40 protein-coding genes (2 of these 40 running past the window's edge) are annotated in these 57,671 nt (G+C 71.7%); 19 read left to right on the top strand and 21 right to left on the bottom strand.

Translation table 11 applies throughout. The features are described from left to right. Nucleotides 1-199, top strand: the 3' portion of a protein-coding gene (locus ASC98_RS25900) for a hypothetical protein (protein ID WP_056808837.1). 563 nt of this gene lie to the left of the window's left edge; 199 of the gene's 762 nt are visible here — the last part of the coding sequence; the start codon falls outside the window, past its left edge; the stop codon is at nucleotides 197-199. Between the two features lie 218 nt (nucleotides 200-417). Here ASC98_RS25900 and ASC98_RS25895 read toward each other — a convergent pair whose 3' ends face one another. From ASC98_RS25895 to ASC98_RS25885, 3 genes are read right to left on the bottom strand one after another with little or no spacing between them, the layout of a single operon-like run. Then, on the bottom strand, nucleotides 418-1,632 hold the full coding sequence (locus tag ASC98_RS25895) for an acyl-CoA dehydrogenase family protein (RefSeq protein ID WP_056808838.1): 1,215 nt from the start codon (nucleotides 1,630-1,632) through the stop codon (nucleotides 418-420). A 21-nt stretch (nucleotides 1,633-1,653) separates the two neighbouring features. After that, complete coding sequence (locus ASC98_RS25890) at nucleotides 1,654-2,733, bottom strand: phosphotransferase family protein (RefSeq protein ID WP_056808839.1); 1,080 nt, start codon at nucleotides 2,731-2,733, stop codon at nucleotides 1,654-1,656. Nucleotides 2,734-2,756: 23 nt separating this feature from the next. Continuing rightward, a complete protein-coding gene (locus tag ASC98_RS25885) occupies nucleotides 2,757-3,461 on the bottom strand; it encodes a Crp/Fnr family transcriptional regulator (protein ID WP_056808840.1) in 705 nt (234 codons plus the stop codon). A gap of 92 nt (nucleotides 3,462-3,553) precedes the next feature. On the opposite strand from ASC98_RS25885, the gene ASC98_RS25880 reads away from it, so the two are divergent. Beyond that, entirely contained in the window at nucleotides 3,554-4,330 is a 777-nt protein-coding gene (locus tag ASC98_RS25880) for a class II aldolase/adducin family protein (RefSeq protein WP_056808841.1), read from the top strand. A 138-nt stretch (nucleotides 4,331-4,468) separates the two neighbouring features. Here ASC98_RS25880 and ASC98_RS25875 read toward each other — a convergent pair whose 3' ends face one another. Together ASC98_RS25875 and ASC98_RS25870 are read right to left on the bottom strand one after the other, a co-directional pair. After that, nucleotides 4,469-5,131, bottom strand: a complete 663-nt coding sequence (locus tag ASC98_RS25875; protein WP_235581401.1) for a histidine phosphatase family protein — start codon at nucleotides 5,129-5,131, stop codon at nucleotides 4,469-4,471. 51 nt (nucleotides 5,132-5,182) lie between these two features. Beyond that, the gene (locus tag ASC98_RS25870; RefSeq protein ID WP_056809248.1) at nucleotides 5,183-5,962 is read right to left on the bottom strand and encodes an oxepin-CoA hydrolase, alternative type; all 780 of its coding nucleotides are present in this window, start codon (nucleotides 5,960-5,962) and stop codon (nucleotides 5,183-5,185) included. A 212-nt stretch (nucleotides 5,963-6,174) separates the two neighbouring features. Here ASC98_RS25870 and ASC98_RS25865 point away from each other — a divergent pair, with 212 nt between their 5' ends. Then, the gene (locus ASC98_RS25865) at nucleotides 6,175-8,202 is read left to right on the top strand and encodes a FimV family protein (RefSeq protein ID WP_056808843.1); all 2,028 of its coding nucleotides are present in this window, start codon (nucleotides 6,175-6,177) and stop codon (nucleotides 8,200-8,202) included. Nucleotides 8,203-8,213: 11 nt separating this feature from the next. Here ASC98_RS25865 and ASC98_RS25860 read toward each other — a convergent pair whose 3' ends face one another. From ASC98_RS25860 to lptF, 5 genes are read right to left on the bottom strand one after another with little or no spacing between them, the layout of a single operon-like run. Then, entirely contained in the window at nucleotides 8,214-9,365 is a 1,152-nt protein-coding gene (locus ASC98_RS25860) for a pyridoxal phosphate-dependent aminotransferase (RefSeq protein WP_056808844.1), read from the bottom strand. Between the two features lie 28 nt (nucleotides 9,366-9,393). Next, nucleotides 9,394-10,350, bottom strand: coding sequence for a CysB family HTH-type transcriptional regulator (locus ASC98_RS25855; RefSeq protein WP_056808845.1), 957 nt, complete (start codon nucleotides 10,348-10,350; stop codon nucleotides 9,394-9,396). A gap of 34 nt (nucleotides 10,351-10,384) precedes the next feature. Then, nucleotides 10,385-10,771, bottom strand: coding sequence for a sirohydrochlorin chelatase (locus tag ASC98_RS25850; RefSeq protein ID WP_056808846.1), 387 nt, complete (start codon nucleotides 10,769-10,771; stop codon nucleotides 10,385-10,387). Then, nucleotides 10,768-11,871, bottom strand: coding sequence for an LPS export ABC transporter permease LptG (lptG, locus tag ASC98_RS25845; protein ID WP_056808847.1), 1,104 nt, complete (start codon nucleotides 11,869-11,871; stop codon nucleotides 10,768-10,770). Before lptG ends, ASC98_RS25850 begins: the two co-directional genes overlap by 4 nt. A gap of 7 nt (nucleotides 11,872-11,878) precedes the next feature. Beyond that, the gene (gene lptF, locus ASC98_RS25840; RefSeq protein ID WP_082542299.1) at nucleotides 11,879-13,051 is read right to left on the bottom strand and encodes an LPS export ABC transporter permease LptF; all 1,173 of its coding nucleotides are present in this window, start codon (nucleotides 13,049-13,051) and stop codon (nucleotides 11,879-11,881) included. Between the two features lie 26 nt (nucleotides 13,052-13,077). Between lptF and ASC98_RS25835 the strand changes: the two genes are divergently transcribed. The 4 genes from ASC98_RS25835 to ASC98_RS25820 all read left to right on the top strand — a co-directional run bounded on the left by ASC98_RS25835 (nucleotide 13,078) and on the right by ASC98_RS25820 (nucleotide 16,962). After that, nucleotides 13,078-14,550 (top strand): leucyl aminopeptidase, encoded by a 1,473-nt coding sequence (locus ASC98_RS25835; RefSeq protein WP_056808848.1) that lies wholly within the window; start codon nucleotides 13,078-13,080, stop codon nucleotides 14,548-14,550. Between the two features lie 13 nt (nucleotides 14,551-14,563). Next, the gene (locus ASC98_RS25830) at nucleotides 14,564-15,004 is read left to right on the top strand and encodes a DNA polymerase III subunit chi (protein ID WP_056808849.1); all 441 of its coding nucleotides are present in this window, start codon (nucleotides 14,564-14,566) and stop codon (nucleotides 15,002-15,004) included. Nucleotides 15,005-15,089: 85 nt separating this feature from the next. Then, a complete protein-coding gene (locus tag ASC98_RS25825; protein ID WP_056808850.1) occupies nucleotides 15,090-15,575 on the top strand; it encodes a hypothetical protein in 486 nt (161 codons plus the stop codon). Between the two features lie 247 nt (nucleotides 15,576-15,822). Then, on the top strand, nucleotides 15,823-16,962 hold the full coding sequence (locus ASC98_RS25820) for a branched-chain amino acid ABC transporter substrate-binding protein (RefSeq protein WP_056808851.1): 1,140 nt from the start codon (nucleotides 15,823-15,825) through the stop codon (nucleotides 16,960-16,962). 111 nt (nucleotides 16,963-17,073) lie between these two features. Here the strand turns inward: ASC98_RS25820 and ASC98_RS25815 are convergent, their stop codons facing one another. Both ASC98_RS25815 and ASC98_RS25810 read right to left on the bottom strand, forming a co-directional pair. After that, a complete protein-coding gene (locus tag ASC98_RS25815) occupies nucleotides 17,074-17,304 on the bottom strand; it encodes a PIN domain-containing protein (RefSeq protein ID WP_056808852.1) in 231 nt (76 codons plus the stop codon). Between the two features lie 2 nt (nucleotides 17,305-17,306). Further along, complete coding sequence (locus ASC98_RS25810) at nucleotides 17,307-17,570, bottom strand: hypothetical protein (protein ID WP_056808853.1); 264 nt, start codon at nucleotides 17,568-17,570, stop codon at nucleotides 17,307-17,309. Nucleotides 17,571-17,708: 138 nt separating this feature from the next. Here ASC98_RS25810 and ASC98_RS25805 point away from each other — a divergent pair, with 138 nt between their 5' ends. Together ASC98_RS25805 and ASC98_RS25800 are read left to right on the top strand one after the other, a co-directional pair. After that, entirely contained in the window at nucleotides 17,709-18,257 is a 549-nt protein-coding gene (locus tag ASC98_RS25805; protein ID WP_056808854.1) for a Dps family protein, read from the top strand. Between the two features lie 53 nt (nucleotides 18,258-18,310). Next, complete coding sequence (locus tag ASC98_RS25800; protein ID WP_056808855.1) at nucleotides 18,311-18,946, top strand: YitT family protein; 636 nt, start codon at nucleotides 18,311-18,313, stop codon at nucleotides 18,944-18,946. 11 nt (nucleotides 18,947-18,957) lie between these two features. Here the strand turns inward: ASC98_RS25800 and ASC98_RS25795 are convergent, their stop codons facing one another. From ASC98_RS25795 to ASC98_RS25760, 8 genes are all read right to left on the bottom strand, one after another. After that, a complete protein-coding gene (locus ASC98_RS25795; RefSeq protein ID WP_056808856.1) occupies nucleotides 18,958-19,446 on the bottom strand; it encodes a hypothetical protein in 489 nt (162 codons plus the stop codon). Between the two features lie 52 nt (nucleotides 19,447-19,498). After that, complete coding sequence (locus tag ASC98_RS25790; protein ID WP_056808857.1) at nucleotides 19,499-21,724, bottom strand: acyl-CoA dehydrogenase; 2,226 nt, start codon at nucleotides 21,722-21,724, stop codon at nucleotides 19,499-19,501. 107 nt (nucleotides 21,725-21,831) lie between these two features. Continuing rightward, on the bottom strand, nucleotides 21,832-22,446 hold the full coding sequence (locus tag ASC98_RS25785) for a hypothetical protein (RefSeq protein ID WP_056808858.1): 615 nt from the start codon (nucleotides 22,444-22,446) through the stop codon (nucleotides 21,832-21,834). 19 nt (nucleotides 22,447-22,465) lie between these two features. Further along, a complete protein-coding gene (locus ASC98_RS25780) occupies nucleotides 22,466-23,446 on the bottom strand; it encodes a 2-dehydropantoate 2-reductase (RefSeq protein WP_056808859.1) in 981 nt (326 codons plus the stop codon). 43 nt (nucleotides 23,447-23,489) lie between these two features. Beyond that, nucleotides 23,490-23,750: a hypothetical protein gene (locus ASC98_RS25775; RefSeq protein ID WP_157598274.1), complete on the bottom strand. Its 261-nt coding sequence runs from the start codon at nucleotides 23,748-23,750 to the stop codon at nucleotides 23,490-23,492. A 5-nt stretch (nucleotides 23,751-23,755) separates the two neighbouring features. Further along, the gene (locus tag ASC98_RS25770) at nucleotides 23,756-24,034 is read right to left on the bottom strand and encodes a hypothetical protein (RefSeq protein WP_056808861.1); all 279 of its coding nucleotides are present in this window, start codon (nucleotides 24,032-24,034) and stop codon (nucleotides 23,756-23,758) included. Nucleotides 24,035-24,135: 101 nt separating this feature from the next. Then, nucleotides 24,136-25,473, bottom strand: a complete 1,338-nt coding sequence (locus ASC98_RS25765) for an ATP-binding protein (RefSeq protein ID WP_056808862.1) — start codon at nucleotides 25,471-25,473, stop codon at nucleotides 24,136-24,138. Next, nucleotides 25,470-26,132 carry a response regulator transcription factor gene (locus ASC98_RS25760; protein ID WP_056808863.1) on the bottom strand — a complete coding sequence of 221 codons (663 nt, stop codon included), beginning with the start codon at nucleotides 26,130-26,132 and terminating at the stop codon, nucleotides 25,470-25,472. The genes ASC98_RS25765 and ASC98_RS25760 overlap by 4 nt, the downstream gene beginning before the upstream one ends. 169 nt (nucleotides 26,133-26,301) lie before the next feature. Between ASC98_RS25760 and ASC98_RS25755 the strand changes: the two genes are divergently transcribed. The 10 genes from ASC98_RS25755 to ASC98_RS25710 all read left to right on the top strand — a co-directional run bounded on the left by ASC98_RS25755 (nucleotide 26,302) and on the right by ASC98_RS25710 (nucleotide 56,133). Beyond that, complete coding sequence (locus tag ASC98_RS25755) at nucleotides 26,302-26,826, top strand: sigma-70 family RNA polymerase sigma factor (protein ID WP_235581400.1); 525 nt, start codon at nucleotides 26,302-26,304, stop codon at nucleotides 26,824-26,826. A gap of 61 nt (nucleotides 26,827-26,887) precedes the next feature. Then, entirely contained in the window at nucleotides 26,888-27,121 is a 234-nt protein-coding gene (locus ASC98_RS30860) for a DUF4880 domain-containing protein (RefSeq protein WP_056808864.1), read from the top strand. Nucleotides 27,122-28,336: 1,215 nt separating this feature from the next. Beyond that, nucleotides 28,337-28,570 (top strand): MbtH family NRPS accessory protein, encoded by a 234-nt coding sequence (locus ASC98_RS25745; RefSeq protein WP_056808865.1) that lies wholly within the window; start codon nucleotides 28,337-28,339, stop codon nucleotides 28,568-28,570. Further along, nucleotides 28,570-29,304 carry a thioesterase II family protein gene (locus ASC98_RS25740; RefSeq protein WP_056808866.1) on the top strand — a complete coding sequence of 245 codons (735 nt, stop codon included), beginning with the start codon at nucleotides 28,570-28,572 and terminating at the stop codon, nucleotides 29,302-29,304. Before ASC98_RS25745 ends, ASC98_RS25740 begins: the two co-directional genes overlap by 1 nt. 11 nt (nucleotides 29,305-29,315) lie before the next feature. Continuing rightward, entirely contained in the window at nucleotides 29,316-30,284 is a 969-nt protein-coding gene (locus ASC98_RS25735; protein ID WP_056808867.1) for a TauD/TfdA family dioxygenase, read from the top strand. Continuing rightward, nucleotides 30,281-35,542 (top strand): non-ribosomal peptide synthetase, encoded by a 5,262-nt coding sequence (locus ASC98_RS25730; protein ID WP_056820565.1) that lies wholly within the window; start codon nucleotides 30,281-30,283, stop codon nucleotides 35,540-35,542. The genes ASC98_RS25735 and ASC98_RS25730 overlap by 4 nt, the downstream gene beginning before the upstream one ends. Further along, on the top strand, nucleotides 35,542-43,248 hold the full coding sequence (locus ASC98_RS32465) for a hybrid non-ribosomal peptide synthetase/type I polyketide synthase (RefSeq protein ID WP_082542301.1): 7,707 nt from the start codon (nucleotides 35,542-35,544) through the stop codon (nucleotides 43,246-43,248). Before ASC98_RS25730 ends, ASC98_RS32465 begins: the two co-directional genes overlap by 1 nt. Continuing rightward, nucleotides 43,249-51,306 carry a non-ribosomal peptide synthetase gene (locus ASC98_RS25720; protein ID WP_056808869.1) on the top strand — a complete coding sequence of 2,686 codons (8,058 nt, stop codon included), beginning with the start codon at nucleotides 43,249-43,251 and terminating at the stop codon, nucleotides 51,304-51,306. A 5-nt stretch (nucleotides 51,307-51,311) separates the two neighbouring features. Further along, the gene (locus ASC98_RS25715) at nucleotides 51,312-55,358 is read left to right on the top strand and encodes an amino acid adenylation domain-containing protein (protein WP_235581399.1); all 4,047 of its coding nucleotides are present in this window, start codon (nucleotides 51,312-51,314) and stop codon (nucleotides 55,356-55,358) included. A gap of 61 nt (nucleotides 55,359-55,419) precedes the next feature. Next, nucleotides 55,420-56,133, top strand: a complete 714-nt coding sequence (locus ASC98_RS25710; RefSeq protein WP_056808871.1) for a YebC/PmpR family DNA-binding transcriptional regulator — start codon at nucleotides 55,420-55,422, stop codon at nucleotides 56,131-56,133. Nucleotides 56,134-56,221: 88 nt separating this feature from the next. Here the strand turns inward: ASC98_RS25710 and ASC98_RS25705 are convergent, their stop codons facing one another. Next, nucleotides 56,222-57,671 carry the 3' portion of a TonB-dependent siderophore receptor gene (locus ASC98_RS25705; RefSeq protein ID WP_157598275.1) on the bottom strand. 950 nt of this gene lie beyond the right edge of the window, so only the last 1,450 of its 2,400 coding nucleotides appear in the window; its start codon lies beyond the right edge, outside the window — the gene reads right to left on this strand; the stop codon is at nucleotides 56,222-56,224.

The following is a 57,671-nucleotide window of genomic DNA, read 5'->3' as shown; positions in this document are numbered from 1 at the left end:
GCAACTGGCGAGCCCCGACCTCGCGTCGGTGAAGCAGGCGATCGGGCTGTTCGAGGTGGCGGTGCTGCAGGCGGTGCGGGTGGCCGGTGGCATGGGTGCGGGCGACAGCGGCGCGGCCAGCGGCTGGCCGAGCACGTCGTCGACCGCGTGGCAGACGCAATTGGGGCCGGACGATCCGAAGGACCCGTCGAGGCACTGAGCCTCATCCAACCCGTTCGCCCTGAGTCTGTCGAAGGGCCTGCCCGCATGGAGCCGGGGCTTCGACAGGCTCAGCCCGAACGGGTGTGCGTTCGGCCCACACAGCACCGAACTCCCTTCCGTTCGCCCTGAGCTTGTCGAAGGGTCTGCGCATCGAACCAAGGCTTCGACAAGCTCAGCCTGACCCTTCGACAGGCTCAGGGCGAACGGGGAGGGGCGTCAAGCGTACTTGCCCAGCTCCATCTTCGCGATCGCATTGCGGTGCACCTCGTCCGGCCCGTCGGCGAAGCGCAGCGTGCGCGCCGCGGTGTAGAAGTAGGCCAGCGGGAAGTCGTCGCACATGCCGGCGCCGCCGTGCACCTGCATCGCCCAGTCGATCACCTGGCAGGCCATCGACGGCGCCACCACCTTGATCATCGCGATCTCGGCCTTCGCGGTCTTGTTGCCGGCGACGTCCATCATCCACGCGGCCTTCAGCGTCAGCAGCCGCGCCTGTTCGATCTTGCAGCGCGCCTCGGCGATGCGCTCGCGCGTGACCCCCTGTTCGGCCACCTTGCGGCCGAACGCGACGCGCGACGACGCCCGCTTGCACATCAGCTCCAGCGCCCGCTCGGCCAGCCCGATCAGCCGCATGCAGTGGTGGATGCGGCCCGGCCCGAGCCGGCCCTGCGCGATCTCGAAGCCGCGGCCTTCGCCGAGCAGCATGTTGCTCGCCGGCACGCGCACGTTGGTGAACGTCATCTCGCAATGCCCGTGCGGCGCATCGTCATAGCCGAACACCGGCAGCGGGCGCACCACCTTCACCCCCGGCGTGTCGGCCGGCACCAGGATCATCGACTGCTGCGAATGCCGCGGCGCCTCGGGGTCGGTCTTGCCCATGAAGATGTAGACCGCGCAACGCGGGTCGCCGGCGCCCGAGATCCACCACTTGCGGCCGTTGATCACGTAGTCGTCGCCGTCGCGCCGGATGCTCGACTCGATGTTGGTCGCGTCCGACGAGGCCACGTCGGGCTCGGTCATCGCGAACGCGCTGCGGACCCTGCCGTCGAGCAGCGGTTCGAGCCAGCGCTTCTTGTGCTCGGCCGTGCCGTAGCGGACGATGGTCTCCATGTTGCCGGTGTCCGGCGCCGAGCAGTTGAACACCTCGCTCGCCCAGGGCACGCGGCCCATCAGCTCGGCCAGCGGCGCGTACTCCTGGTTCGTCAGGCCCGCGCCGAGCTCGCTCTCGGGCAGGAACAGGTTCCACAGGCCTTGCGCGCGCGCCTTCGTCTTCAGCCCCTCGATCAGCTGCAGCGGCGTCCAGCGCTTGCCGGCGCGGGTGTTGGCCTCGATCTCCTCGTTGAAGGCGGCCTCGGCCGGGAAGATGTGCTGGTCCATGAAACCAGCCACCCGGGCCTGCAGGTCCTGGGTGCGCGGGGAGTAGCTGAAGTCCATGCTGGGGTCTCCGGGGGGTGATCAGGTGCCGTGCCGGGCCATGCGCCAGCCCATCTCGGCCAGCGGCCGCGCGCCGGCGCCGGCCTGGCGCGCCTGCGCGCTCGACGCGGTGCCGTCTTCGACCCGCTTCGCGATGCCTTGCAGGATGCCGGCCATGCGGAACAGGTTGTAGGCCATGTAGAAGTTCCAGTCGGCTATCACCGCCTGCGGGTCGGCGCGGCCGGTGCGCTCGCAGTAGCGGCGCACGTAGGCCGCTTCGTCGGGGATGCCGAGCGCGGCCAGGTCGAGCCCGCCGATGCCGCGGAACGCGCCGGGCGGGATGTGCCACGACATGCAGTGGTAGCTGAAATCGGCCAGCGGGTGGCCGAGCGTCGACAGCTCCCAGTCGAGCACGGCCAGCACGCGCGGCTCGCTCGGGTGGAACACCAGGTTGTCGAGCCGGTAGTCGCCGTGCACCACCGACACCTGCGATTCGTCGCGCGCGCTGGCCGGCATGTGGGCCGGCAGCCAGCGCGCAAGCTCGTCCATCGCGTCGATCGGCTGCGTGATCGAGGCCTGGTACTGCTTGCTCCAGCGCGCGATCTGGCGCTCGAAGTAGTTGCCCGGCTTGCCGTAGTCGCCCAGGCCCGCGGCCGCGACGTCGACCTGGTGCAGCGCCGCCATCACGCGGTTCATCTCGTCGTAGAGGCGGCCGCGCTCGGCCGCATCGAAGCCGGGCAGCGACTGCTCCCACAGCACGCGGCCCTGCACGAACTCCATGATGTAGAACGCGCGGCCGATCACCGATTCGTCCTCGCACAGCAGCAGCATCTCGGGCACCGGCACGGCGCTGCCGTGCAGCGCGCGCATCACGCGGAACTCGCGCTCGATCGCATGCGCCGACGGCAGCAGCTTCGCGGCCGGGCCGGGCTTGGTGCGCATCACGTACGAGCGCGATGGCGTCACCAGCTTGTAGGTCGGGTTCGATTGGCCGCCCTTGAACTGCTCGACCTGCAGCGGCCCGGCGAAGCCCGGCAGCGCGACCTGCAGCCAGGCCTGCAGCGCGCCCGCGTCGAAGGCGTGCGAGTCGGCGACGGGTTTGGTTCCGGTGTAGGCGTCCATGCGGTCCAGTCAGCCTTCGCAAGTCAGCGTTCGGAGATCGCCAGCAGCTTGTCCTTCGACAGCACCACCAGCCGCGTCGGCTCGATGCGCACCGCACCGTCGCGCTCGAAGCCCTTCAGCTCCTGGTTGACCCGCTGGCGCGAAGCACCGAGCAGCTGCGCCAGGTCTTCCTGCGCGAGCTGCAGGCCGATGCGGATCTCCTGGCCCTGCTCGATGCCGTAGCTGCGCGACAGCAGCAGGATCTGCTTGGCCAGCCGCGCCGCGAGCGGCATCGTGTTGAGGTCTTCGACCACGTCGAACATCAGGCGCAGCCGGCGGCAGTTCAGCTTCAGCAGCGCTTCGTAGAGTTCGGTGTGCTGCGACAGCAGCTCGCGGAAATCGGCCTTGCGCACCACCAGCAGCGTGGTCGCGCCATGGGCGTTCGCATCGTGCGTGCGCGGCAGGCCGTCGAACAGCGAGATGTCGCCGAACCACAGGCCGGGCTCCACGTAGGTCAGCGTGATCTGCTTGCCGGACAGCGAGACCGAGCTGACCCGCACCGCGCCCTTCGCGACGCCGCACCATTCGTCGGCCGCTTCGCCGCGTGACGACAGCAGGGCGCCGTCGTGCACGCGGCGCACGACGGCCCGCGAGAGGATGGCATTGCGCAATGGCTGCGAGAGTTTGGAGAACCACGAACCCGATTCGATGTTGGCCTGCTCATCGATTGTAAGAACGGGGGTATTCATGTTTTGTCTCTGACGTGACAGGGTGCGACCTCATTGTCCATGAAGGCGATTGCTGAAAGAGTGCGCGAATTCCCTTCACGAGGAGAGCGCGCATGGGCGATCGAGTGCTGGACATTCCGAGCCGCGAGGGCCGCGTCAGCGATGCCGAATGGCAGACCCGCGTGGACCTCGCCGCGGCGTATCGGCTGGTGGCGCATTTCAAGTGGGACGACTTGGTGTTTACCCACATCACCGCGCGCGTGCCGGGCGAGGATGACCGCTTCCTGATCAACCCGTACGGGCTGATGTTCGACGAGATCACCGCGTCGAGCCTGGTGAAGATCGACCTGCAGGGCAACAAGCTCGACGACACGCCGTTCCCGGTGAACCCTGCGGGCTTCACGATCCACAGCGCGATCCATTCGGCGCGCCACGATGCGCAATGCGTGCTGCACACGCACACGCTGAACGGCCTGGCGGTGTCGGCGCAGAAGGGCGGCGTGCTGCCGTTGTCGCAGCAGTCGATCTTCATCCTGTCGAGCCTGGCGTACCACGACTACGAAGGCGTCGCGCTGCGCGACGACGAGAAGCCGCGGCTGGTGAAGGACCTCGGCCGCGCGACCTACCTGATGCTGCGCAACCACGGGCTGCTGACGGTCGGGCCGACGGTGGCCGATGCGGTGCTGGCGATGTACTTCTTCGAGACGGTGTGCACGATCCAGGTCCGTGCGATGGCGGGTGGTGCGCCGCTGATCCACATCGATCCGCAGATCATCCAGACCGCGGCGGAACAGGCGAGGGTGGCGACGCGGGGGATGGGGGCGGGGGCGTTGACGTGGCCGGGGTTGCTGCGGCGGCTGGATCGGATCGATGGGGGGTATCGGACGTAGGTTGCTGTCGTTCTTGTGGTGGCGCGAAAGGCGCGTGGGGCGAGGCCGTGGCGCGCCGGACGCGCCTTCGGGCAGCGCTCCGCTCCTTCGGGTGTGACAAGCGAACAAATGGGGTTGAATCCCGGATTGGCATCCGGATTACAGGCGCATGTACTGCGCCAGCAGCTTCTCCATCGTCGTCATCGTCTCGCGCTCGTGCAGCCATTGCGTGGGCGCGAGGTTGACGGCACGCACGATCTGGTCGTTCGCGCCGACGTCGATCACGTTGATGCAGGCCGGTGCCTGTTCGAGCCGGCCGAAGAAGGCGCGCTCGCCGGCCAGCACGCGCGACAGCAGCGCTCGGTTCACGCCGCCGTGCATCACCATCAGCAGGCATTGCCAGTCGTCGCGCGCGAGCAGCGCATCAAAGGCCGGCAACACGCGGTCGAGCAGTTCGCCGACCGATTCGCCGCCGAGAAAGCGCTGCGACTGGACGTTCGGGCCGGTGCGGAACGCGCCGAGGAAGGCGGCTTCGATCTCGTGCTTCGGGATGTCGGCCAGGCGGCCGGGACGGATCTCTTCGAGCGCGGGCTCGTGCAGCACCTGCAAGGCCGGCTGCGCAGCGGCGGCCAGCACGCGCGTCGCGGTTTCGACGGTGCGCGGCAATCCGCTGGCCAGCACGCTGTCGAATTGCACGCCGCATTGCGCGAACAGGCGACCCGCCGCATCGGCCTGGTCGCGGCCGACGGCATTCAGCGGCACCGTGTCCGGCGGCACCGCGCTGCCGTCTTCCCTGAAGTAGTCGACGGAGCCGTGTCGCATCAGATAGATGCGTCGACGCCGCGGCAACGCGCGGCTCATGCCGCCCCCGCGCTACTCGAAGCGCGGCGTGCGCTTGTCCAGGAAGGCCTGCAGGCCTTCGCCGCCGTTGCGATGAAAGAAGTTCTCAAGGAAGTGATCCCGCTCCGATGCCATCTGCTGCGAGAGGCTGCGCTCGGGCCATGCATTGACCAGCTCCTTCACGCTGGCGACCGCGTTCGGCGCCAGGTGCGACAGCCGTTCGGCCACCGCCAGAGCTTGGGTCAGCGCCTGGCCACTGTCTGTCACCCAATTGACAAGGCCCAAGGCTTGCAGTTGCGCCGCGCCCATCGGCTCGGACAGCCACAGCATCTGCAGCACCACCGCGCGCGGCAGGCGCTGCATCAATTGCCAGGTCGAGCCGCCGTCGGGCGACAGGCCGATGCGGCCGTAGGACATCACGAAGCGCGCATCCTCGGCCGCGACGATCAGGTCGCAGGCCAATGCGAGCGAAAAACCACCGCCGGCGGCCGCGCCTTCGACCGCCGCGATCACCGGCTTCGGGAACACGCGCAACACCTCGACGAACTCGTGGAAGCGCTCCAGCATCTCGCGCTGCACCTCGCGCGGCGCCTCGCGGCTCGCGAGCAGCCGCTGCAGGTTGCCGCCGGCGCAGAAATGCTCGCCATCGCCGCGCAGCACGACGCAATGCACGTCGGGATCCGACTCGGCCACGCCCAGCGATTCGATGCCGGCGGTGAAGACCTGTTCGGAGAGCGTGTTGCGCGAAGCCGGGTCGCTGATCGTCAGCACCAGGGCGCCGTCACGTCGTTCGGCACGCAATTCAGAAGGCATGGCCATCCCATTCGTCAGACAGCGCCAGGCGCATGGCGCGCGATTGTGGCATGGGGTGCCGGACGCTCCGTTCCGGGCCCGTTTCTGCCCGTTATTGCGGAGATCGCCGCAGGAACGTTCATGCTAGAGTCAAAACGATCAATCAACTGCTCAGCCGAATGCAGAGATTCTCGAACTTGCTCGCGATCAGTCTCGCTTTGGGCCTCCTGCCCATGGGCCGAGCGACCGCGATGGGGTTCGGCAACACGCTCGGCGCCACCACGCTGGGCCACCCGCTCAATTTCGGCGTGATGCTGCGGCTGGAGCCCGACGAGCGCATCGAGGCCTCCTGCATCAAGGCCGATGTGTCGATCGGCGACCGCCCGCTGTCCTCGCTGTCGGTGCAGGTCCGCATCGAAGGCCGGCCCGGCAGCGCCGACCGCCGGCTGCGTGTCACCACCACCGTGCCGGTCGACGAGCCGGTGGTGGCCATTGCATTGAATGTCGGATGTCCGACGCGGCTGTCGCGCAATTACATGGTGTTTGCCGATCCGCCGTCGGCCAGCGCGGCAGCACCGGCCCATGCGCTGCCGGACATCGCCGATTCACCCGATCTCTCGGCCTCGCCGCTGGCCAGCGTGATCTCGCCGCAGGGCGAGCCGCCGGTGCGTTCGACCTTGCCGCGCGTCGCCCCGGGCGCGGCGGCGCAACGCCCGCGCGCCGCGGCCAGCGAAACGCCGGCGACACGCCCCGCCGCGACAGCCGGCGCGGCCAGGAAGGCCGCGCGCTCGCAGAAGCCGGCCGCCGAGCCCGTGCGTCCGAAGGGACCGACGCTGCAACTCGATCCGGTCGAGACCGATGCGCTGATCTCGCCGTCGCTGCGCATGAGCTCCCAGCTGACGCCGCTGGCCGAGGCCGCACAGGCGGCCGGCTCGTCGCCGTACCGCTTCATCGACCCCGAACTGGTCGAGCGCCTGCAGGCGCAGGATCGCCTGAAGGCGCTCGAAGCCTCGATGAGCCAGCTGCGCGCCGAAGGCGTGGCGCGCCAGCAGTCGATCGCCGACCTGCAGGCGAAGGTGCAGCAGGCCCAGTCGGCGCGCTACGCGAACCCGCTGGTCTATGCGCTGGCGGTGCTGTGCGCGCTGCTCGCCGCCGGCCTCGGCTTCCTGGTGTGGCAGCGCTGGCGCGAGCGCCAGGCTGCCGCCTGGTGGGTCGAGCCGCCGGCACCGGGATCCGCCGCGGCCCCGGCCGCCACGCCGGCCGACCCACCGCGCACCATTCCGGCGGCGATGTCGCCCGAGCCGTTCGCCGGCGGCGCGGTGCTGGTCGACACGCCGCCGCCGGTGCGCAAGCGGCCCGCCGCGCCGGCGCCGCTGTCGCCGATGTCCGACGTCACGCTGACGCCGCGCGCGGTCGCCGCGATGCAGGCCACGCTGTCGAGGGCGACCGAGCCCGGCACCGACATCGACCCCGATGCGCTGGAACCGCACCGGCCGATGTCGGCCGAAGAACTGATCGACCTCGACCAGCAGGTCGAGTTCTTCGTCGTGCTGGGCCAGGACGACGCCGCGGTCGACCTGCTGATGGGCCATGTGCGCAGCACCGGCGGCGTCAGCCCGCTGCCGTACCTGAAGCTGATGGAGATCTACCGCCGCCGCGACGAGCGCGATCCGTACGACCGCATCCGCGAGCGCTTCAACCGCCGCTTCAACGCCTATGCGGTCGAATGGGACGAAAACGATCCGTCGAAGGAGCGCGACCTCGAAGAAGGCTTCCCCGACGTGCTGGCCCGCGTGCAATCGCTGTGGTCGGCGCCGGGCGAGGCGATGGCCGCGCTCGACGGCGCGCTGTTCCGGCGCAACCAGGGCCCGCCGTTCGACGTGCCGGCGTACCGCGACCTGCTGTTCCTGTACGGCATCGCGCGCGACCTGGCCGAACGCGACGTGCGCCCCGAAGGCGTCGACCTGCTGCTGCCCATCGAATCGGTGGGCATCACGCTGGACCTGTCGGCGACCGGCGATTCGCCCGCCCCGCGGCCCGATGCCGCCGTGATGCCGCCGCCGGATGGCCCGACGCCGTCGCTCCCGCAGGTCGAGCGGCTGTCGCTCGACCTCGACATCTCGACCGATCCGGCGCGGCTGTCGGGGCCCACCGCGGCGCCGAACGACGCCGGCGACTCGCGCCCCGGCCTCGATTTCGACCTCAGCGAACTGAGCGAACTCGACACCACCCGCAAACCGAAGGCGAGCGGCTCGCGCTGAACCCAGCCGGGCTACAGCTTCGCCAAGCGCTCCAGGGCAAGCTCCAGCGTCTCGTCCTTCTTCGCGAAGCAGAAGCGCGCGAGCTTCTGCTCGAAACCGCCGGCATAGAACACCGACACCGGGATCGCCGCGACGCCGATCTCGCTGGTCAGCCAGCGGCAGAAGCCTTCCTCGCCGAGCTCGCTGACCGCCGAATAGTCGACGCTCTGGAAATAGCTGCCCGCGCTCGGCAGCAGCTTCAGCCGCGTCGTCGCCAGGCCCGCGCGGAACAGGTCGCGCTTGCGCTGGTAGAACGCCGGCAGGTCGAGGTAGGGCGCCGGGTCGGCCATGTACGCGGCCAGCCCGTGCTGCACCGGCGTGTTGACGGTGAACACGTTGAACTGGTGCACCTTGCGGAACTCGGCCGTCAGCGGCGCCGGCGCCGCGACGTAGCCGACCTTCCAGCCGGTCACGTGGTAGGTCTTGCCGAAGCTCGAGACGATGAAGCCCCGCGCAGCCAGCTCGGGGTGGCGCGCGATGCTTTCATGCCGCTGTCCGTCGAACACCATGTGCTCGTAGACCTCGTCGGCGATCACGAACACGTCGGTCGGGCGCAGCAGCTCGGCCAGCTGCTGCATCTCGGCCGCGCTCCAGACGGTCGCGCTCGGGTTGTGCGGCGTGTTGACGATGATCGCGCGGGTGCGCGGCGTGAGCGCGGCGCGGATGCGTTCGAAATCGGGCCGGAACGTCCGCGGCGTCAACGGCACGTGAACCGCGGTGCCGCCGGCCAGCACGATGTTCGGCTCGTAGCTGTCGTAGCACGGGTCGAGCACGATCACCTCGTCGCCGGGGTGCACGATCGCGAGGATCGCGGTGATGATGGCCTGCGTCGCGCCGGCGGTGATGGTCACTTCGGTGCCGGGGTCGCAGGCGTGGCCGTACAGCGTGGCGATCTTCGCGGCCACCGCCTCGCGCAGCGCCGGCACGCCGGCCATCGGCGGGTACTGGTTCAGGCCGCGCTTCATCGCGCCGGTCACCGCGTCGAGCAGCTTCGGGTCGCCGTCGAAATCGGGGAAGCCCTGGCCGAGGTTGACGGCGCCGTGCTGCTGCGCCAGCGCCGACATCACGGTGAAGATGGTCGTGCCGACCTGCGGCAGGCGGCTTTCGAGGGTGGGGGTTCGCATGGTGGGCTCGTGGCTCGAAACTGGCGAATCAGAGTTGGTAGTCGTGGCCGGTGTCGGCCGCATCGCCGCTCATCGCGCGGGTGACCAGTCCGCGGTTCAGGCGGTCGGACAGCATCTCGGCGAACGCGTAGACGAAGTTTCTCAGATAGGCCCCGCGCTTGAACGCGACGCGGGTGACGTTGGCGCCGAACAGGTGGCCGACCGGGCGCGACACCAGGTCGCCGTTCGGCGGGTCGTCGCGCACCGCGATCTCGGCCAGCACGCCGATGCCCATGCCCAGGCGCACGTAGGTCTTGATGACGTCGGCGTCGATCGCCTCCAGCACGATGTTCGGCTTCAGCCGCCGCGCCGCGAAAGCCTGGTCGACCCGCGTGCGGCCGCTGAACGACGGGTGGTACGACACCAGCGGCTGCTGCGCCAGGTCTTCGAGCGTGATGCGTTCGAGCTGCGCGAGCGGGTGGCCGGCCGGCATCACCAGCGCGTGCTGCCATTCGTAGCAGGGCAGGCTGACGAGTTCGTCGTGCTCGGCGAGCGCCTCGGTCGCGATGCCGATGTCGGCCACTTCCTCGATCACCATCTGCGCCACCTGCGCCGGCGCGCCCTGGTGCAGGCTGATGTTGACCTTCGGGAAGCGCTTGCGCAGCTGCGACACCGGCTCCGGCAGGAAGTAGCGGGCCTGCGTGTGCGTGGTCGCGATCGACAGCGTGCCGGCGTCCTGCTTCGAGAACTCTTCGCCGATGCGCTTCAGGTTGCCGACCTCGCGCATGATCACCTCGATCGACTTCAGCACCTCGGCGCCCGGCTCGGTGACGCGGCGCAGCCGCTTGCCGTGGCGCGCGAAGATGTCGACGCCGAGCTCGTCCTCGAGTTCGAGGATGGCCTTGGAGATGCCGGGCTGCGAGGTGAACAGCGCCTTGGCCGTCTCGGTCAGGTTCAGGTTGCGGCGCACGGCCTCCTGGACGAACCGGAATTGGTGCAGGTTCATATTCCGTTGCAATCTGTGGATTGCACGGATTAAATCACTTCGTGTCTGTGGAAGCGATGATCAGTCGGCCGGCGGCGTCGGCCATCGCGGCGATCACCGGATCGAGTTCGCCGACGGCGGGGTGCAGTTGCCAGCGCACGCCGGCATGCGTGGCCGACAGGTCGTCGAGCAGTTCCGGCAGGTCCTTGCGGACATGGCCGCCGGCGCCGAGGAACAGCGGGAGCACGTCGACCCGCGTGCAGCCTTGTGCGGCCAGTTGGCGGCCGGCCTCGCGCAGGTCGGGCGCCATGAACTCGAGGAAGGCGAGGGCGACCGGCACGCCGGGATGCGCCGCTCGCACGCGCTGGGCCACGTCCTCGAACGGCAGCGCCCAGCGCGGGTCGCGGGCGCCGTGCGCGAACAGCAGCAGGCCGCGGGTCATCGGTAGCGCACCAGCCAGCTGAAGGCCGCCAGCGACAGCAGCAGGTAGATCGCGCTCGGCGTCGCCGCGACGATCCATGGCGTCCAGTTCTGCAGCAGCCCCAGGTGCGCCGCGACGTTGTTCAGCAGCACGAAGCTGATGCCCAGCATGATCCCGCCGAACACTTTCAGGCTGACGCCGCCGGCGCGCGCGTGCAGGTAGGCGAAGGGCAGCGCCAGCGCCACCATCACCAGGCAGGCGAGCGGGTACAGCGCGCGTTTCCAGAACTGGATCTCGTGGCGCTGCGCCGTCTGCTCGTTGTCGGACAGGTGGGTGATGTAGCGGAACAGCTCCAGCGTCGACATCGAGCCCTCGGGCAGCACCGCGGCCGCCACCACGTTGGCCGGCAGCGTGCTCGGCCAGGTGTAGACCGGCATCTGCTGCGAGTTGACCAGCCCGCCGGTCGCGGCATCGCGCCAGTCGGTCAGGTTCACGTCCTGCAGCATCCAGTTGTCGTCGCTGCCGACCCGCCCGCGCGCCGCACTGATCCGGCGCAGCAGCCGGCCGCTGCCGTCGGATTCGAAGATGCGGATGTTCAGCAGCTCGCCGCCGGCCGCGGCGCTGCCGACGTTGACCGAATACGAGCGCTCGCCGTCCGGCGTCACGCGGTGGTCTTTCAGCCAGGCGCCGGTGACGCCGAGGCTGAATCCGCCCTTGTAGCGCGCCTGCAGCTGCGCGGCGCCGCGCTCGCTGAGCGGCGCGAGGTAGTCGCCGACCACGAAGGTCAGCACGCCGAAGGCCATGCCGAGGCCGGTCAGCAGGAACAGCGCGCGGCCCGGGCCGAGCCCGCCGGTGCGCAGCACGGTGAACTCGGACGACTGCGCGAGCCGCGACAGCGCATAGATGGTGCCGATCAGCACCGCGATCGGCGACAACTCGTACAGGTGCCCGGGCAGCTCGAGCAGCGAGTACACCGCCGCGTGCAGCGCGGTGTAGGTCTTCGTGATGTCGGCCAGCTCGTCGACGAAGTCGATGAAAAAAAACAGCGACAGGAAGGCCACCGCGACGAAGGCCACCGACGAGACGATGTCGGCATAGAGCAGCCGGCGCACGGTTTTCATCGGAGACTCATTTCTTGCAGGCCTCCTGCATGCGCTGCTTCAGACCACCCTTGCCGCCGCTCTTGCCGCCGCTCTTGCCGCTGTCATCGGCGCCGTGGCCGGTGTGCCGACGCAGGCTCCAGTGGGTGCCGTTGTCGCGCCACCAGAGCAGCGCGATCGCCAGCAGCAGCACGCCGCCGTGCATCGTGACCAGGATCGCGCCCATGCCGGCCTTGCCGCCGGCCACCCAGGCCTGCGACAGGTTGATCAGGTTGTAGTAGACGACGAAGCTCAGCAGCGCGAACAGCAGGTTCCAGTTGCTGGCGCGCCGCGGCTGCGTGGCCGACAGCCCGATCGCCAGCAGCAGCAGGTTGGCCGCGCCGAGCGTCAGGCCGAGCCGCCAGGTGAGCTCGCCCTGCGCGGCCGGCGTCGGCTCGCTCATCAGGTCGATGGTGGGACGCGCCTTCGGCGGCGGCGCGTCCGCGCTGCTCAGCACGCGGTCGCCGGCCTGCACCTTGTAGGTCTCGAAGCGCGCCAGCGTCTTGTCGCCGCTGCGCAGGTTCTGCTCGTTCTGCTGGCCGCTGTCGAGCACCAGGAAGCGGTCGTCGTCGGTGTTCTCGATGTGCCCGCTGCGCGCCGACGTGACCGATTCCTTGTCGGCCTGCGCGGTCAGGATGAAGACGTTGCGGCCGGTGCGGCCGTCTTCGCTGTCGCGCTCGATGAAGAAGGTGCGGCGACCGTCGCGCGACGACTGGAACTGGCCCGGCGTGACACGCGACAGGTCGGAGCGCCGCTCGAAGCGCTCGCGCAGCTCGGCGCTGCGCGCGTTCATCCACGGCCACACGAAGAGCGCGAGCAGCGCCACCACCAGCAGCACCGGCCAGCTGACGCGCAGCACCGGCCGCACGAAGCGCGACAGGCCGATGCCGCTGGCGAACCAGATCGCCATCTCGCTGTCGCGGTACATGCGGGTGATGGTGGAGACGGTGGCGATGAACAGCGACAGGCTCAGCATCGTCGGCAGCTGGGCGAGCGCCACGTAGCCGAGCAGCAGCACCACATCCTGCGGGGCGACGCGGCCCAGCGCGGCCTGGCCCAGCGTGCGGATCAGCATCATCGTCAGCACGATGGTGAGGATCACCACCAGCGTGGCGCCGAATGTGCGGGCGAGGTCTCGCCGCAGGGAGGAATCGAATAACATCGTTGGATTCTGGACTGGCTCGCATTATGGACTTCAAGCATCAGGTTTCTTCTTCCGGCAGCCTGGCTGCCCTGCAGGCCGACGCACTGCTCGTCATCGTCGATGCCTCCGCCGGCGGCAACACCGTCGACTCGGCGCTCGACGCGAAGCTCGCGGCCCCGATCAACGAAGCGATCGCCCAGGGCGACTTCGCACTGAAGGCCGGGCGCGCGCTGTACCTGCACCGCGTGGCCGGCGTCAAGGCGCCCCGCGTGGTGGTGGCCGCGGCTGCGTCCAGCACCGCGAAGGCCTTCAAGACCGCGGTCGCGAACGGGCTGGCCCAGCTGAAGGGCGGCGGCGCGAAGCACGTGGCCGTCGCGCTGGCCTCGGCCGGCGACCTCGGCGCCGCGCACGCACAGGCGCTGGTCGCCGCGGCCGGCGATGCCACCTACCTGTACCGCCACACCAAGCCCAGCGCCCCGGCCGCATCGCCCATCGCGAAGCTCACGCTGGTGTGCGACAAGGCGCAGGCCAAGGCGGTGCAATCGGGCCTGGCGGTCGGCGAGGCGATCGGTGCCGGCGTCGAACTGGCGCGCGAATGCGCCAACCGGCCGGGCAACCACTGCACGCCCACCTTCCTCGCCGAGCAGGCGAAGAAGCTCGCGAAGGACCATGGCCTGAAGGTCGAGGTGCTGGACCGCAAGGCGGTCGAGAAGCTCGGCATGGGCTCGTTCCTCGCGGTCGCCCAGGGCTCCGACGAGCCGCTGCGCTTCATCATCGCGCGCTACGAAGGTGCGGCCAAGACGCAGGCGCCGATCGTGCTGGTCGGCAAAGGCATCACCTTCGACACCGGCGGCATCTCGATCAAGCCGGCCGCCGAGATGGACGAGATGAAGTACGACATGGGCGGCGCCGCGAGCGTGCTCGGCACGCTGCGCGCGGTGGCCGAACTGAAGCCGAAGCTGAACCTGATCGGCATCATCCCGTCGTGCGAGAACATGCCGAGCGGCCGGGCGGTGAAGCCGGGCGACGTCGTCACCAGCATGTCGGGCCAGACGATCGAGATCCTGAACACCGACGCCGAAGGCCGGCTGATCCTGTGCGATGCGCTGACCTACGCCGAGCGCTTCAAGCCGGCGGTGGTGGTCGACATCGCGACGCTGACCGGTGCCTGCGTGATCGCGCTCGGCCACCACAACTCGGGCCTGTTCACTGCCGACGACGCGCTGGCAGCCGACCTGCTCGCGGCCGGCCAGAGCGCGCTCGACCCGGCCTGGCGCATGCCGCTGGACGAGGAGTACGACGACGCGCTGAAGAGCAACTTCGCCGACATGGGCAACGTCGGCCCGCGCGCCGGCGGCGCGATCACCGCGGCGATGTTCCTGCGCCGCTTTACCGCCAAGTACCGCTGGGCCCACCTCGACATCGCCGGCACCGCCTGGAAGTCGGGCGCGGCCAAGGGCGCGACCGGCCGGCCGGTGCCGCTGCTGACGCAGTTCGTGCTGTCGCAGGCCAAGTAACACCAGCCAGGCGATGACAGAGGTCAGCTTCCACTTCAACGTGCCGGATCGGCTGTCGTACGCGTGCAGGTTGCTGCGCAAGGCGACTCGCCGCGGTGCACGGGTGGTGGTCGCAGGCCCCGCGCCGGTGCTTGGGCGCCTCGACAAGCAGCTGTGGGTGTTCGAGCCGACCGATTTCGTGCCCCATGTGCATGCACGCGCCGGCCAGCCGATCGCGCCGCGGCTCGCGCCGACGCCGGTGTGGCTGGTCGAGCGCCTGGCCGATGCACCGCACCATGACGTGCTGCTGAACCTCGGTGAAGAAACTGCCGAGGGCTTCGAGAGCTTTGCGCGCGTGATCGAGCTGGTCTCGCGCGACGGCGACGACCGCCCGTCGGGCCGCGCGCGCTGGAAGCACTACGCCGACCGCGGCTACCCGATCGTCCGGCACGACGTGGCGCAGGAGGGCGAATGAAGCGGGCCGAGCGCCGGGCCGTTCCCAAGGCGGCCCGCATCCCCTCGGGGGATCGGGTCATGTACTCGTGGACCGAGGGGCTGTCATGAGCACCACCCCGCGCCAGCAGCCGCACCGCCTGCCGGTGCTGACCGAGGTCGTGCCGAGCGCCCGCAGCGCGCCGCCGCCGGTCGCCGAGGTGGTCGAGCCGCCGCCGCCGCGCGCACCTGTCGCACCGGCGCCGATGGCGCCACCGGCGTTCGCAGCCACCGCGCCGTCGGCCCTGTCGCCGCTGCCGCCTCCGCCGGCCCCGCGTGCCGCGACCCACACGGCGGCCCCGACGGCCGCCCCGGCAGCGGCACCGGTCGCGCCCCCGCTCAGCGAAGAAGCCATCGTGCAACGCGTGCTGACCGACGTGCAGCGCCAGCTCGACCTCGTCTTCGAATACAAGCTGCGCGAGCTGCTGACGCCGGCGCTCGCGCGCATCGCCGATTCGCTGATCCGCGACACCCGCAACGAGCTCGCGACGACGCTGCGCGAGGTGGTCACCCGCGCGGTCGCGCAGGAACTGCATCGCAACCGCGGCCGTTGATGTCGGGCGTGCCGTTGCCTGCTCCGCGGCAAGGCCCTAGTTGGAAACCCTATCAACGCGGCCCGGTTCTTGCTCGTTGAGTCGCCATGCCCAGCGAGCCCAACCCCCTGTCCCTGCTGAGGACATCGCGCAACGAGCCCCGAGGATTCCCGCAATGGAGGCGGTTTTTTTTGGGGTAACGTTGCGCCCGCTGAGGCTGACTCCTCACTCGTTATTCCAGTCTTTTTCAAACCCCGGAGGTTTTTGAATGCAATACAAACTCAATGTCCTGGTCGCCGCCGCCGTGACCCTGTTCGCCGGTGCGGTGTCCGCCCAGGAAGTCGTGAAGATCGGTCACGTCGCCCCGACCAGCGGCGGCATTGCCCACCTCGGCAAGGACAACGAGAACGGCGCGCGCATGGCCATCGACGAACTGAACGCCAAGGGCGTGACGATCGGCGGCAAGAAGGTCAAGCTCGAGCTGCAGGCTGAAGACGATGCCGGCGATCCGAAGCAAGGCACCGCGGTCGCCCAGAAGCTGGTCGACTCCAAGGTCAACGGCGTGATCGGCCACCTGAACTCGGGCACGTCGATCCCGGCCTCCAAGGTCTACAGCGACGCCGGCATCCCGCAGATCAGCCCGTCGGCCACCAACCCCAAGTTCACCCGCAACGGCTACAAGACCACGTTCCGCGTGGTGGCTGACGACGTGCACCTGGGTGGCACGCTGGGCCGCTATGCCGTCAAGGAACTGAAGGGCAAGTCGATCGCCGTCATCGACGACCGCACCGCCTACGGCCAGGGCGTCGCCGACGAATTCGAAAAGGGCGTCAAGGGCGCGGGCGGCACGACCGTCTCGCACCAGTTCACGACCGACAAGGCGACCGACTTCACCGCGATCCTGACCCAGATCAAGTCGAAGAAGCCGGACGTCGTGTTCTACGGCGGCATGGACGCCGTGGCCGGCCCGATGATCCGCCAGATGAAGCAACTGGGCATCGACGCCAAGTTCATGGGCGGCGACGGCATCTGCTCGGGCGAACTGCCGAAGCTGGCCGCCGGCGCGATGGGCGACGGCCAGGTGGTCTGCGCCGAAGCCGGTGGTGTCGAAGGCACGCAGAAGGTCGGCATGGACAAGTTCCGTGACGACTACAAGAAGAAGTTCGGCACCGAGGTGCAGATCTATTCGCCGTACGTCTACGACGCTGTCAACGTGATGGTCGCCGCGATGGTCAAGGCCGGCTCCGCCGACCCGGCCAAGTACCTGCCGGTGCTGGCCAAGACCGACGGCTACAAGGGCGTGACGGGCACGATCTCGTTCGACGAGAAGGGCGACGTCAAGAACGGCGCGCTGACGCTGTACACCTACAAGGGTGAAAAGCGCGAGCAGATCGCCGTCGTGCGCTGATCGGTCTTCCGTTCATTGCCAGACGTTCGATCGTCAGAGAAGGGACGCCGCGAGGCGTCCCTTTTTTTTACACCGGCGCGTCCGGCGGTGCCATTGCGGACCTCAGGAATTTCAGATCGCGAAGCCTTCGATGAGCAAATGTGGAACGGCAGCGAAGTGCTTGACGTTGCCAGTCAACACGGGTTGTCCGTGCTCCAGCGCTGTTGCGGCAATCAATGCGTCCCCCATCTGCAACCCATGGCTGAGGACCAGTGATTCCATCAGAGCGGTTGCACGTCGCGTGATCGGTTCGGTGATGGGAAGGATGGTGGCTTGGCGATGCACATCGGTGTCGACCAGCATGGTCAGGGCTGGTTGCGCGAGCCATCCCGGTTGTAGCGCGGAGCGCGCAGCTGGCGAACATGTTCTTCGACGTCTTGCATGTCCTGACGGTCGCGCCAGATCCCGAATGCCGGGTCGTCGGTGACGAACCCATCCTCGGGCGCGGTCGTGTGGGTCGCCTCCTCGATGCGGACGGTCACCGTGGCGTGCACCGGCTGGGTGAGCCGGGCTCTCCACTCTGCGGGGAGATCGGCAACAGGCACATGTTCGATCACGATGGCGTTCATTCGGGTCTTCCTCTCGCAGCGCCGCGGGCCTGGGTGAGCCGGCAGTGGCGTCGAAGATAGCATGCCTGCCCCCTCCGGACGAGGCGGCCCTCGCAGCTCAGGGCTATGCTGCAAGTCCCACTCCCGGAGGAATCCCCGATGAAGAAAAAGGCCCCGACCCCCGCGCGCAGCGCCAAGGAACGCCAGCGCGCGCCGCTGGTCACGCCGACCGACCTGAAGGCGGGCGCCACACGCGACATCGCCGCCGCGATGAACGGCATCCTGGCCGACGTGTTCGCGCTGTACCTGAAGACCAAGAACTTCCACTGGCACATGAGCGGGCCGCACTTCCGCGACTACCACGTGATGCTCGACGAGCAGGCCGACCAGCTCTACGCGATGACCGACCCGATCGCCGAACGCGTGCGCAAGGTCGGCGGCACCACGCTGCGCTCGATCGGCCACATCGCGCGCTCGCAGCGCATCCTCGACAACGATGCCGACTACGTCGAGCCGTCGGACATGCTGGCCGAGCTGCGCGAGGACAACAAGACGCTGGTCGCCGCGCTGCGCCAGGCCCACAACGTCTGCGACGAACACGACGACATCGCGACCGCCAGCCTGATCGAGGTCTGGATCGACGAGAGCGAGCGCCGCACGTGGTTCCTGTTCGAGGCCGGCCGCTCGGGCGACAGCGGCGGGCACTGACGCGCGCGCAGCCCGCGGCCGATCGCGGCACGCTTCGTGCAACATCCGGGGCCATGAGCATCCCCAGCGCCCCCGTCCACGCCGAGCCGCCGCCGGTCCAGCGCCACACGCCGTTCGAAGACGCGCAGGCGATCTTCACCGGCACGCTGTTCGTCTCGCTGGCGCTGATCCTGTTCGCGCAGGCCGGGCTGCTCACCGGCGGCACCGCCGGCGTGGCCTTCGTGCTGCACTACGCGACCGGCATCGGCCTGGGCAAGCTGTTCTTCGCGATCAACCTGCCGTTCTACTGGTTCGCGTGGCGGCGCATGGGCCGCGAGTTCACGCTGAAGACCTTCGTCGCGATCACGCTGCTGTCGCTGATGACGGAATGGTCGCCGCAGCTGTTCGCGATCGAGCGGCTGCACCCGGCGTACGCGGCAGTGCTGGGCGGGCTGCTGCTCGGTTCGGGTTGCCTGTTCCTGGCCCGACACCGCGCCAGCCTGGGCGGCGCCACCATCGTGTCGCTGTACCTGCAGCAATCGCGCGGCTGGCGGGCGGGCAAGGTGCAGATGGTCGTCGACTGCAGCGTCGTGCTGCTCGCGCTGACGGTGGTCGACCCGGCGCGGGTCGCGTGGTCGGTGCTTGCGGCCGTCGTGATGAACCTGTTCATCGCGGTCAACCACAAGCCGGGGCGCTACGCGGTCCTCTGACCGACCTCCGGTCAGCGGTGCGTCTCGCGGTCGAGCCCGCGGTCGGGCGACTCGAAATGCTGCTGCTGGCCCGGCTGCGGCTCCACCAGCTCCTCGATGATCAGCCGCCCGAACTTCTGCGCCCGCACCGCGTTGTGCTGGACGGCCACCTGCGTGATCAGCTCCTCGTGGTCGCTCTTCGGCCACAGCACGACCACGTAGCCGTGCCCCTGCTCGGCGAGCGCGAGGTGGGTCTTCAGCAGGTTCATGTCCTGGCCGATCGAGGCCAGCGGCCCGGCATGGTCGATGTTGGTCTGCATCTGCCGTCTCATCTGCTGCGGCGAGAACACCAGCAGCTCGCTTTCCTGGAAGCCGGCGTCGAGCAGCGCATTCAGCGCGCCCTGCAGGTCGTCGGCCTGCCGGAAGGCGATGAAGATCTTGTTCTCCGGCGGCAACACGCCGTCGCTGCGGATCGGGTTCTCGACGGCGTTCGGGATGTCCTTGTGGATGGTCGGGCTCATTGGAATACCTCCGTGCTGCGCATTGCGATAGGTGACCTGGGGGCGGCCCGTCTCATGGCACCTCCACAGGGTCGGGCACCGCGACGGCGGCGGCGGGCGAGGGAACACGGGGAGCGGACGGTGCCGGCCTGGCAGGCCCGGGGAAGTCGTCGACGCGGATCACCTTCGCGGCGGCGCGCAGGTAGGCGAGCGCCGCGCCGGGATTGCGCGAATGGCTGGCCACGTCTTCCAGCGAAGGGTTGTGGCGCAGCGCCTGGTTCAGTTGCGCGGCCTCGTCGCCGAGGGCGCGCGCCTGGTCGAGCGCGTCCTTCAGGTCGCGCAGGCCGCCGGAGCGCGGCGTGCCGACGTCGATGCACAGGCGTGCCAGCACCGCCGGCTCGTCGCGCAGCGATTCGGCCAGCGCCACCAGGTCGTGGTCGCGCAGCGGCGCCAGGTGCCGCGTGCCGCTCAGCAGCAGCGGCGCCAGCATGCGCAGCGCGCCCGACGGCAGGTTGGCGTACAGGTCGCGCAGCGTCGCGGCCGCCTGGTCGAGCTGCACGCGGATCGCGGCGCGCGCAATCGGCAGCAGCGCCGGGTCGGCCTCCTGCTCGTAGCGCCAGACGCTGGCCGACGCGAGGTACAGGTTCGACAGCACGTCGCCCAGCCGCGCCGACAGCAGTTCCATGCGCTTCAGCTTGCCGCCGAGCAGCCCCATCGCCAGGTCGGCGGTCAACGCGTACTTGGCCGACACCCGGGCGATCAGCTGCGCTTCCTTCTGCAGGCCCTTCGGCACGCGGCCCTGCAGCGGGGCCCCGGTCAGGCTCGACCACAGGTTGCGAAGCACATGCCGGCCGTGGGCCAGCAGCGCGGCGCCCAGCGCCTGGGCGTCATCGGCCTGCACCGCGGCCATCTCGTCCAGCACATGCGGGTGGCAACGCACGGCGCCCTGGCCGAAGATGATCAGCGAGCGCGTCAGGATGTTGGCGCCTTCCACCGTGATCGCGATCGGCGCCTGCCGGTACGCGGCGCCCAGCAGGTTGCTCGGGCCGGAGATGATGCCCTTGCCGCCAAGCACGTCCATGCCGTGCACCACCGCGCGCCGGCCGGCTTCCGTCAGGTGCACCTTCAGGATCGCGCTGGCGACGCTCGGACGCTGGCCGGCATCGAGCGCGGCGGCGGTGTAGCGGCGCGCGGCGTCGGTGGCGTACAGGTCGGCGGCGGTGCGGGCCAGCAGTGCGGCGATGGCATGGAACTTCGCGATCGGCAGCCCGAACTGTTCGCGGATCTGGCCGTAGCCGTTCATCACGAACAGCGCGGTCTGCTGCATCGCGGCGCCCATGGCCGGCAGCGAGATCGCGCGGCCGGCGGCCAGGCATTCCATCAGCATGCGCCAGCCCTGGCCGACCTGCTGCTCGCCGCCGATCACCCAGTCCATCGGCACGAACACGTTCTCGCCGCGCACCGGGCCGTTCATGAAGGCGGAATCCATCGGTCGGTGGCGGCGCCCGATCTCCATGCCCGGTGTCGGCACCGGCAGCAGCGCGCAGGTGATGCCGAGCTCCTGTTCGCCGTCGGGCCGCGTCAGGTCGACCGCCTGGAAGGCCAGCCCGACCACCGTTGCCACCGGGGCGAGCGTGATGTAGCGCTTGTCGAAGGTGACGCTGAAGCCGCGCACGCGCCGGCCGTCGATCACGCGCTCGGTCAGCACGCCGCGGTCGGGGATCGACGCGGCGTCGGAGCCGGCATAGGGCGAGGTCAATCCGAAGCACGGCAGCTCGCGGCCGTCGGCCAGGCGTTCGAGGTAGTGGGCCTTCTGCGCGTCGGTCCCGTAGCGCAGCAGCAGCTCGGCCGGCCCGAGCGAGTTCGGCACCATCACCGTGACGGCCGCCGCCACGTTCACGCTCGCGATGCGCGCCACCACGGTGGCATGGGCATGGTGGCTGAAGCCGAGCCCGCCCTGTTCAGTCGGGATGATCATCCCGAAGAAGCGGTGCCGTCGCAGGTGCTGCCAGACCGCGGCGGGCAGGTCGCCTTCGGTGTCGATCGCGAACTCGTCGAGCATGCCGATCAGGTCGCGCACCGGACCGTCGAGGAAGGCGTGCTCGGCCGGCGTCAGCCGGTTCGGCGGGATCGCCAGCAGCGCGTCGAAATCCGGCCGGCCGGCGAACAGCTGTCCCTCGAACCCCACGGTGCCGGCCTCGAGCGCGGCCCGTTCGGTGTCGCCCATCGCGGGCAGCGCCTTGCGGAAGAACGGCATCGCCGTGCGGCCGAGCCAGCGCTGGAAGGAGGTCAGGCCCATCGAGGGTCTCCGTGCAGATCAGATACTGCATCGTCGAGCCTGGGTGCATCGGAATCTGCCGGACGACATCGGCTTGGCGAGTCGGACAGCGCTCACACGGCCGGCCGCTACATCGGCGGCGCGACCCCGTTGCGTCCCGCGATCGCCCGCAGCGCCACCGGCTTGCCGTCGCGCAGCTGTGCGGTGACCAGCACCTTCGCGCCCGGCACCAGCAGCGCGCGGTCGCCCGGCTTCACGGTGACGACCGGCACGCCTTCGGGCACCAGCACCGTCTTCTCGCCGTCCTTGTAGCGCAGCCGCAGCGTGCGGCCCTTGGCCTGGCCGACGACGTCGGCGACGGTCGCATTCGTCATCGTGCTGCCCGGCTGCAGGTCCCATGGGTAGTGGCCTTCGTTGCTGCCGCGCGCCTGTTCGGGGAACACCAGCACCTCCAGCGCCTGCAGCGTGCCGTCGGCCTGCGGCATCGCCGCGGTGCCGATGTAGCTGCCGGCGGCGATGCCGGACAGCTCGGTCGGCACCACCTCGTTGACGCCGAAGCTGTCGGCCAGCGCCAGCCGCAGCAGCTCGCCGCTGCGTTCCTTCATCACCAGCGTGGTGTTGTCGAAGGATTCGACGGTGCCGCGTAGGCGCTGCGTCGGGGCCGGGGTCGGGGTCTGCGCGTGGGCGACCGTGACGGCCAGCGCCAGCAGTGCGGCGCCGAGGAAGCGGGGAAGGTGGGTCATGACGGTGTCCGGTCGGGGGTTACTGGGGGTACAGCCCGCGCACGCGCCCGAACAGCCGCGTCATCCCGAGCAGCGCATCGATGTTCGGCGTCGCGAGCCCGAGGCGCTGCGCGATCTCGCGCACCGCGCCGACCAGCGCATCGAGCTCGATGCCCCGGCCGGCTTCGACGTCCTGCAGCATCGAGGTCTTGAACGCGCCGAGCTTGCGCGTGACCTGTTGGCGGTCTTCGGGGGTCTGCGCGATCGCGCAGCCGATGCGTTCGCCGATGGCCGAGGCCTCGCGCATCGTGTTCGCGCAGAAGGTCAGCAGCAGCGGGTCGTCGAGCACGCGGTCGACGGTGGCGCCGGTGATCGCCGACACCGGGTTCATCGTCATGTTGCCCCACAGCTTGTACCAGATGTCCTGGCGCACGGCGGCCGACACGGTGACGTCGAAGCCGGCCTGCGCGAGCAGTGCGCCGATCTCCTTCGCACGGGCCGATTCGCCGCCGCCGGGCTCGCCGACGATCAGCCCCCGGCCCATCTTGTGCTCGACCAGGCCGGGCTCCGGGCTGGTGGTGGCGGCATGCACGACGCAGCCGAGCACCTGCCGGTGCGGGATCTTCGCGGCAATGCGGCCGCCGGGGTCGACGCTCTCGAGCGGCGCGTCGCCGATCGCCGCGATGCCGCGACCGAACCACCACGGCACGCCGTTCATCGCCGGCAGCACGACGGTGTGCGGTGCCAGCAGCGGCGCGAGCTGGTCGGCCACCGCGGCGAGTGCCGGGCCCTTGACGGCGATGACGACCAGGTCCTGCGGGCCGAGTTCGGCCGAGTCGGCGGTCGCGTGCACCGCGCCGGTGATCAACTGCCCGCCTTGCTGCAGCCGCCAGCCGTGCTCGCGCAGCGACTGCAGCGTCGCGCCGCGCGCCACCGCGCTGACCTGCGCGCTGGTGCAGGCCGCGAGCCGCGCGCCGATGAATCCGCCGATCGCGCCGGCCCCGTAGATGCACACCTTCATCGCTGCCCCCTGTCTGCAAGAGGGGGCATTCTGCGACAGCGCGCTACTTGCGCGTCTTCGGGGGTTTTGCGCTGCGCTTGTCGGCGGCGGGCATCGCCAGCTGCTTCGCGATGCCGGCGTGGAAACGCTCGATCTCGTCGGTGGTGGCGAGCGACGCGGGCAGTTCGAGCTCGACGCGGTGCAGCGTCTGCGCCGGCCCGGCGCGCAGCATTGCGACCGGCCCGACGCGGCGCGAGCCGGCCGGCAGGTCGACCTGGACGCCGACCACGCGGCCGGCCTCGGTGATCACGGTGGCGGTGTGCATGGCGTTCAGCTCCATTCGGCGATGCTGAGGTTGTAGTGGATCGCCGCGGCGCCGGCGTTGCGGATGTTCACGGTGTAGTGGATGCCGTCGGTTTCACCGTTCGAGCGCGCGACGACGCCCTGGCTGACCGTGACCAGTTCGACGTTGAGCTGCGGTTCCTGGATGTTGGGCGCCGCGACCGCGACGCCGACATCGCGGCCGAAGCCGTCGAACACGTATTCCCAGTGGTGCGTGCCCCCGGGGGCGAGGGTCACGATGCCACCGACGTTGCGGTACAGGGCCATGCGGGTGCTCCGATGAGGCAATGAGGAGTTGCCACGGTAGCGGCGCCAGCCGCCGCGTCCATACCGAAAGTGGAGGACGCCGCCCGCCACCCCCCACGTTTTCAGGAGGCGGGCAAGCCGTCCTTGCAGCGGTCCTGCCGGTACTCGAAGCGCAGTCCGCCGGCCGGTGCGTTGCCCAGCGCGATCTGCCCGCCCAGCCGCTGCGCGATGCCGCGCGCGATCGACAGCCCCAGCCCGCTGCCGGTCGGCTGCGTGCCGACCACCCGGTAGAACGCGTCGAACACCCGCTCGCGCTGGTCCGGCGGAATGCCGGGGCCGGTGTCGTCGACGCGCAGCAGCGCCTGGGCGCCGTCGCGCTCGATGCTGACGTCGACGCGTCCGCCAGGCGGCGTGTAGCGCACCGCGTTGTCGACCGCGTTGCGCACCAGCGTGTGCAGGTCGACCGGCGTGCCGGCGACCTGCACCGCATCGAGCCGCGTGACGCCCAGGTCGACGTTGCCGGCCTCGGCCATCGCGACCAGGTCGGACACCACCTCGCGCACCACCTCGTGCAGCGCGACCGGCGGCTGCGGCACGGCGTCGCCCGCGGGCCGGGCCTGTGCCCGCGCGAGCGACAGCAGCTGCTCCAGCAGCGCGCGCGAACGCGACAGCCCTTCGCGCAGCGGCACGAAGCGCCGGCGCGCCTCGGGCGACATCTCGGCATGCTCCAGGTTCTCGGCCTGCACCGTCAGCGCGGTGATCGGCGAGCGCAGTTCGTGCGCCGCATCGGCGATGAAGCGGCGCTGCTGTTCGAGCGATTCGGTCAGTCGGCGCAGCAGCGCGTTGATCGACGTGACGAAGGGCCGCACCTCGTCGGGCATCGCGCCGGCCGGCACGTCGACCAGCGCCGCATCGCCCTGCCGGTCGAGTTGGCGGGATGCCTGCGCGATCGGCCGCAGCGTGCTGCGGATCACCACGCGGACCAGCAGCGCCACCACCGGCAGCAGCGCGACCAGCGGCACCAGCGTGGCCAGCGCGCTGTCTTGCGCGATGTCGTCGCGCCGGTCGGTGCGCTGCGCGACGATGAAGCGGCGTCCGTCCGGCAGGTGGGCCAGCAGCATGCGCCACGGGCGGCCGTCGGCGACGTGGGTGTCCAGGCCGTCGGGCAGGTCGGGCGGCAGCCGGCCGATGCCGATCACCCGCGGCTGGCCGGCCACCGTGTCGACCAGCTCCACGACGACGCTCGGCTGCGGCGCGCCGGTGGCAGCCACCGGCTCCACCGGGTTGATCGCGAGCTGGCCGGCCAGCACCAGCGCGGCGGTCTGCTCCAGCAGGTCGTCCTGCAGCTCGTTGGCCTCGTGCAGCGCCCAGAAGAACGACACCGCGCCGGCCGCGACCGCGGTGGCCAGCAGCAGCACGGCCATCCACAGCGACAGGCGGAACTGCAGCGAGTTCTTCATCCGCCGCGGTCCACGCGCCAGCCGACGCCGCGCACGTTGCGGATCACGGTGGGCCCAAGCTTGCGGCGGATGCCGTGGATCAGCACCTCGACGGTGTTGCTCTCGATCTCCTCGTTCCAGCCGTAGATGCGCTCCTCGAGCTCCTGGCGCGACAGGATCGCGCCGGGCCGCACCAGCAGCGCCTGCAGCAGCGTGAACTCGCGGCCCGACAGCGTGGCGGCGTGGCCTTCGAAGCGGACGTCGCGCGTCACCGGGTCGAGCGTGATCGCGCCGTTGGTCAGCAGCGGCGAGGCCGAGCCGCCTTGCCGGCGCACCACCGCGCGCATGCGGGCGAGCAGCTCCTGCACGTCGAACGGCTTCAGCACGTAGTCGTCGGCGCCGAGGTCGAGGCCGGCGATGCGGTCCTCGACCTCGTCGCGCGCGGTGACGATCAGGATCGGCACATGCGCATTGCGCGCGCGCAGCTGGCGCAGCACGTCGATGCCGTCGCGCAGCGGCAGCCCGAGGTCGAGCAGCACGAGGTCGTAGGCCTGCGCGAGCGCGGCGGCCAGCGCCTGCTCGCCGTCGGTGGCCCAGTCGACCGCATAGGCGGCGTCGGACAGGGCCTGCTGCACGGCCGCGCCGATCATCCGGTCGTCTTCCACCAGCAATACGCGCATCGGTTGGTTTCCGCAGGATTGGCCCGAGGGCTTCGCGTCAGGAACGAGGTTCGCATTCTGGATCAAGCCCCCGACAGGCCGCCGCAAGGTCATTCGAAGGCGCTTGACGCAGGCCAAGAAAATAAGAATCATTCTCAACAAACAGCGAAATCATCAGGGGGTAGCGCGCGTGTCGATCACCAACCAAGAGCCCGTCGGGCTGGGCGGAGCTTTCCTGGCCCACCGGGCCAAGCTGCAGGGCCTGGCCCACAAGATCACCGGCCGGCGCGAGCTGGCCGAAGACGTGGTGCAGGAGGCCTTCCTGAAGCTCTCCGACGTGGCGCCCGGCCTGCCGGTGCAGCAGCCGATCGGCTACTGCTTCCAGGTGGTGCGCAACCTGGCGATCGACTGCCGGCGCCGCATGATGCTCGAGGCCGGCGTGTTCGCCGAGGGCGAGAGCGGCGAGCACATTGCCGCGCCGCAGGGCACGCCGGAGCAGTACGCGATCAGCCGGCAGAACCTGGTGATCGTCGACGAGGCGCTCGGCCGGCTGCCGGCGCGCACGCGCCAGGCCTTCGAGCTGTACCGCGTGGGCGGCCTGACGCAGCGCGCGATCGGCGAGCGGCTGGGCGTGTCGGCGGCGCTGGTCAACACGATGATCCGCGATGCGGTCCAGGCCCTCACGCGCTGCCGGCACGTGCTCGAAGCCGAGTGAGGCCCTCCTAGAATCGGCGGTTTCCACAGCCAGCCCGCGCGCATCCGCGCGCCGCCCGCCGATGAGCTCCGACCAGGACCGTGAAGACCCCGCGCAGGAGCTCGCGATGCAGGCGGCCTGGGAGTGGGTGATGAAGGCGCACGAGCAGCCGCTGGGCGATGTGGAGCTCGATGCCTTGAACCGCTGGCTCGATGCCGACCCGCGGCACCGCACGGCCCATGCACAGGCGTCGCGGCTGTGGCTGCTGAGCGGGCTGGTGCCGCCGGCGCACGACGACGACGGGTTGCCGCACTGACGGCTCCCCAGTCGGCCTGAGCTTGGCGAAGGGTCGGTTCGCATCGAACCAGGGCTTCGACAAGCTCAGCCCGAACGGGGTGTGCGTTCAGCCTGCACAGCACCGAACTCCCTCCATTCGCCCTGAGCTTGTCGAAGGGTCTGCGCACATCGAACCAGGGCTTCGACAAGCTCAGCCCGAACGGGGTGCGCGTTCAGCCTGCACAGTATCGAACTCCCCCCGTTCGCCCTGAGCTTGTCGAAGGGTCTGCGCACATCGAACCGGGGCTTCGACAAGCTCAGCCCGAACGGGGTGTGCGTTCAGCCTGCACAGCACCGAACTCCCTCCGTTCGCCCTGAGCTTGTCGAAGGGTCTGCGCATCGAACCAGGGCTTCGACAAGCTCAGCCCGAACGNGCGTTCAGCCTGCACAGCACCGAACTCCCTCCGTTCGCCCTGAGCTTGTCGAAGGGTCTGCGCATCGAACCAGGGCTTCGACAAGCTCAGCCCGAACGGGGTATGCGTTCAGCCTGCACAGTACCGAACTCCCCCCGTTCGCCCTGAGCTTGTCGAAGGGCCTGCGCACATCGAACCAGGGCTTCGACAAGCTCAGCCCGAACGGGGTGCGCGTTCAGCCTGCACAGCACCGAACTCCCTCCGTTCGCCCTGAGCTTGTCGAAGGGTCTGCGCATCGAACCAGGGCTTCGACAAGCTCAGCCCGAACGGNGCGTTCAGCCTGCACAGCACCGAACTCCCTCCGTTCGCCCTGAGCTTGTCGAAGGGTCTGCGCATCGAACCAGGGCTTCGACAAGCTCAGCCCGAACGGGGTGCGCGTTCAGCCTGCACAGCACCGAACTCCTCCGTTCGCCCTGAGCTTGTCGAAGGGTCTGCGCATCGAACCAGGGCTTCGACAAGCTCAGCCCGAACGGGGTATGCGTTCAGCCTGCACAGCACCGAACTCCCTCCGTTCGCCCTGAGCTTGTCGAAGGGTCTGCGCATCGAACCAAGGCTTCGACAAGCTCAGCCCGAACGGGGGATGCGTTCAGCCTGCACAGCACCGAACTCCTCCGTTCGCCCTGAGCTTGTCGAAGGGTCTGCGCATCGAACCAAGGCTTCGACAAGCTCAACCCGGCCCCTCGACAGGCTCAGGGCGAACGGGACGAGGGGCGCTGAACAAACGCGCCCCCGGCTCGTCATGGTAGGCAAGGCGCACCACTGCGCGAACCACGAGCCCTGCCATGTCCACCAGCTGCTTCGACCGCGACGACGACACCTTCATCGTCCTCGTCAACCACGAGGACCAATACTCCATCTGGCCGCACTGGAAGGCCGTGCCCGCCGGCTGGACCGCGGTGCCCGGCGCCAGCGGTGACAAGAAGACGGTGCTGGCCTTCGTCGACGCGGCATGGACCGACATGCGGCCGCTGTCGCTGCGCCGCTGGATGGACGAGCAGGCCGCGGCATCGCGCTGATGCACGCGCCGCCGATCCGCCTGCTGTGCCTGCCGTGCGCCGGCGCCAGCGCGACGATGTACCTGCGCTGGCGGCGCCTGCTGCCGTCGTGGGTGCAGGTCGTGCCGGTCGAGTTGCCGGGCCGCGGCAGCCGCCTGGGCGAGCCCTTCGTCGAGTCGTTCGCGGCGCTGGTCGCCAGGCTCTGCGACGACCATGCGGAAACGATGGCCGGGCCCGGCGCCCGCTTCATGCTGTTCGGCCACAGCATGGGCGGCCTGCTGGCCTGGGGCATCGCGCAGCGCCTGCGCGAGCGCAGCCTGCCGGCCCCGGCGGCGCTGTTCGTCAGCGGCTGCCCGGCCCCGACGCAGCGTGACCCGCAGCGCTTCGCGAACAAGGACACCGACGCGCAACTGATCGCCGACCTGCGCCGCCAGGGCGGCACGCCCGACGCGGTGTTCGCGAGCCCCGAGATGCTGCGCATCACGCTCGATGCGCTGCGTGCCGACTACCGCGTCTGCGCCAGCGTGGCCGACACGCCGCACCCGCCGCTTGCGATGCCGATCCACGCCTTCGGCGGCCGGCACGACGACATCGATGCCGCGCGCCTGGCCGCCTGGCGCCGCGAGGCGCGCACGCTGTTCTCGCTGACCTGGCTGGACGGCGGGCATTTCTTCATCCGCGAGAGCGAGCCGCAGCTGCTGGCCGCGCTCGTCCACGAGATGCAGGCGCTGCGGCTGGAACCGTTGCCGTCCTGACGAGGATCCCCATGACCGATCTGCTGAATCCGGCCCGCGCCGCGCTGCCGGCGCTGCTGACGCCGTCGCGCGCCGGCGAACCCTTGCTCGACGCCGTCGCGGCGCTGCGCGGCGACATCGACGCGCTGCTCGCGCGCATCGGCGGCGTGCTGCTGCGCGGCTTCGAGGTGCCCGATGTCGACACGTTCCGCGCCTTCGCCGCATCGTTCGGCCACCCGCTGCTCGCCTACGAGTTCGGCTCGACGCCGCGCAGCGCGGTCGGCGGCGGCGTCTACACCTCCACCGAGTACCCGGCGCACCAGCACATCCCGCTGCACAACGAGCAGGCCTACACCCGCGAGTGGCCGATGAAGATCTGGTTCCACTGCGTCACCGCGGCGCCCGAAGGCGGCGAGACGCCGATCGCCGACAGCCGCGCGATCTGGCGCCAGATGCCCGATGCGATCCGCCGCCGCTTCGCGCCCGGCGTGCTGTACGTGCGCAACTACGGCGAGTTCGACGTGCCATGGCAGCAGGTCTTCAACACCGACCGCCGCGACGAGGTCGAGGCCTGGTGCACACGCTCCGGCGTCCGCTTCGAATGGAAGCCCGACGGCAACCTGCGCACCACGCAGCGGTGCCAGGCCACCGCGGTGCACCCGCGCAGCGGCGAGACGGTGTGGTTCAACCAGGCGCACCTGTTCCACGTCTCGAACCTGCCGCCGGAAGTGCGCGAATCGCTCGAGGAGCTGCTGGGCGCCGACCAGATGCCGCGCACCGCCTGCTTCGCCGACGGCTCGGCCATCCCCGACGCGATGCTCGACGAGGTGCGCGCGGTGCTGCAGGCGCAGACGGTGTCGTTCCGCTGGCAGCCCGGCGACGTGCTGATGCTCGACAACATGCTGGCCGCCCATGCGCGCGCGCCGTTCAAGGGCCCGCGCAAGGTGGTGGTCGCGATGGCCGAGCCGCACGGCAACCTCGACCAGGACCTGTCCCGATGAGCAGCTCCCGGAATTTCGTCGAGCACCTGCAGCAGCTCGCGGCCGGCCGGCCCGACGACACCGCGCTGGTGATCGTCGGCGCCGTCGATGGCCTCGCGGTCGACACGCCGATCACCTACGCCGCGCTCGCACGGCGCGTGCGCGCGCTGGCCACGCGGCTGCAACGCCGCTTCGCACCCGGCGCGCGGGTGCTGGTGCTGCTCGACAACGACGACCGCTACGTCGTCTCGTTCCTCGCCTGCCTGCACGCCGGCCTGATCGCGGTGCCGGCGTTCCCGCCCGAATCGGCGCGGCCGCAGCACCTGGCGCGGCTGGCCGGCATCGCGCACGATGCGCAGCCGGCGGCGCTGCTCGCGACGCGCGCGACGCTGGCGCTGATCGGCGCGGGCTTCGCCGACGCCGAGCCGATCGCGCTCGACGAGTTCGATGCCGCCGACGATGCCGCACTCGCCGCCGCCTGGCAGCCGCACGCACCGCGCGACGGCGATATCGCCTTCCTGCAGTACACCTCCGGCTCCACGTCGACGCCGAAGGGCGTGATGGTGAGCCACGGCAACCTGATGGCCAACGAGCGCGCGATCGGCGACGGCTTCGAGGTCGGTGCCGGCGACGTGTTCGTCAGCTGGCTGCCGCTGTACCACGACATGGGGCTGATCGGCGGGCTGCTGCAGCCGCTGCACCGCGGCGTTCCGGCGGTGCTGATGACGCCGCAGTTCTTCCTCGAGCGGCCGGTGCGCTGGCTGGAGGCGATCGCGCGGCACCGCGGCAGCATCAGCGGCGCGCCGGATTTCGCGTACCGGCTGTGCGTCGAGCGGGTGAAGGAGGGCGCGATCGCGGCGCTCGACCTGTCGAGCTGGCGGGTCGCGTTCAGCGGCGCCGAGCCGGTGCGGCACGACACGCTGCGGGCCTTCGTCGAGCGCTTCGCACCGGCGCGCTTCGACGCGCGCTCGCTGTTCCCGTGCTACGGCCTGGCCGAAGCGACGCTGTTCGTCAGCGGTGCCACGCGCGGGCAGGGCCTGCGGGCGCAGGCGTTCTCGGCCGCGGCGTTGGCGCAGGGCCGGGCGCAAGACGGCGCGGGCGACGATGCCGTCACGCTGGTCAGCAGCGGCCGCGTGCCGGCCGGCCAGCGCGTCGAGCTGGTCGATCCGCAGACGCTCGCGGCCTGTGCCGACGGCCAGGTCGGCGAGATCTGGGCGGCCGGCCCGAACATCGCGCAAGGCTACTGGCAGCGACTTGCCGAGACGCAGGCGACCTTCGTCGAACGCGGCGGCCAGCGCTGGCTGCGCACCGGCGACCTCGGCTTCCTGCGCGACGGCGAGCTGCACGTCACCGGCCGGCTGAAGGACCTGATCATCCTGCGCGGCCAGAACGTCTACCCGCAGGACATCGAGCGAGCGATCGAGGCCGAGGTCGACGCGGTGCGCGCCGGCCGCGTCGCGGCGTTCGCGGTCGACCTGCCCGGGGGCGGCGAGGGCATCGGCATTGCGGTCGAGGTCTCGCGCGCGACGCGCAAGCGCGTGCCGGCCGCGGCACTGGTGCAGGCGCTGAACGACGCCTGCGCCGATGCGTGCCGCGAGGCGGTGTCGGTCGCGCTGCTGCTGAACCCCGGTGCGCTGCCGAAGACCTCCAGCGGCAAGCTGCAGCGGCGCGCCTGCCGGCAGGGCTTCGAACAGGGCACGCTGGATGCTTTCGCGGTGTTCGCGCACGGCCGCTTCGTGCGCGGCGGCAGCCCGGCCGGCGACACGCCCGCGACGCCGCTCGACGCCACCGAGGAGGCCGTCGCCGCGCTGTGGCAAGAGGTGCTGGGCCACGCCGCATTGCCGCCGCGCGACGCGCAGTTCTTCGCGAGCGGCGGCAATTCGCTCGGCGCTGTGCAACTGGCGGCGCGCATCGCCGAGCGCTGGGGCATCGCCTTTGCGCCGCGCGACGTCTTCGCGCAGCCGCGGCTGGTCGACCTGGCGGCGCGGGTGCGCCAGGCCTGCGAAGCCGGTGCGTCGTCGTGGACGCCGATCCCGGTGCTCGACGCGGTGCGCCGCACCGAACCGCTGCCGCTGTCGCACGCCCAGCAGCGCCAGTGGTTCCTGTGGCAGCTCGATCCGGCGAGCAGCGCGTACCACGTGCGCTTCGGGCTGCAGTGGCGCGGTCTTGTCGATGCGGCCGCGCTGCAGGCGTCGCTCGACACGCTGGCGGCCCGCCACGAGCCGCTGCGCACGCAGTTCCAGCCCGCCGACGACGGCACGCCGCGCCAGCACATCCAGCCATCGATGCCGGTCGTGCTGCAGCCGTTCGACCTGCGCGGCCGCCCCGACGGCGATCGCCAGGCCGTGCTGCAGCGGCTGCTCGACACCCCGTTCGACCTGCGCCGCGGCCCGCTGTGGCGCGTCGGCCTGCTGCGGGTGCGGGACGATGCGCAGCAGCTCGTCGTCGTGATGCACCACATCGTTTCGGACGGCGCGTCGATGCAGGTGTTCGCCGACGAACTGGCCGCCGGGTACGCCGCGCGGCTCGCCGGCCGGCCGCTGCCGCTCGCGGCGCCGGCGGTCCAGTACGCCGACCACGCGTTGTGGCAGCGCGACCAACTCGCCGCCGGCGAGGCCGCGCGGCAACTCGCGTGGTGGCGTGCCGAACTCGCGCACGACGGCGCTGAAGAACCGGTGCTCGCGTTGGCCACCGACCACCCGCGCCGCCCGCAGGCCGGCTACCGCGCCGCACGCCATGCCGTCACGCTGCCCGGGCCGTTGCGCGCCGCGCTGCAGTCGGTGGCGCACGGGCAGGGCGCGACGCTCTCGATGCTGCTGCTCGGCGTCTTCCAGGGCCTGCTGTACCGCTGCACCGGCCAGCGCGACGTGCGCGTCGGCATGCCGGTCGCGAACCGTGCGCGGCCGGAGTCGCAGGCGCTGATCGGCCTGTTCGTCAACACGCTGGTGCTGCGCAGCCGTGTCGATGGCCGCACGACGCTGGCGCAGCTGGTGGCACAGGCGCGCGACGCCTCGCTCGGCGCGCAGGCGCATGCCGAGCTGCCGTTCGACAGCCTCGTCGAGGCCTTGCAGCCCGAGCGCAGCCCCGGTGCCAGCCCACTGTTCCAGGTGATGTTCAACCATGTCGCCGAAGACCCGCGCGGCCTGCGGCAGTGGCCGGGGCTGGACGTCGAATCGCTGCCGCTGCCCGAACTGGCGGCACAGTTCGAGCTGGTGCTCGAGGTGCGCGAACGGGCGGGCGATCCGCTGGTGCTGTCGTTCGTCTACGCCGCCGAGCTGTTCGAGCAGCCGACCGTCGCGCGTTTCGGTGCGCAACTGCTTGCGCTGCTGACGGCGCTGGCGCAGCGGCCGGCGCAGGCGCTCGGCGACGTGCCGCTGCTCGGCGCCGACGACCGGGCGCGGCTGGAGGCGTGGGGCGTCGACCCGCAGCGCTTCGACGACTGGCAGCCGGTGCATCGTTCGTTCGAGCAGCGGGTGCGCGACCACCCTTCGGCGGTCGCCTTGCACGTGGCCGACACGACCCTCGACCGCGCCGGGCTGAACCGCCGCGCGAACCGGCTGGCGCACCGCCTGATCGCGTCGGGCATCGGTCCGCAGACGCGCGTCGGCATCGCGCTCGAACGCTCGGTCGCGATGATGGTCGGCATCCTCGCGGTGCTGAAGGCCGGTGCCGCCTACGTGCCGCTGGACACCGGGCTGCCGGCCGAACGCCTCGCATGGATGGCCGCCGACAGCGGCGTCGCGCTGGTGCTGGCGCAGCGCGCGGTGCGCGAGCGCCTGCCCGCCATGGTCGCGCCGGTGCTCGACCTCGACACGGTCGATCTCGCGACCGAACCCGACCACGACCCGCAGCTTCCCGTGCATGCCGAGCAGCTGGCCTACGTGATCTACACCTCCGGCTCCACCGGCACGCCGAAAGGCGCCGCGGTGCGGCACCGTGCGCTCGCGAGCTGCATGGCCTGGATGCAGCAGGCCTACCGCCTCGACGCGTCCGACACCGTGCTGCACAAGGCCGCGTTCGGCTTCGACGTGTCGGCCTGGGAGATGTTCTGGCCGCTGACCACCGGCACGCCGCTGGTGCTGGCCGAACCCGGCGAGCACCGCGACCCGGCGCGGCTCGCGGCGCTGATCCTGCGCCACCGCATCACGACGCTGAATTTCGTGCCGGCGATGCTGCAGGCCTTCCTGCAGCAGCCGCAGGTGCAGGCCATGGGAACCCAAGCCCCGCTGCGTCGCGTGATCGTCGGCGGCGAGGCGCTGCCGGCCGAGGCGCAGAAGGAGGTCGCGCTGCGGCTGCCGCGCGCGACGCTGTACAACCTCTACGGCCCGACCGAGACGACGATCCACGTGACGCACTGGACCTGCCGCGCCGATGGCGCCGCGGTGCCGATCGGCCGGCCGATCAGCGACACGAGCGCGCGCGTGCTCGACGCCGACCTGAACCTGGTGCCGCCCGGCGTGCCCGGCGAGCTGTATCTGGGCGGCGTCAGCCTGGCGCGCGGCTATCTGAACCGGGCCGCGCTGACGGCCGAGCGCTTCGTCGCCGACCCGTTCGATCCACACGGCGGGCGGCTGTACCGCACCGGCGACCTGGTGCGCTGGAACCATGAGGGCCAGCTCGACTACCTCGGCCGCATCGACCAGCAGGTGAAGGTGCGCGGTGTCCGGATCGAGCTCGGCGAGGTCGAGGCGCGCCTGCTGGCGCAGCCGGCGGTGCGCGATGCGGTCGTCGTCGCCCGGCCCGGTCCGGCGGGCCTGCGGCTGGTGGCCTATGCGGCACCGCAGGCCGGCCGGCGCATCGATGCCGCCGCGCTGCGCCAGGCGCTCGCCGAGCTGCTGCCCGACCCCATGGTGCCGAGCGCGATCGTTGCGATGGACGCGCTGCCGCTGACGCCGAACGGCAAGGTCGACCGCCGCGCGCTGCCCGAGCCGGTGTTCGACGGCGAGCGCGCGCACGTCGCGCCGCAGGGCCGCGTCGCCGAGGCGCTGGCCGGCATCTGGCGCGAGGTGCTGGGCGTCGCCCGCGTCGGGCTGCACGACAACTTCTTCGACCTCGGCGGTCAGTCGCTGCTGCTGATCCGCGTGCACCGGCTGGTGCAGCAGCGGCTCGATCCGTCGGTGCCGCTGATCGAGCTGTTCAAGCACCCGACGCTGGTGGCACTCGCGCAGCGGCTGGAGCGCGGTGCGGCCGTGCCGGCCGGCACGGCTGTCGACGACCGCGCACGACAACAACGGGCCGCGCTGCTGCAGCGGCGGCGCCCCACCGAGAGGAACCCCTGATGCATCCCCCCGAATCGAACGGCATCGAGATCGCGATCGTCGGCCTGGCCGGCCGCTTCCCCGGCGCGGCCGATGTCGACGCGTTCTGGCGCAACATCCGCGACGGGGTCGAATCGGTCACCCGCTTCAGCGACGACGAGCTGCGCGCGCGCGGCGTGCCGCAGGCGTTGCTCGACGACGGGAGCTTCGTGAAGGCCGGCGTGCGGCTGGACGGCATCGGCGACTTCGACGCCGGCTTCTTCGGCTACACGCCGCGCGAGGCCGAGCAGCTCGATCCGCAGCAGCGCCTGTTCCTCGAATGCGCCTGGCAGGCGCTGGAGCACGCCGGCTACGCCAGCGGGCAGCTCGACGTGCCGGTCGGCGTGTACGCCGGCGACGGACCGAACCTGTACCTGATCCAGCACCTGCTGCCATCGCTGGGCGGCGAGGCCATCGGCCAGATCGCCGAGCTGCTGAGCCTGATGAGCGGCAATTCGCCCGGCTCGCTGTGCACCCGCGTCGCCTACAAGCTGAACCTGCGCGGCCCGGCCGTCACGGTGCAGACCGCGTGCTCGACCTCGCTGACGGCGGTGCACACGGCTTGCCAGGCGCTGCTGGCCCGCGACTGCGACATGGCGCTGGCGGGCGGCGTCTGGTTGAACCTGCTGCAGGACGGCGGCTACCGCCACCAGGCCGGCGCGATCCTGTCGCCCGACGGCCATTGCCGCGCCTTCGACGAGAAGGCCGCCGGCACGCTGATCGGCAGCGGCGCGGGCCTGGTGGTGCTGAAGCGCCTCGACGATGCATTGCGAGACGGCGACACGGTGCATGCCGTGATCAAGGGCTCGGCCGCGAACAACGACGGCGCCGACAAGGTCGGCTTCACCGCGCCGAGCGTGCGCGGCCAGGCCGACGTGATCCGCGCCGCCCACCTGCTGGCCGATGCGTCGCCCGACAGCATCGGCTGCATCGAGGCGCACGGCACCGGCACCGTGCTCGGCGACCCGATCGAGGTCGCGGCGCTGACGCAGGCCTTCCGGGCCGGCACCGCGCGGCGCGGCTTCTGCGCGCTCGGCTCGGTCAAGACCAACATCGGCCACCTGGACGCGGCCGCCGGTGTCGCCGGGCTGATCAAGGCGGTGATGGCGCTGAAGCACCGCACGCTGCCGCCGAGCCTGCATTTCGAGCGGCCGAACCCGCAGCTCGCGCTGGACGACAGCCCGTTCTTCGTCGCGACCATCGCCACGCCCTGGCCGCGCGGCGACACGCCACGGCGGGCGGGCGTCAGCGGCTTCGGCATCGGCGGCACCAATGTGCACGTGGTGCTGGAGGAAGCCCCCGAGGCGTCGACGCTGCCCGACGACGGCGACTGGCAGGTGCTGCCGCTGTCGGCGCGCGACGGCCACGCGCTGCAGCAGATGCGCACGCAGCTGGCGGCGCACCTGCAGGGCGAGTCCGCGCAGGCGCTGGCCGACGTCGCGCACACGCTGCAATCGGGCCGCCGGGCCTTCGCGCAGCGCTGCGCGGTGGTGGCCGATCGCGCAGAGCTGGCCGCGCAGAGGCTGCTCGCACCCGACGTCGCGATGCCCGCGGTCGACACCCCGCCCGAGCTGGTGTTCCTGTTCCCCGGTGGCGGTGCGCAGCACGTGCACATGGGCGAAGCGCTGTACCGGCGAAGCGCGGTGTTCCGCGCCGAGGTCGACCGCTGCTGCGAGCGGCTGCAGCCCGAGCTCGGCATCGACCTGCGCGAGCTGCTGTTCCCGGCGCCGGCCGACGAAGCGGCGGCCGAGCTGCGGCTGGCCCGCATCGAACTGCAGCAGCCGGCGCTGTTCGTCATCGAGTACGCGATGGCGCGCTGGTGGATCAGCCTGGGCGCGATGCCGGCGCTGATGCTCGGCCACAGCCTCGGCGAGTACGTCGCGGCCTGCGTGGCCGGCGTGTTCCGGCTGGAGGATGCGTTGCACATCGTCGCGACGCGCGGCCGCCTGATGCAAGGCTTGCCGGCCGGCGCGATGACGGCGGTGGCGCTGTCGGAAGACGCGCTGCGGCCGTACCTCGGCGACGGCTGCGACCTCGCCGCGGTCAATGCCGCGCAGCTGTGCGTCATCGCCGGCCCGGTCGACGCGGTCGAGCGGGCCGAGGCGCGCCTGCGCGAGGCCGGCCAGCAGCCGCGCCGGCTGCACGTCGGCATCGCGTCGCATTCGGCGATGGTCGAGCCTGTCGTCGCCGCGCTGGAGCGCACGATCGCCGCGGTGCCGCGCGAGGCGCCGCGGCTGCCGTTCATCTCCAATGCCAGCGGCCGCGCGATCACCGCGGCCGAGGCGGTGGACCCGGCCTACTGGGGCCGCCACCTGCGCGGCGCGGTGCGCTTTGCCGACGGGTTGCGCGCGGTGTTCGAGGTGCCGGGGCGAGCGCTGCTCGAAGTCGGCCCGGGCGCGACGCTGTGCGGGTTGGCGCGCCAGCACCCGGGCGTTGCGACCGCGGCCGGCCTGTGGGCCAGCCAGGCCCATCCGCAGCAGCATGCGCGCAATGCGCAGCAACTGGCCGACACGGTGGCGGCCGCCTGGGTGGCCGGCGTGCCGATCGACTGGACGGCCTGGCGCGGTGGCGCCGCGCGGCGGCGCGTGCCGCTGCCGACCTATGCGTTCCAGCGGCGCCGCCATTGGGTCGAGGCCGGCGCGCCCGTCGCCGCACCGAAGGGCGACGACCAGCGCTTCTACGCACCGGCCTGGCAGCGCCGTGCGCCGCCATCGCCGGCGAACGACGCCGCCGGCCACGTGCTGGTGCTCGGCGAGGTCGACAGCATCGGCGCCAGCGTGCTGCGCGAGCTGCGCCGGCGTGGCGCGCGCGTCAGCTTCGCGCAGCCCGGCGCCCATTTCGCCCGCACGATGGCGCAGCAGTACCGCGTGCGCCCGGCCGAGCGGGAGGACCTCGCCGCGTTGCTGCGCGAGGTGCAGGCCGAGCAAGGGCCGCTGACCCAGGTGCTGCACCTGTGGAGCCTCGACGGCCCGCGCACCGCCCCACCGCAGGCACCGCGGCTGGAGACCGGCTACCTGAGCCTGCTCGCATTCGCGCAGGCCGTCGAAGCGCACACCGCCGCGCCGCTGGCGCTGACCGTCGTCACCGACCGCGTCGAAGACGTCACCGGCACCGAGCCGCTGGCACCCGAGAAGGCGACGATGCTCGGCCTCGCACGGGTGATGGGGCAGGAGATCCCGTCGCTGCGCTGCCGCGTCGTCGACGTGCTGCTGCCGGCACCCGAGAGCGAGGCCGAAGACCGGCTGGCGCGCGTGCTGGTCGACGAGGCGCTGGGCGACGGCACCGAAGCCGGCGTCGCCTGGCGCGGCCCGCACCGCTGGGTGCGGCGTTACGAGCCGCTGCCGGCCGGCCTGCCGACGCGCCAGCGGCTGCGCCGTGGCGGCGTCTGCCTGATCACCGGCGGGCTCGGCGGCGTCGGCCTCGCGCTGGCGCGGCACCTGGCGAGCACCTGGCAGGCGAAGCTGGTGCTGCTCGGCCGCACCGGGTTGCCGCCGCGCGCCGACTGGGCCCGGCTGGCCGACGACCCGCGGCAGCCGCTGGCGCTGCGCCGCAAGCTGCGGCAGCTGGTCGCGCTCGAAGCGGCCGGCGCCGAGCTGATGACGGTCGCCGCCGATGTCAACGACGCGGCGCAGCTGCGCGCGGCGCTGGCGCAGGTGCACCAGCGCTTCGGCCCGGTGCAGGGCGTCGTGCATGCGGTCGTGCACCCGGACCGCGGGCTGATCGCGCAGCGCCGCCGCGCACAGGTCGAGGCGGCGTTCGAGCCGAAGCTGCACGGCACGCAGACGCTGCTGGCGGTGCTGCGCGACGAGCCGCTCGACTACGTGCTGCTCTGCTCGTCGGTCGCGAGCCTGATCGGCGGGCTCGGCCGCAGCGACTACGCCGGCGCCAATGCCTACCTCGATGCGTTGGCCCATGCGTCGCGCCGCGGCGACGGCCCGCCGCTGTTCTCCGTCAACTGGGATGCCTGGCGCGATGTCGGCATCGCGGTCGACATGGACCTGCCCGACGGCATCGGCCTCGACGAGCGCAGCGGCGTCGCGGCGTTCGAGCGCATCGTCAACGGGCCCGACCTGCCGCAGACGGTGGTGTCGGTCACGCCGCTCGCGCAGCGCTTCGGTCCGCTGGACGGCGGGATGCTCGATGCGATCGCCGAATCGGCCGCGGCTGTGGCGCCGGTGCGCACCGGTCACCCGCGGCCGGTGCTGGCGACGCCGTTCACCGCACCCGACGGCGCGCTGGAAGAAGGCCTCGCGACACTGTGGACCGAGCTGCTCGGCATCGCACCGATCGGCGTGCACGACAACCTGTTCGAGCTCGGCGGCGATTCGCTGCTGGCGATCCGGCTGCTGTCGCGCGTGCGGCAGGCGCAGGGGGTCGAGCTGCACCCGGCGCTGTTCTTCAAGACACCGACGGTCGCAGCGCTGGCGCAGGCGGTGCGCGATCGTGCGCCGGCGGCGCAGGCCCCTGCGGCGGCGCCGGACGCGATCGCGCGCCAGGCCGGCGCGGTAGCGCCGATGTCGCCGGCGCAACAGGGCCAGTGGTTCCTGTGGCAGCTCGACCCCGACAGCACCGCGTACCACGTCGGCGGCGGCCTGGGCCTGTCGGGCGTGCTCGACGTGAACGCGCTGCGGCAGGCCATCGGCGAGCTGGTGCAGCAGCACGACGGGCTGCGCACGGTGTTCCGCGAAGGCGACGGCGGTGTGCTGGAGCAGGTGGTGCAGGACCACGCGGCGGTCGAGATCCCGCTGCTCGACCTGACGTCGCTGCCGGCCGACCGGCGCGAGACGCGCCGGCGCGACGAGGCGCTGCGCATCGCGCGCACGCCGTTCGACCTGCGCCGCGGCCCGCTGCTGCGCGGCGTGCTGCTGCGGCGCGCGCCCGGCGAGCACGAGCTGCTGTTGATGATGCACCACATCGTGTCGGACGCCTGGTCGGTCGAGCTGATGCTGGACGAGCTGGCGCAGCGCTACGCCGCTGCGTGCGACGGCCGCCGCGCGGCGCTGCCGGCGCCGGAGATCCGCTATGCCGATTTCGCGGCCTGGCAACGGCGCTGGCTGGCCGACGGCGAGGGCGCGCGCCAGCTCGCGTACTGGCAGCGCCAGATCGACGATCCGGACGCGGTGCTCGCGTTGCCGACCGATCGCCCGCGCGGGCTGGTCGTGCGCAGCGGCGCCGCGCAGCACCTCGTCGACCTGCCGGCCGACCTGGTCGACGGGCTGAAGCGCCTGGTCGCGGTCCACGGCGCGACGCTCTTCATGGGGCTGGTCGCGGCTTTCCATGCGCTGCTGTTCCGGCACACCGGCCAGCCGGTGGTGCGCATCGGCGTGCCGGTGGCCAACCGGCACCGGCCGGAAACGGCGCGGGTCGTCGGCTTCTTCATCAACACGCTGGCGATCCAGGCGCGTGTCGACGGCCGCCTGCCGCTGCAGGCGCTGCTGCAGCAGGTGCGCGATGCGTCGATCGACGCGCAGGCCCACCCCGACCTGCCGTTCGACCACCTCGTCGAGGCGCTGCGGCCGCAGCGCGTGCCCGGTGTCACGCCGCTGTTCCAGGTGATGTTCAACCACCTCGGGCAGGGCGGGCGCTCGCCGGGCGGGTGGCCGAGACTGCAGGTGTCCCGCATCGACCTGGCGGAGCGCGCGGCGCCGTTCGAGCTGACGCTGGAGACGCAGGAACTGGACGACGGCCGGCTGCGCGCCGCGTTCCGCCATGCCGACGCGCTGTTCGATCCGGTGCGCATCGAACGGCTGGGCACGCACTACGTGGCGCTGCTGCGCGCGCTGGTCGCGCAACCGCAGTGCGCCGTCGGCGAGGTCGCGCTGCTCGGCACCGACGAGCAGGCGCTGCTGGCGCGCTGGAGCTGCAACGGTGAGCAGCATCGGTACGACGCACCGGTGCACCGGGCGTTCGAACGCCAGGCCGGCGCGCATCCGCAGGCCGTGGCGCTGGCCTTCGGCGAGCAGGCGCTGAGCTACCGCGAACTGAACCGCCGCGCGAACCGCGTCGCGCACCGGCTGATCGCGCACGGCGTGCGGCCCGACACGCGGGTCGGCATCGCGATGGAGCGTTCGGTCGAGATGGTCGTCGGCCTGCTGGCGATCCTGAAGGCCGGCGGTGCCTATGTGCCGCTGGACCCGGAGCATCCGGACGAGCGCCTGCAGTACCTGCTCGACGACAGCGGCATCGCGCTGCTGCTGACGCAGCCGCACCTCGCAGCGCGTTTCGAAGGCCGGCCGTCGCTGTCGGTGCTTCACGTCCATGGCGATGCGTTCGCCGATCAACCCGACACGAACCCCGCAGTCGCGCTGCATGGCCGGCACCTGGCCTACGTGATCTACACCTCCGGCTCGACCGGCCGGCCCAAGGGCGCCGCGAACCACCACCATGCGCTGCACAACCGGCTCGCGTGGATGCAGCAGGCCCATGCACTGACGCCGGACGACACCGTGCTGCAGAAGACGCCGTTCGGCTTCGACGTCTCGGTGTGGGAGTTCTTCTGGCCGCTGACGACCGGCGCGCGGCTGGTGCTGGCCGCGCCTGGCGAGCACAAGGATCCGGCGCGGCTCGCGGCGCTGATCCGGCGCGAGCGGGTCACGACGCTGCATTTCGTGCCGTCGATGCTGCAGGCCTTCCTGGCGCATGCCGAGGTCGAGCGCTGCGACAGCCTGCGGCGCGTGATCTGCAGCGGCGAGGCGCTGCCGGCTGAGGCGCGCAGCGAGCTGCTGCGGCGCCTGCCGCAGGCCGGCCTGTTCAACCTGTACGGCCCGACCGAAGCGGCGATCGACGTGACGCAGTCGCGCTGTCGGGACGACGGCCGCGTGCGCGTCGCGATCGGCCGGCCGATCTCGGCCACCCGCACGCTGGTGCTCGATGCCGGCCTGCAGCCGGTGCCGCCGGGTGTGGCCGGCGAGCTGTACCTGGGCGGCATCGGCCTTGCGCGCGGCTACCTCGGGCGGCCCGGGCTGACCAGCGAGCGCTTCGTCGCCGACCCGTTCGTGCCGGGCGAGCGGCTGTACCGCACCGGCGACCTGGCGTGCTGGCGCGGTGACGGCGAGCTGGAGTACCTCGGCCGCATCGACCACCAGGTGAAGATCCGCGGCATGCGCATCGAGCTCGGCGAGATCGAGGCCGGCCTGCTGGCGCAGCCCGGCGTGCGCGAGGCGGTGGTGGTCGCGCACGGCGGCGAGTCGCTGGTCGCGTACGTGTCGGCGCAGCCCGGGCAGGTGCTCGACGGCGCGGCGTTGCGCACGCAACTGGCGCTGCACCTGCCCGACGCGATGCTGCCGTCGGCGATCGCGGTGCTCGACACGCTGCCGCTGAACGCCAACGGCAAGATCGACCGGAACGCGCTGCCGGCCACCGCGCCGCAGGCGGCGCGTGCCTTCGAGGCGCCGCAGGGCGAGGCCGAGACGGTGCTCGCAGCGATCTGGGCCGAGGTGCTCGGCGTCGAGCGCGTCGGCCGCGAGGACCGCTTCTTCGAGCTCGGCGGGCATTCGCTGGCGGCCTTGCGCGTGCAATCGCGGCTGCGCGAGCGGCTGGGCGTCGCGCTGCCGTTGCGCACGCTGTTCGAACACGGCTCGCTGGCCGCGCTGGCGGCCGCGGTGCAGGCCGCGCAGCCGGCTGCGGCGGCCGATGACGATTCGGCGCTGGCCCGCATGGCGGACCTGCTGTCCACCCTGGAGAACTGAATGAACTCACGCGCCCGCGACATCGCCGAGCGATTCACCCGGCTGCCGGCCGACAGGCGCAGCGCCTTCCTCGCGCTGCTGCGCGAGCAGGGCATCGCCTTCGACCGCCTGCCGATCGTGCCGTGGCCGGCGGGCGACGAGCCCGACCCGATGTCGCCAGCGCAGGCCCGCCAGTGGTTCCTGTGGCGGCTCGACCCGGCGAGCACGGCGTACCACATCGCCGGCGCGCTGCGCCTGCGCGGGCGGCTCGACGTGGCGGCGTTGCGCACGAGCTTCGACGCGCTGGTCGAGCGGCACGAATCGCTGCGCACCGTGTTCGACCCGTTGCCGGACGGGCTCGCGCAGCCGCGCGTGCTGCCGCGCGCCGCGATCGGGCTGGTCGAGCGCGACACCGACGAAGCCGCGCTGGCCGCCGAGCTGCGGCGCATCAACGCCGAGCCGTTCGACCTGGCGCACGGGCCGCTGCTGCGGCTGGCGCTGCTGCGGCTCGCGCCGCAGGAGCACGTGCTGGCGGTCGTGATGCACCACATCGTGTCCGACGGCGCGTCGCTGCAGGTGATCGTCGGCGAGTTCGTCGCGCTGTACCAGGCGCAGGTCGAGCGCCGTGCCGTCACGCTGCCGGCGCTGCCGATCCGCTATGCCGACTACGCGCGCTGGCAGCGCCACGGCCTGGCGGCCGGCGAGCAGGCGCGGCAGCTCGCGTACTGGACCGCCCAGCTCGGTGCCGGGCACCCGGTGCTGCAACTGCCGATCGACCGCCCGCGCTCGGCCGAGGCGCGGCTGCGCGCGGCGCAGCACACGGTGGAGCTGCCGCCGGCGCTGGTGAAATCGCTGCGCCAGCGCGCCGAGGGGCAGCGCGCGACGCTGTTCGCTGCCCTGTTGGCCGGCTGGCAGGTGCTGCTCGCGCGCTGGACCGGGCAGCACGACGTGCGGATCGGCGTGCCGATCGCGAACCGGCAGCGCGTCGAGACCGAGGGGCTGGTCGGCTTCTTCGTCAACACGCAGGTGCTGCGCAACGTCGTCGGCGCGCGCATGCCGCTGGCGCAGGTGCTGCAGCAGGCGAGCGATGCCGCACTCGGCGCGCAGGAGCACCCCGATTTGCCGTTCGAGCAGCTCGTCGACGCGCTGCAGCCCGAGCGCAGCCTCGGCACGCATCCGCTGTTCCAGGTGCTCTACAACCACCAGCGCGGCCGCGATGCGCTGCTGGCGCAACTGCCCGGCTTGCGCGTGCAGGAGCAGCCGCTGGACGAGCTGGCCGCGCAGTTCGAGCTGACGCTGGACACGCTGGAGCAGCCGGACGGCCGCGTGCAGGCGGTGTTCAGCTACGCCGACGCCTTGTTCGAACCGGCGACGATCGCGCGACTGGCGCGGCAGTACCTCGCGGTGCTGGCGGCATTGGCACGCCATCCCGAGACCGCGCTCGGCGATGTCGACCTGCTCGATGCGCCCGAGCGCGCGCTGCTGCAGGCCTGGGGCGTCAATGCGCCGCAGCCGGTGGGTGGCGAGTGGGTGCACCAGGCGTTCGAGCGGCATGCGCTGCGTCATCCCGATGCGCCGGCGGTGCTGCACGGCGATGGCAGGCTGAGCTACGGCGAGCTGAACCGCCGCGCGAACCGGCTCGCGCACCGGCTGATCGCGCAGGGCGTGAGGCCGGAGACGCGGGTCGCGGTCTCGCTGCCGCGTTCGTTCGACTTGATCGTCGCGCTGCTGGCGGTGCTGAAGGCCGGCGGCGCGTACGTGCCGATGGACCCGTCGCACCCGGCCGAGCGGCTGGCCTTCATGCGCGACGACTGCGGCGCGGCGCTGCTGCTGACGCTGGAGTCGGTGCGCGAACTCGAGGCGCAAGGCGACATCTCCATCGACGGCGACCCCGCCGTGCCGCTGCACGCCGGCAGCCTGGCCTACGTGATCTACACCTCCGGCTCGACCGGCCGGCCAAAGGGTGTTGCGGTGGCGCACGGACCGCTCGCGATGCACTGCCGGGAGACGGCGGTGCTGTACGAGATGAGCCCCGCGACCCGCGAGCTGCACTTCCTGTCGTTCTCGTTCGACGGCGCGCACGAGCGGCTGCTGACGGTGCTGGGCTGCGGCGCGTCGCTGCTGCTGCGCGACGAGGCGCTGTGGACGCCGGCGCAGACGCTCGCGGCGATGCGCGAGCGCGGCGTGACGAACGCCGGTTTCCCGCCCGCCTACCTGCAGGCGCTGGCGCGGGATCGCTCCGACGAGGAGAAGGATGATCCGTTCACCCTGAGCTTGTCGAAGGGGCGCACTGAGTCCATTCCCGTTCGCCCTGAGCCTGTCGAAGGGCCTGCGCGCATGGCACCAGGGCTTCGACAGGCTCAGCCCGAACGGGGAAATCCGCTTCACCCCGAACAGGGAAACCTGCCTCAGCCCGAACAGGGGAACCCGCCTCAGCCCCAACGGGGGAATCCGCTTCGGCCCGACCATTCGACAGGCTCAGGGCGAACGGAGTCCGGACTTCGCCTGCTGTCGTTCGGCGGCGAGGCGATGCCGCGCGCCGGGCTGCAGGCGGTGCGCGAGCACCTGCGGCCGCGGCTGTTGATCAACGGCTACGGGCCGACCGAGGCGGTCGTCACGCCGGTGCTGTGGAAGGCGCGCGGCGATGCCGCCGCCATCGACACCGCCTACGTGCCGATCGGCCGGCCTTGCGGCGACCGCACGGCGCGCGTGCTGGATGCCGACATGAACCTGCTGCCGCCCGGCGCGGCCGGCGAGCTGTACTTGGGCGGTGCCGGGCTGGCACGCGGCTACCTGGGCCGCGCGGGGCTCACCGCCGAGCGCTTCGTGGCCGATCCATTCGACGCGGCAGGCGGCCGGCTGTACCGCACCGGCGACCTGGTGCGCTGGATCGTCGATTCAGCCGGCGAGGGGCAGTTGGAGTACCTCGGCCGCATCGACCAGCAGGTCAAGGTGCGCGGGTTCCGGATCGAGCTCGGCGAGGTCGAGGCGCAGCTGATGCCGCTGGCCGGTGTGGCGCAGGCGGTGGCCAGCGTGCAGCAGGGGCCGGGCGGGGCGCGGCTGGTGGCGCATGTCACCGCGCGGGCCGGCGCGGTGCTGGTGCCGGCCGAGCTGCGCGCGCAGCTCGCGGCGCGCTTGCCGGACTACCTGGTGCCGTCGGCGATCGCGGTGCTGGACGCGCTGCCGATGAACCCGAACGGCAAGGTCGACCGGCAGGCGCTGCCGACGATCGAAGCGCAGGCCGACGGCGACGCGTACGAGGCGCCGCAAGGCGAGGTCGAGCAGGCGCTGGCGACGCTGTGGGCCGAGCTGCTGGGCGTGCCGCGCGTCGGCCGTCACGACAACTTCTTCGACCTGGGCGGCGATTCGATCCTGAGCCTGCAGATCGTTGCGCGGCTGCATGGCCTGGGCTGGACGCTGACGCCGCGCCAGGTGTTCGAGCGGCAGACGCCGGCGTTGCTGGCGCCGCTGGCGCGGGCGGAGGCACCCCGTGCGGCGCGTGCCATGCGCGAGCCGGCCGGCGCGGTGCCGCTGCTGCCGATCCAGCACGAGTTCTTCGCGTTGGCGCTGACGAACCGCCACCACTGGAACCAGTCGCTGCTGCTGCACAGCCGCGATCCGCTGCAGCCGGCGCCGCTGGCGCAGGCGCTGGCGGCGCTGCTGCGGCATCACGACAGCCTGCGGCTGCGTTTCACGCAGGATGCGCAGGGGGCGTGGCACCAGGCCCATGCACCGTACGACGAGACCCGGCAGCGCGAGTTGCTGTGGGTGCGGCGGGCCGCCGATGCGGCCCAGGTCGAGGCGCTTTGCGACGAGGCGCAGCGCAGCCTCGACCTGTCGCGCGGCCCGCTGCTGCGCGGGCTCGCGATCGAGGTGGCCGATGGCAGCTGGCGGCTGATGCTCGCGGTCCATCACCTGGTGGTGGACGGGGTGTCGTGGCGCATCCTGCTGGAAGACCTGCAGACGGCGTATCGGCAATGCGTGGCGGGCGAGCCGGTGGTGTTGCCGCCGAAGACCGGCAGCTACCAGGAATGGAGCGAGAGTCTCGTCGCCCGGATGCCGATCCGGGACGTGGCGGTGGAGGACGACCCCGGATTGGCATCCGGGCTGCCGTGCGCCTACCCCGACGGCGACAACACCGCGGGCCACCAGACCGTCATCGACCTGCAGCTCGACCCCGCGCAAACCGATGCGCTGCTGAAGCGTGCCCCGGCCGCCTACCGCACCCAGGTCAACGACCTGCTGCTGACCGCGCTCGGCCGCGCGCTGTGCGGCTGGAGCGGCCACGAGCGCATCCGCATCGACCTCGAAGGCCACGGCCGTGAAGACCTCGGCGACGGGATCGACCTGTCGCGCACGGTCGGCTGGTTCACCAGCCTGTACCCGGTGGTGCTGGACCCGCTGGGCGAGCCCGGTGCGGCGCTGAAGCGGGTGAAGGAAGCCCTGCGCAGCGTCCCGCTGCGCGGCCTGGCGCATGGCCTGATGAAGCACCTGGGCCCGCCCGAGGTCCGGCAGTCGCTGCACGCGTTGCCGCCGGCGCAGCTGGTCTTCAACTACCTCGGCCAGTTCGACGGCAGCGTCGATGCGCAGTCGGCCTGGCAGCCGGCCGATGAACGCCCCGGCGCGTCGGTCGACGAGAGCGCCCCGCAGGCACACGAGTTCTCGGTCGACGGCCGGGTGCTGCACGGCCAGCTGTCGCTCGCGGTGCGCTTCAGCCGCGCGCGTCACGACGTGGCCGAGGTGCAGCGCTTCGTCGACGCGTTCCGCGCCGAACTGCTGGCACTGGGCGCGCATTGCAGCAGCGGGGCGATGGGCGTCACGCCGTCGGATTTCCCGCTGGCGGGTCTCGACCAGGCCACGCTGGATCGCGTGACGTCTTCGCTGCCGCTGCAGAACCTCGACGACCTGTACCCGCTGTCGCCGATGCAGGCCGGCATGCTGTTCCAGACGATGGTCGACGACAGCGGCGGCGCCTACCGCACGCAGCTGCGCGTCGACCTCGACGGGTTGGACGTCGCGCACTTCCGGTCTGCCTGGACGACGGTGCTGGCGCGCCACGAGGTGCTGCGCAGCGGCTTCATCGCGCAGCCGCCGCTGCAGTGGGTGGCGCGCCGGGTCGAGCTGCCGTGGTCGGTGCAGGACTGGCGCGGCCGCAGCGCTGCCGATGCCGACGGGTTCGCACAGGCCGAACTGGCGGCACCGCTGGACCTGACGCGGCCGCCGCTGATGCGTGTCGCGCTGCTGCGCACGCACGACGACCGCCACCACGTCGTGTGGACCGCACACCACCTGCTGCTCGACGGCTGGAGCAGCTCGCTGCTGCTCGGCGAGGTGCTGCGCGCGTACGACGGCGCGCCGCTGCCGGCGCCGGTCGGCCGCTTCCGCGACCACATCGCGTGGCTGCAGTCGCGCGACCCGTCGGCCGGCGAGGCGCATTGGCGCGCGCAGCTGGCCCGGCTGGAGGCGCCGACGCAGCTCGCGTCGGCGCTGCGCCGGCCGGCCGCGGCCCGGGCCGGCCGGGGCGGCCTGCGCCGCACGCTGGCGGTGCAGCCGCTGGCCGACGCGGCGCGGCGCGAGCGGGTGACGGTCAACACGCTGGTGCAGGCTTCCTGGGCCTTGGTGCTGGCGCGCTGCACCGGCCAGCGCACGGTGTGCTTCGGCAGCACCGTCGCGGGCCGGCCGGCCGAGCTGCCGGGCGCGCAGCAGATGCTGGGGCTGTTCATCAACACGCTGCCGGTGCTCGCGACGCTGCGCCCGGCGCAGCGGCTCGGCGACTGGCTGCGCGAGCTGCAGGCGCAGGCGCTGGCGGCGCGCGAGCACGAGCACACGCCGCTGGTCGAGATCCAGCGCTGGGCCGGGCAGGGCGGGCAGGCGTTGTTCGACAGCCTGCTGGTGTTCGAGAACTACCCGATCGACGCGGCGCTGCGCCAGGCGCCGCCGGGCGGGTTGCGCGTCGGTGCATCGAGCACGCGCGACGACACGCACTATGCGTTGACGCTGGCGCTGCACCAGGGGGAGCGACTGGCCTTCGACTGGCGCTTCGCGCACGCCGCGTTCGACGAGGCGGGCGTCGCGCTGCTGGCGGAGCAGCTCGAGCGGGTGCTGGCGGCCTTCGTCGACGCGCCGGGGGCATGTGTCGGCGCGCTGGCGATGCTGGCGGACGGCGAACGCGAGCGGCTGCTGCGACAGGGCGAGCGCGCGCTGGACGCACCGCCGGGCGAGGCGGAGCCGGTGCATCGCACGATCGAGCGGCTGGCCCGGGCGCAACCGGACGCGCTGGCGCTGGTGTTCGGCGACGTCGAGCTGAGCCGGCGCGAGCTGAACGCGCAGGCCAACCGGCTCGCGCACCAGCTGATCGCGCAGGGCGTGCAGCCGCAGTCGTGCGTCGGGATCGCGCTGGAGCGCTCGGTGGAGATGATCGTCGCGGTGCTCGCGGTGCTGAAGGCCGGCGCGGCCTGGGTGCCGCTGGACCCGGCCTATCCCGCCGAGCGGCGGCGGGCGATGGTGGAGGACAGCGGCATCGCGCTGGTGCTGGCGCAGCTCGATGCCGACGCGCTGAAGGACCGGCCGGCGAGCGATCCGCAGCTGCCGCTGCACCCCGACCAGCTCGCGTACGTGATCCACACCTCCGGTTCGACCGGCCGGCCGAAGGGGGTCGGGGTGTCGCACCGGGCGCTGGCCCGGCATGCGCAGGTGGCGGCCGGGTTCTTCAGCCTCGTGCCCGAGGACCGCGTGCTGCAGTTCGCAACGCTGAACTTCGACGCGTTCGTCGAGCAGCTGTTCGCGCCGCTGGCGACCGGCGCCGCGGTGGTGCTGCGCGGCCCGCAGGTGTGGGACAGCGCGCAGTTCCGCCGCGAGGTGATCGCGCGGCGCATCAGCATCGCGCCGTTGACGACGGCGTACTGGCAACTGCTGGCGCAGGATTTCGCGCTCCCGGTTCGCCCCGAGCCTGTCGAAGGGCCCGCGCATGGGGAACCCGGGCGTCGACAGGCTCAGCCCCGACCGACCGGGCTCGGCCCGCTGCGCCGGGTCATCGTCGGTGGCGAGGCGATGGCACCGCAGGGCCTGCAAGCCTGGCGCGACGCCGGGCTCTCGCACGTGACGGTGCTGAACGGCTACGGCCCGACCGAGGCCACCGTCACGGCGTCGACGCTGGATTGCACGCCGTTCGTCCGCGGCGATGCGCCGCTGCCGACCGCCGTTCCCATCGGCACGCCGCTGCCCGGCCGTGCGCTGCGCATCGTCGACGCCGACCTGCATCCGGTCCCCGTCGGCGTGGCCGGCGAGCTGTGCATCGGCGGCCCGTTGCTGGCCCGCGGCTACCTCGGCCGTCCGGGCCTGACGGCCGAGCGCTTCGTCGCCGATCCGTTCGATGCGCATGGTGGGCGGCTGTACCGTACCGGCGACCTGGTGCGCTGGAACGACGACGGGCACATCGAGTACCTCGGCCGCCTGGACCACCAGGTCAAGCTGCGCGGCTTCCGCATCGAGCTGGGCGAGATCGAGGCGGCGCTGCTCGCGCAGCCGGAGCTGCGCGAAGCGGTCGTGATGGCGCGGCCGTCCGCGGCCGGGCCGCGGCTGGTCGCCTACCTGTCGCTGCAACCGGGCGCATCGATCGAGCCGCAGCAGCTTCGCGAGCGCCTCGCCGCCGTGCTGCCCGAGTACATGCTGCCGTCGGCGCTGCTGCAGTTGCCGGCCTTGCCGTTGAGCCCCGCCGGCAAGGTCGACCGCCGCGCCTTGCCCGAACCCGAAGCCACCGCCGAGGCCGGGCACGTGCCGCCGCTCGGCGACACCGAGCAGGCGCTGGCGGCGATCTGGTGCGAGCTGCTCGGCGTGCCGCGCGTCGGCCGCCGCGACCACTTCTTCGAACTCGGCGGACATTCGCTGCTCGCGGTGCGGCTGGTCACCGAAGTGCGGCATCGCCTGGGGCGGGAGGTCGCGCTGCGCACCGTGTTCGATCACCCGATGCTGGCCGAGCTGGCGGCCGCGCTGCCGACCCCGTCGACCGCCCGCACCGCGGACCGGCTCGGCGCGCTGCTCGCTGAACTGGAAGATTCACTGGAAGACACCTCGGAATGACGACGATGGAACTGGCTTCGCTGTCGCGCCGCTTCGTGCAGTTGCCACCCGGCAAGCGCGCGGCGTTCATCGAGCGGCTGCGCGGCGAAGGCATCGGCTTCGATGCGCTGCCGCTGATCGCCCGCGAGCCCGGCACGCCGGCGCCACTGGCCCCGGCACAGCGAGCGCTGTGGCTGGCCTGGCAGCGCGCGCCGCAGTCGCCGGCCTACAACCTGGCCGGGCGCTTGCGCATCCGCGGCGGGTGCAGCGCCGACGAGGTGCAGGTCGCGGTGCGCCGGCTGGTGCAGCGGCATGCGGTGCTGCGCACGCGGATCGCGCTGGACGCCGACGGGCAGGCGGTGCAGGTCATCGACGACGCGGCGGATGCATTCGGCTGGTCGGTGCACGGCGCGTGCAGCGAGGCCGATGCACGCGACTTCGCGGCCCAGCCCTTCGACCTGGAGCACGGTCCGGTCTTCCGCGCGGCGCTGCACCGCGAGCCCGACGGCGTGCTGGTGCTGCTGCTCGGCGTGCACCACATCGCGGCCGATGGCGGCTCGGTCGCGCTGCTGCTGCAGCAGCTGTCGTCGCTGCTGCGCGATCCCGGGAACGCGGCCGAGCCGCCGACCCTGCAGTACGCCGACCATGCGCAATGGCAGCAGCGCTGGCTCGACGCCGGCGAGCTGGCGCGCCAGCAGGCCTGGTGGGTCGACGAGCTGCGCGACGCGCCGCCGGTCACGACGCTGCCGCTGGACCGCCCGCGCGGCGCGCGGCGCAGCGCCCGCGGCGAGCTGCTGGCCTTCGGCCTGCCGCCCGCGACCGGCGAGGCGTTGCTCGCACTGGCCCGCCGCGCTGCCGCGTCGCCTGCGATGGTGACGCTGGCCTTGCTCGCGCTGCTGCTGCACCGCTACGGCGGCGACCGCGAGCTGTGCATCGGCGTGCCGTCGGCGAACCGCGACCGGCCCGAACTGGCCGGCATGGTCGGGCACTTCACCAACGTGCTGGTGCTGCGGCTGCGCATCGATCCGCAGGCCGGCTTCGCGGCCTTGCTGCGCCAGGTGCGCGAGCGGCTGCTGGCCGCGCGGCAGCACGCGCATCTGCCGCTCGACCAACTGGTCGAGGCGCTCGGCATCGAGCGCAGCGCCGGGCTGAATCCGCTGTTCCAGGTCAAATGCGCGTCGCAGGCGGCCGGCGGTGTGCAGGACCTGCACGCAGCGCACGGGCTGCAGATCGACATCGACGCCGTCGCGGTCGACGAGGTGCACTTCGACCTGAGCCTCGACCTGGTGGAGAGCGACCGCGGCCTGGACTTCCAGCTCGCCTGGGCGACCGACCTGTTCGAGCGCGCGACGATCGACCGGCTGGCGAGCGCGTTCCGCGAGCTCGCGGCACAGGTCGCCGCCGACCCGCAGCGCACGCTGGCGTCGACCACCTTGCCCGGCGCCTCGTCGGTGCTGCACGGCGAGACGCCGTCGTGGCCGTGGCACAGCGTTCCGGCGCTGTGGGCCGCCCAGCTCGAGCGCCATGCGGACCGGCCGGCCCTGCTCGACGCGCAGGGCGCACGCACCCATGCGCAGCTGGACCGCGCCGCCGGCGGCCTGGCCGCGCAGCTGAACCAGCGCGGCATCGGCACCGAGGCGCGCGTGGCGCTGCTGCTCGAACGCGGCAGCCCGTTCGTGCTGGCGATGCTGGCGGTGATGAAGGCCGGCGCGGTGGCCGTGCCGCTGGACCCGTCGCTGCCGGCGTCGCGGCTGCAGGCGCTGGTGCGCGACTGCGGTGCCCATGCGCTGATGGCCGCCGGACCGGTGCCGTGGAGCACGCTGCCGGTGCTCGTGCCGGGCTTCGATGTCGCAGGCCCGCTGCCCCCGCCGGAACCGCCGCCCGCAGCGCTGCCGCGGCCCGACCAGGCCGCGTACATCGTCTACACCTCCGGCTCGACCGGCGCACCGAAGGGCGTGGTCGTCTCGCACGGCGCGCTCGCGAACTACGCACAGGCGATGCTGGCGCGGCTGATGGGTCCGCAAGGCCCGCTGCCCGAAGGCCTGCGCTTCGCGATGGTCTCGACCGTGGCCGCCGACCTGGGCCACACGGCGCTGTTCGGCGCGCTGTGCTCCGGCGGCAGCCTGCTGATGCTCGACAGCGCCGCGGCCTTCGACCCCGACGCGTTTGCCGACGCGATGGCGCGCCACCGCATCGACGTGCTGAAGATCGTGCCCAGCCACCTGAAGGGCTTGCTGAACGCCGCGCGGCCGCACGACGTGCTGCCGGCCCACACGCTGGTGCTGGGCGGCGAGGCGGCCGATGCGGCGCTGCTGGCGACGGTGCGCGCGCTGCGGCCGGCGCTGCGCATCGTCAGCCACTACGGGCCGACGGAGACCTGCGTCGGCCTGCTGATGCACGTCGCCGGCGAGCACGATGCCGTGCTGCCGCTGGGCCGGCCGATCGCCGGCATGTCGGCCTTCGTGCTCGACGACGCGCTGCAACCGGTGCAGCCCGGCATCGCCGGCGAGCTGTTCGTCGGCGGGCCGGGGGTCGCACGCGGCTACCAGGGGCAGCCGGGGCTGACGGCGAGCCGCTTCGTCGCGTCGCCGTTCGGCGCACCGTCGGCGGGCGAGCGCCTGTACCGCACCGGCGACCGCGTGCGCCAGCGCGGCGACGGCGCGCTGGAATTCCTCGGCCGCAACGACGACCAGCTGAAGATCCGCGGCTTCCGCGTCGAGCCGGGCGAACTGCAGGCGCGGCTGCGCGAGATGGACGGCGTGGCCGATGCGGCGGTGGTGGCCGGCGACGGCGAGACCGGCAGCCCGGTGCTGTGGGCCTACGCGGTGCCGCGCGCCGGCGCAACGCTGGACGCGGCGGCGGTGCGGCTCGCGCTGCAGGCCAGCCTGCCGGCCTGGCTGCTGCCGGAGGCGATCGTCGTGCTCGATGCGATGCCGCTGACGCCGAACGGCAAGATCGATCGCAAGGCGCTCCCGCGGCCGGCGCCATCGGCACCGGGCCGCCCCATCGCGCCACCGCGCGGCCCGACCGAGCAGGCGCTGGCGCGCCTCTTCGGCGAGGTGCTCGGGCTGGATGCGGTCGGTCGCGACGACGACTTCTTCGAGCTCGGCGGCGATTCGATCCTCAGCCTGAAGCTGATCGCGCGCGTCCGCAAGCAGGTGCCGGGCGGCGCCGGGCTGGCCTTGTCGGAGCTGATGCAGGCCACGCGCCTGCGCGACCTGGCCGGGCGGCTGCAGCAGCGGCTGGAGCAGCAGCACGATGCGATCTGCCTGCACGCGGGTGGGGCCGGCGTGCCGCTGTACTGCCTGCCGGGGATGATCGTCAACTCGCGCGAGTTCCTGCCGCTGGCCGACGCGCTGCAGGGCGCGCGGCCGGTGCACGGCTTCGTCAGCCATGTCTACACGCGCCGGCGCTGGCGTGGTTTTGCGGTCGAGGCGCTGGCGGGCGAGTACGCGGACTTCATCGAGGCCACCGCGGTGCAGGGGCGCTGCGCCTTGCTCGGCTGGTCGTCGGGCGGCGACCTGGCGATCGAGGTCGCGCGGCAGCTGCAGGGGCGGGTCGCGGTCGATTTTCTCGGCATGGTCGACGTGTTCGAAACCGAGCCGCTGCGCGCGTCGCGGCCGATCGCGGCGGCCGAACGTGCGCTGGCGTGGCGGGAGATCGACGCGTGGGTCGGCCGATCGACGATGGCCGGCGCGTGGCGCGAGCTGTTCGCGCGGCTCGACGACACCGAGCGTGACGGGCTGGCCGAGCAGGTGCTGTCCGGTGACCGGACGCTGCCGCTGGATGGCGATGGCGACGACGCGGCCGAGTGCCTGCTGTGGGCGACCATCGACAAGCGCGTGCAGGGTGCGCGCCAGGTGCACGGCCGCATCGAGACGCCGGTGCAGGTGTTCCTGGCCGAGCAATCGGTGGCCGCATCGGCGGCCGGCATCGGCAGGCTGCGCGACTGGTCGGCGCATGCGCCGGTCGACGCCACCCGCGTGGTGGCCGGCGCGAGCCACCTCGACATCATCCGGCGCCCGCCGCTGCATGCGGCGCTGCGGGAAGCGCTGCAGGAGCTGGACGGCTGAACGAACCTAGAATCGTCGGCCCGGAGCACGTCGCCCGGGGCATCGATCAAGGAACACCAGCATGGGCGCGCAGTGGAAGGCATATCACAAGGACCTGGCGTCCAGTGCCAAGAGCAGGCTGTTTGGCAAGCTGGCCAAGGACATCATGGTGGCCGCGCGGCACGGCGCCGACCCGGCCGCAAACTCGCGGCTGCGGCTGGTGGTCGAGCAGGCGCGCAAGGTCTCGATGCCGAAGGACACGCTGGACCGCGCGATCAAGAAGGGCGCCGGGTTGACCGGCGAGACGGTGCACTTCGAGCATGCGCTGTATGAAGGCTTCGCGCCGCACCGCGTGCCGGTGATGGTGGAGTGCCTGACCGACAACGTGAACCGCGCGGCGTCGGAGATGCGGGTGCTGTTCCGCAAGGGCCAGCTCGGCACCTCGGGCTCGGTGGCCTGGGACTTCGACCACCTCGGCATGATCGAGGCCGAGCCGGCGGCGCCGGGCGCCGACCCGGAACTGGCGGCGATCGAAGCCGGCGCGCAGGACTTCGAGCCGGCCGACGAGAACGGCGTCACGCTGTTCCTGACCGATCCGGCCGACCTGGACCTGGTGAGCCGCGCGCTGCAGGGCCAGGGCTTCACGGTGCTGTCGGCCAAGCTCGGCTACAAGCCGAAGAACCCGGTCGACCCGAAGAGCCTGACCGCCGAGCAGCTGGAGGAAGTGGAGAGCTTCCTCACCGCGCTCGACGCCGGCGACGACGTGCAGAACGTCTACGCCGGGTTGGCTGGATAAGGCTGCCTGCGCCTCCCGTTCGCCCTGAGCCTGTCGAAGGGCCTGCTCGCATCGAGCGGGGCTTCGACAAGCTCAGCCCGGACGGAACTCAGAACCGGTACTTCGCCGTCAGCACCACGTTGCGTTCGTTGCCGCGGAAGTAGCTGCCGTAGGCGTGGCCGGCGAGGTACTCCTTGTCGAACAGGTTGCTGACGTTCAGCGCGAAGCGCCACGGGCCGTTGTCGTAGCGCACCGCGGCATCGGCCAGCGTGTAGGCCGGCTGCGACTCGGTGTTCTCGCCGTTGTCCCAGCGCTTGCCGACATGGCGCAGCCCGCCGCCGATGCTGACGCCGTGCAGCGCGCCGGCGCCGAGCGCGTAGTCGAGCCAGAGCGACGCGGTCCGCTTCGGCGTCAGGATCGGCATGTTGCCGACCTCGGTGTCGATCGCGCTGGCCAGCACCTTCATGTCCAGCGCGGTGAACGAGCCGGTCAGCCGCAGCTGCTTCGTCAGGGCCGCCCTGGCCTCCAGCTCCAGCCCGCGCGAACGCACCTTGCCGATCGCGTGCGGCGCAAAGTTCACCTGGTCGTACGAGACCACGTTGGTCTTCACGAGGTTGAAGACAGCCGCGGTGAACGACACCGCCTCGCCCTCGGGCATGTACTTCACGCCCAACTCCACCTGCCGGCCGCGGCTCGGATCGAACAGTTGGTCTTCATCCGCCGCCATCACCGGCACGAACGATTCAGCGTAGCTCGCATACGGCGCCCAGCCGTTGCCGACCAGGTAGTTGACGCCGAGCCGGCCGGTGGTGGCGTTGTCGGTGCGCTCGGCGACGACGGGACCGACCCTCCGGTTCTCGTAGCGCGTCTTCACGCGGTCCTGGCGCACGCCTGCCGTCATGCCCCAGTGCGAATCGAAGCGCACCTGGTCCTGCGCGTACAGGCCGACCTGCTCGAGGATCACCTGCTTGTCGCGGGACTGGGAGCTCGGCTCGGCGATCGGCACGCCGTAGACCGGGTTGCTCAGGTCGAGCGGCGTCGTCATGGCCTGCCAGCGCTGCCATTCGGCGCGGCTGCGGTCGACGTCGAGACCGAACAGCAGCGTGTGCGACAGGCCGCCGCCGTCCACCTGGCCTTGCACCGAGGTGTCGATGCTGTTCTCGTCGACCGCTTCGACATCGTGCCGTGCCTGGCGCAGCAGCAGGTTCGGATCGGCACCGGGGGTGGTGTCGAAGAACGACTGGATGTGGTGCTTGTCCGACGTGCGGTGCGCGTAGCGCGCCTTCTGCTGCAGCTGCCAGCCGCTGTCGAAGCGGTGCGCGAACTGCCAGCCGAGCGCGTCCGACCCGGTCTCGATGCGGCTGAAGGTGGGGTCCCCTTCCTTGATGGTGGTGGGTTGCCTGTTGAAGTCGCTGACGAACTGCACGTCGTCGGAGCCGTCGTCGCGCAGCACCTCGGCCTGCAGCGTCAGCGAGGTCTGCGGCGTCGGCTGCCACTTGATCGACGGCGCGAGGTACTGGCGCTTCTGCGTCATGCGCTCGCCGTTCGGGTACCGGTCC

Origin of the sequence: Rhizobacter sp. Root1238 (assembly GCF_001425825.1) — a bacterium.
In the GTDB taxonomy this organism is placed as follows: domain Bacteria; phylum Pseudomonadota; class Gammaproteobacteria; order Burkholderiales; family Burkholderiaceae_C; genus Rhizobacter.
Note: the sequence above shows the minus strand (reverse complement) of the source record. Positions and strands in the feature narration are given on the sequence as shown.

Coding starts and splice junctions, on each gene's coding strand:
- ASC98_RS25740 (WP_056808866.1), top strand. CDS start 28,570: ATGCACGCGCCGCCGATCCGCCTGCTGTGCCTGCCGTGCGCCGGCGCC.
- ASC98_RS25875 (WP_235581401.1), bottom strand. CDS start 5,131: ATGCGACACGGCTCCGTCGACTACTTCAGGGAAGACGGCAGCGCGGTG.
- ASC98_RS25785 (WP_056808858.1), bottom strand. CDS start 22,446: ATGACCCACCTTCCCCGCTTCCTCGGCGCCGCACTGCTGGCGCTGGCC.
- ASC98_RS25810 (WP_056808853.1), bottom strand. CDS start 17,570: ATGAACGCCATCGTGATCGAACATGTGCCTGTTGCCGATCTCCCCGCA.
- lptG (WP_056808847.1), bottom strand. CDS start 11,871: ATGAAAACCGTGCGCCGGCTGCTCTATGCCGACATCGTCTCGTCGGTG.
- ASC98_RS25865 (WP_056808843.1), top strand. CDS start 6,175: ATGGGCCGAGCGACCGCGATGGGGTTCGGCAACACGCTCGGCGCCACC.
- ASC98_RS25720 (WP_056808869.1), top strand. CDS start 43,249: ATGAACTCACGCGCCCGCGACATCGCCGAGCGATTCACCCGGCTGCCG.
- ASC98_RS32465 (WP_082542301.1), top strand. CDS start 35,542: ATGCATCCCCCCGAATCGAACGGCATCGAGATCGCGATCGTCGGCCTG.
- ASC98_RS25710 (WP_056808871.1), top strand. CDS start 55,420: ATGGGCGCGCAGTGGAAGGCATATCACAAGGACCTGGCGTCCAGTGCC.
- ASC98_RS25890 (WP_056808839.1), bottom strand. CDS start 2,733: ATGGACGCCTACACCGGAACCAAACCCGTCGCCGACTCGCACGCCTTC.
- ASC98_RS25790 (WP_056808857.1), bottom strand. CDS start 21,724: ATGGGCCTGACCTCCTTCCAGCGCTGGCTCGGCCGCACGGCGATGCCG.
- ASC98_RS25795 (WP_056808856.1), bottom strand. CDS start 19,446: ATGAGCCCGACCATCCACAAGGACATCCCGAACGCCGTCGAGAACCCG.
- ASC98_RS25730 (WP_056820565.1), top strand. CDS start 30,281: ATGAGCAGCTCCCGGAATTTCGTCGAGCACCTGCAGCAGCTCGCGGCC.
- ASC98_RS25735 (WP_056808867.1), top strand. CDS start 29,316: ATGACCGATCTGCTGAATCCGGCCCGCGCCGCGCTGCCGGCGCTGCTG.
- ASC98_RS25850 (WP_056808846.1), bottom strand. CDS start 10,771: ATGACCCGCGGCCTGCTGCTGTTCGCGCACGGCGCCCGCGACCCGCGC.
- ASC98_RS25895 (WP_056808838.1), bottom strand. CDS start 1,632: ATGGACTTCAGCTACTCCCCGCGCACCCAGGACCTGCAGGCCCGGGTG.
- ASC98_RS25860 (WP_056808844.1), bottom strand. CDS start 9,365: ATGCGAACCCCCACCCTCGAAAGCCGCCTGCCGCAGGTCGGCACGACC.
- ASC98_RS25775 (WP_157598274.1), bottom strand. CDS start 23,750: ATGCACACCGCCACCGTGATCACCGAGGCCGGCCGCGTGGTCGGCGTC.
- ASC98_RS25770 (WP_056808861.1), bottom strand. CDS start 24,034: ATGGCCCTGTACCGCAACGTCGGTGGCATCGTGACCCTCGCCCCCGGG.
- ASC98_RS25835 (WP_056808848.1), top strand. CDS start 13,078: ATGGACTTCAAGCATCAGGTTTCTTCTTCCGGCAGCCTGGCTGCCCTG.
- ASC98_RS25815 (WP_056808852.1), bottom strand. CDS start 17,304: ATGCTGGTCGACACCGATGTGCATCGCCAAGCCACCATCCTTCCCATC.
- ASC98_RS25820 (WP_056808851.1), top strand. CDS start 15,823: ATGCAATACAAACTCAATGTCCTGGTCGCCGCCGCCGTGACCCTGTTC.
- ASC98_RS25830 (WP_056808849.1), top strand. CDS start 14,564: ATGACAGAGGTCAGCTTCCACTTCAACGTGCCGGATCGGCTGTCGTAC.
- ASC98_RS25805 (WP_056808854.1), top strand. CDS start 17,709: ATGAAGAAAAAGGCCCCGACCCCCGCGCGCAGCGCCAAGGAACGCCAG.
- ASC98_RS25765 (WP_056808862.1), bottom strand. CDS start 25,473: ATGAAGAACTCGCTGCAGTTCCGCCTGTCGCTGTGGATGGCCGTGCTG.
- ASC98_RS25780 (WP_056808859.1), bottom strand. CDS start 23,446: ATGAAGGTGTGCATCTACGGGGCCGGCGCGATCGGCGGATTCATCGGC.
- lptF (WP_082542299.1), bottom strand. CDS start 13,051: ATGTTATTCGATTCCTCCCTGCGGCGAGACCTCGCCCGCACATTCGGC.
- ASC98_RS25800 (WP_056808855.1), top strand. CDS start 18,311: ATGAGCATCCCCAGCGCCCCCGTCCACGCCGAGCCGCCGCCGGTCCAG.
- ASC98_RS25855 (WP_056808845.1), bottom strand. CDS start 10,350: ATGAACCTGCACCAATTCCGGTTCGTCCAGGAGGCCGTGCGCCGCAAC.
- ASC98_RS25745 (WP_056808865.1), top strand. CDS start 28,337: ATGTCCACCAGCTGCTTCGACCGCGACGACGACACCTTCATCGTCCTC.
- ASC98_RS25885 (WP_056808840.1), bottom strand. CDS start 3,461: ATGAATACCCCCGTTCTTACAATCGATGAGCAGGCCAACATCGAATCG.
- ASC98_RS25715 (WP_235581399.1), top strand. CDS start 51,312: ATGGAACTGGCTTCGCTGTCGCGCCGCTTCGTGCAGTTGCCACCCGGC.
- ASC98_RS30860 (WP_056808864.1), top strand. CDS start 26,888: ATGAGCTCCGACCAGGACCGTGAAGACCCCGCGCAGGAGCTCGCGATG.
- ASC98_RS25825 (WP_056808850.1), top strand. CDS start 15,090: ATGAGCACCACCCCGCGCCAGCAGCCGCACCGCCTGCCGGTGCTGACC.
- ASC98_RS25870 (WP_056809248.1), bottom strand. CDS start 5,962: ATGCCTTCTGAATTGCGTGCCGAACGACGTGACGGCGCCCTGGTGCTG.
- ASC98_RS25880 (WP_056808841.1), top strand. CDS start 3,554: ATGGGCGATCGAGTGCTGGACATTCCGAGCCGCGAGGGCCGCGTCAGC.
- ASC98_RS25760 (WP_056808863.1), bottom strand. CDS start 26,132: ATGCGCGTATTGCTGGTGGAAGACGACCGGATGATCGGCGCGGCCGTG.